Origin of the sequence: Eremococcus coleocola ACS-139-V-Col8, from assembly GCF_000183205.1 — a bacterium.
Classification (GTDB): domain Bacteria; phylum Bacillota; class Bacilli; order Lactobacillales; family Aerococcaceae; genus Eremococcus; species Eremococcus coleocola.
Map to the genome: position 1 here is coordinate 112,076 of NZ_AENN01000017.1, position 57,671 is coordinate 169,746.

Below are 57,671 nucleotides of genomic sequence, written 5' to 3' on the forward strand. Positions count from 1 at the left end.
TTTTGCAACTTCCTCTGCATTTGAAGCAACTGTTAGAGGGACTGACCCACTAATTCCTGCATGCCAGACCACAAATCCAGAATATGCTGAAGCAATTAATAAGCGATAATCTACAGTTGGTACATGTTTAACCACAGATTTAGCTAATAATGCCCCGACTATTAAACCAAAGCCCCAATTAATCCAACAAGCAATCGCAGCTGTTAAGGATACCAGAATAATAGCTTGTGTCGGTGTTTTTGCGAGTTTTGCAATAGAATCTAAAATACTTTGAATTGGTTTAGAGGCAGCTAAAGCATTTCCAAGAACTAAAACCAAGGCCATTTGCATTGTAAAGCCAAGAAGTGACCAAAAGCCATTTCCCCAATGAATTGTCATATCAAAAAAAGATTGCCCTGTCGATAACATTGCAGCAATAAAGGTAATGACAGTTAAAATAATGGCGAAAACATAAGCATCAGGCAAATATTTTTGTACCAGTTCCACCGATAAATTCGTTATTTTTTTAAACATAATACACCTCTTTTTCTAAAATTAGCCAAGTATGAATGGCAGGCAGAAGCCAATCAATACTTGGCTATTTCTAAAATTATTTCTGAATTAAAACTGCTTCAGTTGCTTCCTGAACTTCTTCAAATGTAAACTCAGGATTCAATTCAATCACTTCAATACCTTGCTCACTTACCTCAAACACGCCCATTTCTGTAATAATCATATCAACCTGTGCTTGAGCTGTAAGCGGTAACTGACATTCTTTAAGAATCTTATGTTTCCCCTTGTTTGTGTGTTCCATAGCAACAATCACTTTTTTTGCACCGACTAATAAATCCATGGCGCCGCCCATACCAGGCACCATTTTTCCAGGAATTAGATAGTTTGCAATATTGCCTTTTTCATCGACTTGTAGTGCCCCCAAAACAGTTGCATCCACATGACCACCACGGATAATCCCAAAAGATGTTGCACTATCAAAAAATGCACCCCCAGGTAGAATTGTGACAGGTTGGCCACCTGCATTCACAACTGTAGAATCGGGATCATCTGCTTTAGGGCCTAAACCCACAAACCCATTTTCAGACTGAAGCACAATTTCAACCCCATCCGGTAAGAAATTAGCGACTTTAGTTGGCAACCCAATGCCCAAGTTAACTAAAGAACCATCTTCTAATTCTTGAGCAACTCGCTTTGCAATCCATTCTTGAATTTCTTCTTTTGATAAACTTGTTGCCATTAATTTTCCTCCTTTACAATATAATCCACAAAAATATGAGGAGTATGAACGAAATTAGGATCAAGGTCTCCTTTATTAACTAGCTCATGCGCTTGCACAATGGTTACCTTTGCATTTGCAGCCATGAGATTATTAAAATTATTTTGTGACCCCTTATATTGAATGTTTCCTTGTTCATCTACTTTATGCCCATAAATTAAAGCAACATCTGCATAAATTGGCATTTCTAATAAATACTCTTGGCCATCAATTATTTTTGATTCTTTTCCTTCAGCCACCAGTGTGCCGACACCAGTTGGTGTATAGAAACCACCCAGACCATAAGCACCTGCACGTATCCGCTCTGCAAGTGTCCCTTGTGGTATCAATTCAATATCAGTTTCTTTTTCATTCATCTGACGCCCAGCTTCTTTATTTAAACCAATATGGGTTGCAATAATTTTAGAAAACTGTTTTGTTGCCACCATTTTCCCGACACCACGGTCAATAAATCCAGCATCATTACAAATTAATGTTAAATCTTTAACCCCTTTTTCCACTAAGGCATCAATTATTTTCTCAGGGCTTCCGTTTGCCATAAAGCCTCCAACCATAAGAGTCATTCCGTCTTCAATATGACTTAGGACTTCCTCCATTGAGACAACTTTATTCATAATTTATCACCTTATCTTTCTACAATAACTGCAGCACCTTGTCCGCCGCCGATACACAAGGTAGCCAGACCATACTGTACATCCCGACGAATCATTTCATGAATTAATGTAACTAGGATTCTGGCCCCACTTGCACCAATTGGATGGCCTAAAGCAATTGCTCCACCATTCACATTTACCTTCTCACTGTCAAATTTTAATTCTTTGGACACAGCTAGCGCTTGAGACGCAAAGGCTTCATTTGCTTCAATCAAGTCTAAATCAGATACCTTTAATTCCGCCTTTTCCAAGGCTTTTTGACTCGCTGGAATTGGCCCACAACCCATAATCTTAGGATCCACTCCCGCTGTAGCCGTCGACTTAATCCTAACTAGTATATCTAAGCCCAAGGCGTTTGCCTTAGTTTCAGACATCAAAATCAAGGCGGCTGCCCCATCATTGATTCCTGAAGCATTTGCTGCCGTTACTGTCCCCTCTTCCTTTTTAAAAGCAGGACGTAGCCCACTCAGTTTTTCAAACTTACTATTATGCTTAGGATACTCATCTCTATCAAAGATGACAGGGTCACCTTTTCTTTGTGGGATTTCAATTGGTGTGATTTCTGATTCAAAACGGTTAGCTTCTTGCGCTTTCTGCGCTTTTTCCTGACTAGAAAGAGCAAAAGAATCTTGTTCTTCTCGGCTAATTTGGTATTTTTCCGCGACATTTTCTGCCGTAATCCCCATGTGATACTTATTAAATGCATCGGTGAGCCCATCTTTGAGCATTGTATCAATTACTTTCCCGTCTCCCATACGGGAGCCCCAACGATGACCAGGCACAACATAGGCGGCTTGTGACATATTTTCTGTTCCGCCCACAACAACTACGTCTGCATCACCTAGCATAATTTTTTGTGCCCCAAGTTCAACTGTTTTTAACCCAGACCCGCAGACCATATCAATGGTAAATGCGGTTTTTTCGACAGGGATTCCAGCATTGACCGAAACTTGTCGTGCGACATTTTGTCCAAGGCCAGCATGCAAGACATTACCAAAGATCACTTCATCGACTTCACTTGGATTAAGTTTAACTTCATCCAACACGGCCTTTACAACACACGTTCCTAAATCAACAGCTGAAAGATTTTTCAAACTTCCGCCAAAGTAACCAATGGCTGTTCTTTTAGCAGCTACAATCACTACATTTTCCACATTAACAACCTCCTATCAATTTGTACTCTCAATATAGCTAAAAATGTAAACGATTACAAATGAATGTTTTTCATTCCCTTTGATAACAAAAAGTAATGTGATATTATTATAATAACCCATCGCTATGCAACAAAGCTTGGTATAGCTGATTTGTTATCGTTTTCTATTACTTTTTATTATAGGGGGTTCTATGAATTTTAATCATCTGGAATATTTTGTGAATATTGTTGACTGTCAATTTAACTTGAGTATTACAGCAAATAAATTACATATTTCACAGCCCACATTATCTAAAACAATTAAACAATTCGAAGAAAGTGAAAATATTGAAGTCTTTTACAAAAAAGGTGGTCGAAATGTTGGACTAACTCCAGCTGGGCAGATTTTATACGAACGAGCAAAGCAAATTATACAAATCCACGATACTTTGTTGGAAGAATTAAGTAATCTATCCCGTTATCCCAGCGGTAAAATCCGAATTGGAATCCCACCTTTAGTTCTGAGTGTGCTCTTTACCACGGTTATTTCTAAATTAATTTCCTCAAACCCTAATATTAAATTTGAAATCATTGAAGCTGGAGCCTTTGATTTAGTGAATAAAATTGAAAAGGGTGGTGTTGATATTGCAATTATTCTACAGCCTAACCGTATTAACCATAAATACTTTTATGAAGTGACCCTATTTGAAGATATTCTTTCAGTTTATGTAAATAAAAACCACGAACTGGCACAATCAATTCATCGCCCAATTCAGTGGAAAGAATTAGATAATTTAGATATAATCTCATTTGATCAAACTTTTATGATACGAAGATTATTAGATAACAAGCTTAAAGAAGAGATTGTCCACCCCAATTTTATTAATCAGTCTATATCATGGGACTTCTTAGTAGAAACGGTTAAAACAGCAGATTGTTTAACTATACTACCTCGGACTATTGAACGATTTATGAATACGAATGATCTAATTCGTATCAATTTCGCAGATCCTCTTCCCTGGAACGTCGCCATGGTCTTTCCAAAAAAAAGTCCTTACAGTCTATTAGAAAAATATACAATCCAAAGTCTGCAAAATTTTTTCTTTGCTTCAAATAACATCTTCCCAATTGAAACATACAGATTAATTGATTATCAAAACATGCCAATTATTTTAAAAAATATAAACAAATATAAATAAAAAGGAGTGTCTTATGAAAACTGTCAAATATTATCTAGTTAAATATTCGCGTATTCTGGAATTATTTATTGCCTCGGCACTAGCTATCGGAATTGCTATTGGCTTTATTGATCTAGCCAAGTACTTTGGCCTTTTACTCGAATCGAATACCAAAGAAACTTATTCAGTTTTTCAAGGTTTTCTCGGTTATGCCTTATTACTTATTGTTGGGATTGAGCTCATCTTTATGCTCTTATCCCATTCAACCCGAGCCATTCTTGAACTCGTCCTCTTCGTTATTGCCCGGAAGATGCTGATTTATGCCGATACCATGCTGGACTTAGTCCTAGGTGTGATTGCCATGAGTTTAGTCTTTTGTACCCTCCACTTCTTTATGAAGGATATTCAAGTCAATTTTCTCAAGGAACATGAAGACTGACCCCGACTTAAACTGTATAAACATTAAATTAGGAAAGGAATTGTAATGAAACCATTATTTATTCAAGCTGTTCTCCAAGACAAAATCTGGGGTGGGACCAAGTTAAAGGATATTTATCATTTTGATATTCTCAGCCAAACCACAGGGGAAGCATGGGTTATTTCCGCTCACCCCAATGGCGACTCCCCCATTCTTTCTCCCCAAGAATTCGCCGGTCAAAGTTTAAGTCAGGTCTATCAGGAAAATCCTGACCTCTTTGGCCCAAATCCACCTGAAAAGTTCCCTTTACTAGTTAAAATCTTAGACGCTAAAGCTGACCTATCTGTCCAAGTCCATCCCGATGATACCTACGGCTTAAGCCACGAAAGTGAACTGGGCAAAACCGAATGTTGGTATATCCTCGATGCCCAACCGGGGGCGCAAATCATCTATGGTCACCAAGCTCATGATGCTAAAGAATTCAAGCAGCTTGTCGACCAAGGAGATTGGGACCAGCTCCTCACTAAGGTTCCCGTTAAAACGGGTGATTTCTTCTATGTACCAGCCGGAACCATCCATGCCATTGGAGCGGGTATCACTATTCTCGAAACCCAACAAAATTCAGATACCACTTACCGAGTCTATGATTATGACCGGCCAGACCATGAGGGTAAGCTAAGACCCCTCCATCTAAAAGACTCCCTGGCAGTTACCCGCTTCCCGCATTACCAAGATCCCGTCAATCAATGGCAAGAAGATCTTGATGGCGGATCAATTCAGCAACTTTTAGCCAATGACTTCTTCTCGGTTTACAAATGGCAAGTCACTGACCAAATCAAGCTTGATTTAAAACCTATCTATTATCTAGCCACCGTCATTGAAGGCCAAGGTAAACTGACCCTTGATGGTCAGACCTATCCCTTAAATTTAGCGGATTCTTTTATCTTGCCTTATGGCCAAAAAGAGATTCAAATCAGTGGTGATTTAACTTTAATCACTTCCCACCCCAAGTCAGAATAAAGTCAAAATGCTAGAAAGCGGGCAAGAAGTAGAAAATCCCTGATTTTAGCTTGCTGGAACACTAGGAGCTAAGCGACTTAGTGCTCCAACAGTTGAATGAAGATATGAGTTCAACTTCATTCAATAATGAAGCACAGCAAACTACTGCCTTGCATCATATGAATTTTAATATAAAAAAGAAGGACTGGGCTTTTTTGCCCAGTCCTTAGCTTTTGCTATTAGCTTAAAATATTCATTTATGGTAAGCATGGCCATGAATAATCCGGTAGGCTCGATAAATTTGTTCCATTAAGACCATACGCATCAACTGGTGAGGCAAGGTAATCCGACCAAAGGAAACCATCCAATCAGCTCGTGCTTTGACCTTAGGGTGGAGGCCTAAAGACCCTCCAATAACAAAGGTCACTTTGGATGACCCATAAGTGGCATAGTCATCCAATTGTTGAGCCAAATCCTCAGAGGAAATTAGCTTGCCTTCAATTGCTAAAACGATTACCTTACGATCATTGGCAATATGTGACAGAATACGATCGCTCTCTTTAGCCAAGACTTGTTCAATTTCTGTTTCTGACATATTTTCAGCCGTTGCCTCATCGGCAACTTCCAGTAAATTCACTTTAGCATAAGGTCCCATCCGCTTATGGTATTCCTCTATCCCCTGCTTAAGGTACTTTTCTTTCAACTTACCCACACTGATAATATCAATATTCATTACCAGACCCCCTTCTTTACTATCCTACCATTTTAAACTTTTCATTTATAGTTACAATAATTGACAATTGCAGGGAATTTGTTATGCTTTTCTAAGCATGAACGAATTTTTTCATTTGAGAAAGGAAATTATTATGGTTAAAAAAATTATTGGTGTCCTTGGCCTAGGTGTCTTCGGCCAAATGGTTGCCAAAGAGTTGGGCCGGTTTGGGTCAGAAGTCATTGCAGTTGATACTTCTGAACAAAAAGTCCAAGACATCGCTGATGCAGTGACCTACAGTGCTGTAGGGGACTTTACTGATATTGAACTTTTAAAAAATATCGGAATTATTAACTGCGACGTGGTGATTATCGCTACCGGTTCCAACCTAGAATCCGCCGTACTTGCAGTCATGCACTGCAAAAAACTTCATGTACCAAAGATCATTGCTAAGGCTCATTCCAAAACCTTTGAAGAAGTCCTCTATGAAGTAGGGGTCGACGCGGTGATTTCACCAGAACGAGATTCTGGTTACCGCCTAGCCTCTAAACTTTTACGTAACCGGATTGATGAAGTCCTCCGTCTCGATGAAAATACTTCCGTCATCGAATTTGATATTCCTGATTCATGGGTTGGCAAGAGCTTACAAGAATTAGACCTCCGCCAAAAATATGAAATTAACTTGATTGGAATCCGGCCAGAAAAAGGGGAACCAATGACCGGGGTCCCAATTAGTGACCCCTTACCTGATGAAATTGTCCTAGTAGGGATTGCAAATTCGCATACCTTTGAACACGAAGACTATCTCGGCAACATCCATTAAGCTCGTATAAACTATAAATTTTAAACGTGGGCTAACTAATCTAAGCCCTCAATATTTAGGTAGGCAGACCCAGAGAAAATCGCTGATTTTTTCTGGGTCTGCCTTTTTTATCTTAAATTAAACTATTTACATTTACGCTTGAATTAACCCATAGAAGACTTCCACTACAGGTTCGATCAAACCATCTGGGAAATCAAAGCCTTCTGTATGTAAAGGGGCATAATCTTCCCCGTCTCCCATAAAGAACATGGCTCCAGGTACTTTTTGAAGAAAGTAAGCAAAATCTTCAGAGGCTCGGAAGGGTTCTTCTAATTCCTTAATCGCTTGGCCTTGACCTTGACAGACTTGCCATATTTTATCAACAGCCTCACTATGGTTGACCGTAGCTGGAAAATATTCTTGACTATCCCAAGAAAATTCTAGCTGGTACTGCTTGCTCAAACTTTGAGCTTGCGCTACCACTAGGTCTTCTAAATGCTGTAAATCCTCATCATAGAGGGCCCGAATAGTGAGTCGCAGAACCCCTTGCCCTGCAGAAATGCCAAAAGCTTTTTCTCCCACAGCGACATGGACAATCGTCAAACGGATCATTCCTTTAAATAAGGAGTGGTCTGTCTGTATATTTTCTAAAGCGGACACCAATTTAGCCATAGCATAAGAGGGATTAATCCCATCTTCGGGACGCATGGCATGGGAGGGTTTCCCTTTAAAATACAAATTTAACCCCTTCGATGTCAGTGCCAAAGTCCCCTTGTTTAAAGCAACGGTCTGAAAAGGTTGCCCAGGATAATTATGGTAAGCATAGAAACTGTCAATCTTACATTCTGCAAAAATATCTAAACAAGCCTTAGCTCCTTCTCCCACTTCTTCAGCCGGTTGAAAGAGGAGTACAACATTTCTTTCAGGCTTAAGCCGGTTAATTTCTAAGGCTAAGCCGCACAGGGTTGCCGCATGACCATCATGACCACATTTATGGCCCTTGCCTGGTATTTGTGAAACATAATCTGCTGCAATCTTATCCTCAATCGGTAAGGCATCAAAATCTGCCCGAAAGGCAATTGCGCTAGCCTCAGGGTCACTGGCACCTTGATAAAAAGCATAGAAATAATGACCTCTATCCACAATCTCAAAAACATTTGTTTTTTCCTTTAGAAAATGGAGTAAATTAGCCTTAGTCCAAGTTTCTTGCCAAGATAGTTCTGGATGACGATGGAGTTGGTGACGTAAATCGATGCAAGTTGCTAAATCTTCTTTGAGCATACAAACGCTTCTTTCTGTAATTTGTCACTGCTATTATAGGAAATATATCCCCTAGCCTCAAGAGCTGGTTAACTAGAATCCCATTAGAGTTTACTTAATCATCACAATATTGTTCTATCCCTAACCCCTCTTTTATAGATTTATTGATAATATGCTGACATATTAATGCATTAAACCAAGCCTGATAAATCCTACTTATGCACAAGCCATCTGGGATGATTTGAACAAATAATATTAACTTATCTACAGTTTTCTGTGTATTACTTATTACTTACCCACCGTTATTCCATAAAAACAGCACTTATTCACAGATTTCTGTGGATAAGTGCTGTATGGTCTGTTAATATCTATTTATTTTGAAAGAGACATTTTTAGATTTTTTCTTAATTTAAACTTAGTTTTGACTGCCTTGCATGGTATTAGTTTGGTTATTTGGAGCTTTTAAAGTAATTTTGGCAGTCGCTTGTTTACCTTCACGGAGATAGGTTACCGTAATGGTATCGCCCACCTTGTAATCATAAAGTGCTTTCTTCAAGCTTTGGCTATCGGTAATATCGGTATCATTAACTTTAGTAATCACATCATATTGCTGCAGACCGGCTTCTTCAGCAGCAGAACCAGCCACTACTTCTACTACGATCGCACCATCGGTGGTGTTTTCATCTAATTTAAGAACTTCTTGGCGAGAATTCAAAGAAATTGCTGAAAGGTCATACATACTTACCCCTAATTGTGGACGTACAATTTGGCCATTTTCTTCAAGTTCTTGGGCAATCTTAGCAACATCATCCGCTGGAATCGCAAAGCCCATTCCTTCAATAGTTTCATCGGCTAACTTAGATGAGTTAATCCCAATTAATTTACCTTGACTATTCACTAAGGCGCCACCAGAATTACCAGGGTTAATTGCAGCATCTGTTTGTAGGACGGTCATTTCCCAGTCTGGATTACCATCACCATCAGAGTCAACTTGTTCTTGTCGGTCTAGGCCGGACACAATCCCTTGGGTTACAGAAGAGGCATACTCAGACCCTATTGGAGATCCGATTGCAATGGCAATATTACCGACTTTCACATCTTCAGATTTCGCAAATTCAATCGTTTGGGTGACCTTTGAAGCATCAATACTTAAAACCGCTAAGTCACTGAGTGAATCTGAACCCACAATTTTAGCTTCAAGGGTATCCCCATTTGCCATGGTGACTTCAACCGAATCGGCACCATCAATCACATGGTGGTTGGTTACAATATAAGCTGTTTTGCCATCTACTTTATAGACAACGCCAGACCCTGTTGCAGTTAAAACTTGTTGACTATCAAATTTATCTAAATCAATCCCACCATCTTGACCTTGTTCTTGGCCTTGACTATCTTCTTGATTTTGGAATTGGTTATAAGGGAAAGGAAGAGCATTTTGTAAATTTTGTTGGTTTTGATAATTTGAAACTGTCACGACAGCATCCCGAGTTTTATCAACCACTGAAGTGATAGTATTTTCAAAATCAGTCGAAGAGAGTGGCTGTTCTTGTGAATGTACCGGTTGTACCCGGTAATTAAAACCATATCCAATCAGTAAGAAAGTCAGACCTAAGACAAGAGCTCCGACCAAGCCTGAGAAAATTCCTCGCCAGTAGGTCGTTTTTTGTTTTTGTTTATTATAATTCATCGTCATCTTTATCATCCCTTCGTTGGTATCTTTTATTGATTGAAATTACTATACCATCTATTTATGAAATCTGTGTGAATTATTTTTCATTAATTATTAATAAAAAACGATTAAATATGGACGAAATTGAATTATAATAAAGAAGACAAGATGAATGGAGGGACACTATGTCAACTTTAGAAATTAAAAATTTACATATTGAAATAGAAGGTAAAGAAATTCTTAAGGGTGTCAATCTTACCCTTAATAGTGGTGAAATCCATGCCATTATGGGCCCCAATGGAACAGGAAAATCTACCTTAGCAGCAGCCATTATGGGCAACCCGGCCTATGAAATAACCCAAGGCCAAATCTCATTAGACGGCCAAGATGTTTTAGCCATGGAAGTGGATGAACGCGCCCGAGCTGGACTTTTCTTAGCCGTGCAATATCCATCTGAAATTCCTGGTATCACCAACGCCACCTTTATGCGGGCTGCAATTAATGCCCGTCGTGATGAAGACCATCAAATGGGAATTCCCGAATTTATTCAAAAATTAGATCAAAAAATGGCACTTTTGGATATGCCTGAAAGTATGGCCACTCGTTACCTCAACGAAGGTTTTTCGGGCGGTGAGAAAAAGCGCAATGAAATCCTTCAATGCCTCATGATTGAACCAGCCTTTGCGATTCTAGATGAAATTGATTCTGGCCTAGATATCGATGCCTTAAAAATGGTTGCCAAGGGTGTCAATGCCATGCGGGGATCTGAATTCTCTTCTCTAATTATTACCCACTACCAACGTCTCTTAAATTATATCCAGCCTGATATTGTTCACATTATGATGGATGGCAAAATTGTCATGACAGGGGGGCCCGAACTAGCGCAGCGCTTGGAAGCAGAAGGCTACAAGGAAATTTCTAAAGAGCTTGGGTTTGACCTTGATAGTCTACACGCCTAGGAGGTAGCATATGCACACACCTACGATGGACCAACACCAAGCTTTAATTCCCAACTTAAAGAAATTCCCCACTTGTTTTTTAAATAAAATGGAAGTAGCCAAAAAAACTTGGAAAAGTCTGACCCCACCCCAAATTGAACGGGTTGATTTTTCAGATTTTGATTTCTTCCAAAGTGATTTAAAAGATATTCCAGTCTTCCATTACGATGCTACTCAGTTAGCCCAATCTGGGGTCATCATCATGGACCTCTTCCAAGCCTGCCTTACCTATCCTGACTTAATTCAAGACAACCTTTTCTCCGTGATAGATAGTCAAGCCGACCAAGTTACCGCCTATAATTTGGCCTTCTTACAAGGAGGACTCTTTATCTATGTGCCACCCTATCTTGAATTAGACCAAGCACTTGATATCACAGTTCTCATTAATAATCAAAAACAAGCCGGCTTTAATCAACGCATCCTCCTCTTAGCTGACCACCATAGCCACTTTACCTATTTGGAACGCCTTCAAAGTCAAGGCCAGCAAGCCAACAAGGGCAGTCTGATGGTAGAAGTAATTGCTAACGAAGGAGCTCAAGTGAACTATCTTGCCTTAGATGCCATTGACTCCGCTCAAGGACAATTCTATCTTAAACGCTACGGAGCTACCCAGAAAGATGCCCAAATCAATTGGTCAATTGCTGCTATGAATCAAGCCAATACTATTCTTGACTTAGATACCTATCTATTAGGACCAGGATCACAGTCTTATGTTCAGATTGTGGCCATTGCCAACCAAGACCAGGTCCAAGTCATTGATTCTAAAGTTGTCAACCAAGCCAATTATTCTGTCGGTCATATTTACCAACATGGAGTGATCTTAGACCAAGCCCGTTTAAGCTTTAACGGAATCGGCCATATCATCAAGGGGGCCAAACAAGCCGATGCCCAACAAGAAAGTCGGGTCCTCATGCTCAGTGACCAGGGCCGGGGTGATGCCAACCCTATCCTCTTAATCGATGAATTTGAAGTCACCGCGGGTCACGCCGCTTCCATCGGTCAAATTGATGCTGACCAACTCTATTATTTAATGAGCCGCGGTCTCAAACGTAAAGAAGCAGAATACTTGGTTATTCGTGGCTTTTTAGGTTCAGTTATTCATAGTATGCCTAGCCGTCAAGTTCAAGACCAAGTGATTGCAATTATGGATCAGAAACTTGCATCCTTACGTGCATAGTGCCAGAAAGGAGGGGCCATGCAAGCCCACAACAAACCCAAAAAGATAGCTTGGCCACAAGACCAAATTCGCCAAGCCTTTCCTTATTTAAACTTACCCATCCAAGACCAAGCCTTAATTTACTTAGATACCGCCGCTACGAGTCAGAAACCTCAAAAAGTCATTGATAAATTAAGTCACGTCTATGCCACCCAATCTGCCAATGTCCACCGGGGGATTTATCAACTAGCTGACCAAGCAACGCAAGCCTATGAAGCTTGCCGCCAAACCGTGGCTGACTTCTGTGGTGCTGAATCCGCTAAAGAAATTCTCTTTAATGGCGGCACTACAATTGGTTTAAATTTTCTAGCCCAGAGCTTAGTGAAACCCCGTATGAAAGCCGGCGACCGCATTCTAACTACCCGTCTGGAGCACCACTCTAATCTAGTCCCTTGGCAAGTACTTTGCCAAGAGACCGGCAGCCAACTCCACTATCTTAAACTTAAGCCAAACTATCAAGTAGACTTAGCCGACCTTCAAGTCCAATTAGAAACTGGCGCCAAAGCCTTGGTCATCCACCATGTCTCCAACGTCTTGGGCGTAATCCAAGACCTAAAAGCACTTGCCGAATTGGCCCACCAATACGATTGTCTCTTAATTGTAGATGGGGCTCAAGCTGCGGGCCACTTGCCACTAGCCATATCAGACTGGGATGTGGATGCCTATGTTTGGTCCAGTCATAAAATGTATGGGCCTTCAGGTCTCGGTCTTTGTTATCTAAAGTCCGACCTCCAAGACCAGTGCCGCCCCTTCTTCTATGGGGGTGAAATGATCCATCAAGTCAATGATTATGAAGCGAGCTATAAAGAAGGCCCCTGGAAGTTTGAAGGCGGAACCCCACCCCTAGCCCAGGTTTTAGCCTTACCAGAAAGTATCGCCTTTATCCAAGATTTAGAGCTTTCTGCCATTCAAAAACATGAGCTAGACTTAGCTGCCTATGCTCGACAAGGCTTAGGAGAGCTCGGTGGTTTTGATATTTATTCACCACCCGGCACCGGTATTTTAGCCTTCAATATTCAAGACGTTCATCCCCACGATGCAGCCACAGCTTATGATTTAGAAGGGGTTGCTCTCCGAGCGGGTCACCATTGTGCCCAGGTTTTAATGCGGCAACTACAGATTCCTGCCTGTCTGCGGGTCAGTCTTGGCGTCTATAACACCCAGGCTGAAATTGATGCTTTCTTAGCTACGAGTCAAAAAGTAAAGGAGTTTTTTACCCATGGGGCTTGAACAATTAAATGATCTCTATCAAATGACCATCCTTGACCACGCCCAACATCCTCGACATTTTGGGTCACTCGCCCAAGCTAACTACCGGATGGAACTCTATAATCCTACGTGCGGTGATCAATTAGAGGTTCAAATGTTAGTCCAAGATGGAATCATCCAGGACATTTCCTTTATGGGAACAGGCTGTTCAATTTCCTTGGCCTCAGCCTCGATGATGACCCAAACCCTCAAAGGACACGATTTAGACCAAGCCCAGGAATTGATTCAAAATTTTGACTTCTTAATTGGCGGTCTAGACGACCAGGGGCAAACCCATTCTTTAAGTTTACAAGACCAAGCCCAACTCAAAGATGCTACTATCTTAGCCGGCGTCCGCAAATTTCCCGCCCGCTACAAGTGTGCTGCCTTAGCTTGGAAAGCTAGTCAAGCTTGTCTTGACCAACATTTACAAGATCAAACTCAGAAAGGAAGTGACTCAAGTCATGGCCATGATTCCACAAATTAATGATTACCAATACGGTTTCCGTGACCAAGCCGAAATTTTATTTTCCACTGGCAAGGGGCTTTCAGAAGAAGTTGTCCGAGCTATTTCCAAAGAAAAGCAAGAACCCCAATGGATGCTAGACTTTCGTCTCCAGTCTCTTAAAGAATTCTATCAGCAAGATATGGTCGATTGGGGGCCTGACCTATCTGCCCTCAACTTTGATGATATTATTTACTATCAAAAAGCCACCCCTAGACCCGCACGGTCTTGGGACCAAGTCCCGCAAGAAATCAAGGATACCTTTGAGCGAATAGGGATTCCCCAAGCCGAACGAGCCTATCTAGCCGGAGCCACCGTCCAATATGAGTCCGAAGCGGTTTATCATAACCTCAAACAAGAATTTGATAAATTAGGGATTATTTTTACCGATACCGACTCAGCCTTACGGGATTACCCAGAACTCTTCAAAGAGTATTTTGCTACTGTTGTAGCCAACAATGATAACTTCATTTCTGCTTTAAATGGGGCCGTTTGGTCTGGTGGATCGTTTATCTATGTGCCTAAGGGAGTGAAATGTGATATTCCTTTACAAACTTACTTCCGCATCAATAATGAAGCCACTGGCCAATTTGAACGGACCTTGATCATTGTGGATGAAGGGGCCTCAATCCATTATGTGGAAGGCTGTACCGCCCCAACTTATTCTACTGCTTCCCTCCATGGTGCAGTCGTTGAAATCATCGTCAAAAAGGATGCTTATTGTCGGTACACCACCATCCAAAACTGGTCCCATAATGTGTATAATCTAGTTACCAAGCGGACCCATGCCTATGAAAATGCTACGATGGAATGGGTGGATGGTAATATTGGCGCCCACACTACCATGAAGTATCCCTCCGTCGTCTTAAAAGAAGCCGGCGCCCGCGGCACGGTGATGTCTATCGCTTTTGCTGGTAAAGATCAAATCCAAGATGCCGGAGCTAAGATTTATCATATGGCGCCCCATACCTCCTCCTCAATTATTTCTAAATCCATCTGCAAAGATGGCGGTGAGGTAGACTACCGCGGCCAAACTTATTTTGGACCCAATTCACAAGGTTCTAAGGCTCATATTGAATGTGATACTATCATTATGGATGAATTGTCCAAGTCGGATACCATTCCCTTTAATGAGATTCATAATGGCCAAGTTGCCCTAGAGCATGAAGCTAAGGTATCGCGCATTTCAGAAGAACAACTCTTTTATCTCATGAGTCGCGGGTTAACTGAAGCCCAAGCTACTGAAATGATTATTATGGGCTTTGTCCAACCCTTCTCCAAAGAACTACCGATGGAATATGCCGTCGAATTAAATCGACTCATTTCATATGAAATGGAAGGTAGTGTTGGTTAATTTTAAAAACAGCTAGGAATCCTATGTTATAGGTATTCCTAGCTGTTTTTTTGACTATTCAATTAACAAAACATTTCTTTTCTAGTAAAATTTATCCAAAATCTTATCTTGCATCATTAATCATTATTCAGCAGCTTCAGTGATTGAAGTTGCCATAATAATCGCAGCCATCGGATCGACATGACTAATTGAATAGACAATATTATCCTCTTGCCAAATAATTTGGTTAACACCTAAATCAGAGGCAGCCCCTTCATCCAGGCTGATTTGTCCCTTATCTCGGGGTGCTGGCAACAAGTGCTCTTCCAAATAGGTCACAACTTGATATGGAAGTTCGATAGACTCAGCATTCTCCATGTTTGGGGTCCGGACCCCTAGCGCCCAATTGCCTTCCTGCCAATAAGTAAAGCGTGATCCAGCGCCACCATTTTGATAACCAATAATCCCATAGCCCAAATCAATTTCCTGACCATTTGTATCAATCACTTGATTCACAGCCTCTTGAGCTTGGTTCTTATCTGGATAGGTGACTTTTTCAAATGAAGCAAGGGGTTGTAAGTTATTAACTTTTGTATCGTCTAAGTCTATTGGATTTTCAGTGGCATAATAAAGAATTTTGAATTTTCCATCTTTTTCTTGGCCGGTCGTCGCAGCAGAAAGGAACTCAGGCGATTGTGCCGTTAAAATATGATTGGGCAAGGGAGTCTCAGGGTAAAGTTCCACCAATTGCCCCAAAATTTTCTGAGCTTGGTCCTCAGGTGACACTGTTTGAGCATTAACGGAAACAGGAGAGAATAGGGATTCGCACCCATGATTAACTTGGCTGGTCGTTCCTAGTACAAAGATTGAAGCTAAACAAGCAAGTGAAGCCTTAACTACTTGCTTATTATTTAATGCTTGCATGATTTTACCTCCTTTGGCAATATTCTAACTTATCCTGGATAGTAAAACTATATAGCTACTTTGATTACCTCCCTTCCTCCTAAAATTGTTTGATTTTGACGCATCCCTTCTAAACTTAGTGAACTTTTAGCGAGTTCCTTAGACATAAGTCTATATTAAAAAAGTGATTACAGTACCTCTTAAGTAAATTATAAAAATAATATTTTTTCATTGCAAATCATTAAATTTTATATATGTTATAAAAACAAACTAAGATTGACATTACAGTTTTTTTAAATATAAACCATAATCTCCGAAAAATTATAGTCAAGTCCACAATCCTGTGTAAAATACTATACAATGTCTTTTCGGCTTCTTACTGATCAAACTTAATATATTTTTTTGTAGAGCTCAGCCATTCATCATGAAGATCCATTAGAACAGCGCCTATTAATCGATTAGTTGAAGCTCGATTGGGAAAGATACGAATGATCTTTTCTCTTCGACGAATTTCTTGGTTTAGTCTTTCAAGGAGGTTAGTACTTTTTAGGCGGTTGTGGCCTGCGCCAATGACTGTGTATTGAAAAGCATCTTCGAAGCCATTATCTAAGATCTCACAAGCTTTTGAATATTTTTTTTGATCACTATATTCACTGACCAAGACATTCTTAGCTGTTCGAGCGAGTTCAATATCTGTAAACTTAAAAATAGCTTTTACCGCTTCTTTAAATGGTTTTGAATCCTTTTTTGGAATTGAACTAAAGATTTTTCGTAAAAAGTGCACTTGGCCTCTTTGCCAACTGGTGTTGGTAAAAGACTTACGAATGGCAGACACTAATCCTTTATGGACATCCGAAATAACGAGTGATGGTCCCTTTAATCCTCGATCTTTTAAGTACTCAAAGAAAACGGACCAAGTATCATCACTCTCTTCGTTTTGGATCATAAAACCAATGATTTCTCGGTCTCCATCTTCCGTAATTCCGATCGCAATATGGCAACTTTTAGAAAGAACCCGATTATCTTCTCGAATCTTTATGTAGACCACATCTGTTATCAAGTAAGGATAGTTTTTATCCGAAAGCGATCGGTTCTGCCACTCTTTGACCAATGGGTCTAATTGTTCAGTCAGACTTGACACAAAAGATTTAGAGACTGATTTACCACATAATTCTTCAACAATTTTTGAAACTTTACGTGTGGGTACGCCAGAAATATACATTTCTAGCATTGAAGCGAGCAGTGACTTTTCATTTCGCTGATAGCGTTCAAAAACCGTCGGCGAAAAGGCGTCGTCACGTGTTCTGGGGACTCGTAATTCAAGCGTTCCAACGCGAGTCGTTAAATCTCGTTCGTAGTAGCCATTTCGTTGAGTCCGTCGGCCTTCAGATCGTTCATAGTCTTCAGCTTGAATATATTCCGTTCGCTGGTTTTCCATCAATTGGTTGAAGACATTGGTTAAAATGTTTTTCGAGACATCATCTGTAACTGATTGTTCAATAATGTCTTCAATCTCTTCGCTATTCAGTGTAATGTACTTGGGTCATGTAAAGTCCTCCTGGGTATGTTTTAGTGGTTAAAAAAATTGTACCGAAAAAGGGCTGTTACATGGCCTTTTATCTTTTACACAATTATATGGACTTTATCGAAATTATTCACTGCATTATTAAACCATAAAATATAAGTAAATTATAAAACTATATATACTTTTCAGAGCCTTATCACATACTTTTAGATTAGGCAACCGAATAAAAATAGCTTATATCCATCCACTCTAATAAAAAAACAATCTTTCTTGAGATAAAAAGTCTCGTAGAAAGATTGTTTTTTAACAACTATCAGTAATTATCGATTAATTGAACGCGCGATCATAGAGAGCGTATGACGTTGGCCGCGGATGGCTCGGCTCATGACTAAGATATTGTCAACTGGCGCTAAACCACCATAACCGGCATCACCAATATGTTGCATATCTACGCCACACATCTTATTTTGGATGGCCATATACCGGATTGTTTCTGGCTCAGCCGATTCTTGACTGGTACCGATAGCAGACATCACAAGTGCTCCATGACGGTGAGCAATCTTAACTGCCTCAGTCAATTCTTGGGCTTGGAAGCCAGGCACTGAACCAACTGAAGGGGCTAAAATAACATCCGCTCCGGCATCAATCAAAGCTTGCACAACATCCAAGTCTAAGACCGGTTCATCCACCCCAGCCGCATGCATCTTACCAGCTATAATCAAGCCTGAATAAGATTGGCGGGCTTGTTTGACTGTATCAATAATGGCTTGATTAGTAACGCCAGTCCCTGGATTCCCGGTAAAGCAAACGAAATCCATCCCCAGTTTTTCTATTTCAGCTAAGGTTTCAGAATTAGCTTGACGGCCTTTAGGAATTTCAATCAGCTCACTCATCATCTCAATATTAGGGTCAACCGGTTCTAAATTCACCCCAATGGGACGACCCACTAAATGATGAAGTCGGTCTACAAAATTACCTTCATAGTCACCCAATCCATTAATAACTGGATTCAAAACATCCAAACCATTTAACAAGAGTAAATCTGCCCCGAAAGCGCGTGCCATTTCAGCATTGGTAATATCCCCAATCACAGGCGCTGCCATGACCACATTTTCAGAAACAATGATTCGGCCTTCTGATGCTTTTATACTTTGTTTTAATTCCGCACCAGACATTGCTAAAATCTCAGACGTATTCGCACTTAAAAAACGTTTTACCATGTAAAAACCTCCTTTTAAATATAGATCTATTTTACCACGGAAAAGCCCTTTCACAAATATTTATAAAAAACTCGGGAGAGGGACAAAAAGTCCCGCTCCCATATACTGAAGTTCTATAAATATTTTAGTTCTGTCGCCATAGCTGGATCAGTCATATGCAATTTAATCTGACGTTTAATATCAAAATCATACTGTGTCAAGGTATCTTCCATGGCAGACAAGGCTAGAACCTTTGTATTATTATCTCGACTTAAGTGGCCCAGATAAATATCTTTAGTCTTTTCACCGATTAAATCTATCATGGCTAAGGCACCATCTTCATTCGATAAATGTCCTTTATCACTCAGGATGCGTTGTTTCAAGGACCAGGGATAGGGTCCATACCTCAGCATTTCAATTTCATGGTTGGATTCAATTAAATATGCATCGGCATTTTTCAGTAAGTCCCGAAGTCGTTGACTAACATAACCTGTATCAGTCAACATAACAAACTGCTTTTTAGACCGTTGAAAGGCATAAAATTGTGGTTGAATTGCATCATGACTTACATTGTAGGTTAAAACATCAATATCTCCAATGGTAATCATCTCTTCATTTTCAATATATTTAATGTTTTCTGGAGCAATTTTACCAATCATATTCGCCATCACCGACCAGGTTTTTCGGTTGGCATAGATAGGTAAGTTGTATTTACGTGACAAAACCCCAACCCCATGAATATGGTCTTTATGTTCATGGGTGACTAGGATGGCATCCACTTGGGCAAGTGACCGGTCAATTTGTTGAAAGAGACCTTCGATGCGTTTGCCACTTAGACCCGCATCCACCATCAGATGGGTTGTCGCCGACTCAATATAAGTACAATTACCTGAAGAACCAGAAGCTAAAATTGAAAAGCTTAAGTCAGATGGCCCTTGCTTAAAAGGACTATTAATATTTAAATTTAAGGTTTTTTCCAAAGACATCTAATCACTTTCTAAGTTGCTTAATTAAGGATACAGGATTAAGTTAGCTTATCATGCTAAGACTTAGTCTGCAAGTCTTAGAAGCCACCTGCTCCTGAGCCGCCCCCAAACCCACCTGAAGATCCGCCTGAGAAACCGCCCCCGAAACCGCCTGAATTGGATCCAGAATAGGAAGAAGGTTTAGGTGCTGCGGATACAATGTTTTCAGAGACAGAGTTACGTAGCATTTGATTAATATAAAAGGGATTGGAATAGAAGGTACCCGGCATAGATAGGGTTTCAAGCTCTTCTGCTCCATAGGTTTTATTCATGGCATCTATCACTTTATCCGCCACCCCCAAGGAAACTGCGTAGACCAAATATTCGTCCCACAATGGTAGAGATGCAACTTGGCGCATATCCATTTGCCCGACATCTTCTAACATATTAGCAAAACCTTGCCATTCTTTCGTCATTTTATCTTGTTGGGTCGTCATAGGTGGTTTCTTCCACACTAAGACCATGAGCACAATAAGGGCTAGAATATTTGCTAGATTCCAAATCATAATCGCTACCCATACTTGCCAACCCATTTGAGGCCAGAAAGACACGAGACTTAAGAAAGTTGCAATTACAGTCATCACAATCCCTAGGACACATAGAGCGAATAAAGCATTAATGATTTTAGGTTTGGGACCGAAGAGACGTTCCCCTTTGACTGCTGCATTATTTTTAAACCGAGTCCAATAGGAATTTTGTTGTTTACGGTAAGACTTATGGTGAGAAATCCGTTCTGAAATATCTTCCAAAGTTTGGCTTTGACCTTCTTCAGGTGTTAAATAATCTAAAACATATTGTTCGTGTTTTTGTAAAAGGTCCCGACTCGGCGCTTGTGGATTCAGGGAAATCTCTAAGGTCTCATCTGTACCGAAATTTAAAAAGCCCCGTTTTTCTTTCTTAATTTCATTTAAATGAATATATTTTTTACGAGCTAGATCTAGTATCGTCGCAGAAAAATCATCACTATTCGGCTCAGGTCTTAGGACCGCCGCTGCCATAACAGCTGGACTCACATCATCTGGTAGAGAGTAGACATGGTCTGGCACATGCACGGGTTGAGGATTGGCTTTCTTACGTGCTCTGAAATAAAAGAAGTATAAAAAGACTGTCATTGGTAAGCCTAGTAAAGCAAAAACAGCTGCAATACTTAAAAGAATAAGTTGGTTTTTCTGGTGGGCCTTCCGGTCTGCTTCCACCTGAGCATTCTCCGTTTCAATAATGTTCTCTTTCTTATTTTCTGCCACAACATTGGTATTATTCGGCGTTAAAGATGTTGGGAAGATTGCGTGAACTTCGACAAATTGATTTGAGGGATTACTCGGTACTTCTACCTCAATATACGATTGGTTATTCTCTGTTTTAGGGTAGACTTGACCATTACTTGGGCCATGTCCCCAAGCCCGAAAGTCTTCTTTATTCGCTACTTTACCCGGTAAATTAATTCGTGCTGTGACATCTAACCTTTCATCAATAGCTGAACCAACAATTTTTTGATTAAATTCTGCTGTGTCATTGTAGTTGGTAATTACTCCGTCTAAGGTATATTCTAAAACCAATTTAACCTTTTGATCTTCAGTACGACGATAAACAGTGAAAGTCCCTTCTCGCCCGTTATCTACATAAGAGAAGGTATTATCCGTTTGATTATTAGACTCCTTTAGATAGTCAACCTGACCTGTTTCTGAATTGAGAATACCCACTTTATAATTGGTTAAGGTATGTCCACCGTAGTCCTTGTTCACACGCATACCATTAAAATAATTCACATCATAAGTATAAATTTCTTGGTAGTGTACATCGCCGGAAGCTTCAACATCAGCAACAATATCTAGCGCAGTGATATCAAAATCCACATCTTGGGCTTGAACTCTTGGTGCGAATACCAAGACCAGAAAAGTTAAGCTGAGAGCAAGCAACAATCTAAAAATCTTTTTTATTTTATTAGTCATACTTTTCCACATTCCCTTCCACTTACTTAAGCTTATTTTACCATGAAATAAAATTTTCCTAACTAATTTTGAGTCAGATTTAATAAATATTTTATTTATGAATTAGAAAAACTCCTAAAGCAGCCAACCTATATCGGTTTGTATGATGCTTGAACTACATGTTAAAGCAAAAACTGGGCTATTCTAGGAGTTTGTTGTATTTTTAAATAAATGTATATAACTAATTGATCATAACTTGATTCCGATTCACTACCTGACCCCGTGTGGCGTCAACCATAATTGTCCGTAAGGTTCCGTCTGACCGACTATAAATAAATTCCCAACTAGGCGAATAAATATTATAATCCTTAAGGGCAGTATAGCGATAATAGGCTAAACGAGCCGTAATAATTTGAGAATTATCAGGAATTGCTGTTTCAATCCGACTTTCCAGAATTTCCATGGCTGCTTTTTCTGAAAGAGCCTGAACCTGGGTATCAAGTTGCTTCAAACCAGCTTGGTAGGTTTGCGTATAGGAAATAAGTTGATAGTTTTCATCTAGCAATAAACGTAAATCAGCTGTGCCATCAATTATTACATGACCTTCCTCATCCATCATCCTTAATATTATTAAACGCTCAGAAGGTATGTACCAATATGATTTATAAAGATCACCATTAATCACTAATTCAGGCCGTCTTAGGAAATTATCCAAGAGTAATTTAAACTGTTCATCAGATAAACCAGCTGTTTCTTGATTAATTCCCAAACCTAAGTCTAATGGTTGGTCAAAACTCGACGTTAACTGCCGATTACTATCCATGGTGGCCGTTTGATTTTGTAATTGTCCGATATTTTCAGCTAAATGATTAGAATTTTGCGTTTTTAGCAGCGGAAGTTGAATGGCTTCTTCACCTAAAGTTTCAAAACCAATATTTCTAGCTTCTAACTCATCTTCGACAGCTCTTTCTACCTGTTGGGTGGATTGATCTGTATCAGCCTCCACCCGAGTAAATAACATGTGGAGTAAGTAAAAATCAAACACGATGAAAAAGACAAGTAAGAGTACATTGATTCGTTTAAAATCCATGCCTATTCTTCCTCCTCATCTTGCATATTAGTCATGCGGTCTTGCCAAGTCGTGGCAAACTCTTCACTCTTAATGGCATCTAAACTATAGGTCTTATGGTCCAAAGTCAAGAACCACTTAGGTATTAATTTTACTTTTTTGAAATCTTCCATATCACTTTGCCACTCATAAGCAATTTCAATTTTTGAAAACTGATCCATATCATAACCATAATCCAAGAGCGTATCATAGATGTCCTGCCCCGTTTCTAATTGCTGGCTTTGGGATTGGTCGATGACATGGGCATAGAAATTTACTAAAGAACTTTGATAGCGATATATTTCACCTGAGGCATCATTTCTTAAATGAACAAAAGCCGCACCATAGTCTACCGAAGTTAAGGGACTATAGATTGCCATCCCATTCAAATAACGCCGATAGGTGGCAATACTATTATTAAAATCTTCAATCCTAAAATCATGGTTCCAAAATTCATAGCGTGAAATGGGCGCAAAGGAATTAAGTACTTGATCTTTTTTAGATACCTGCTCCCCTTGTGATATTCGGTTAATCACATAATCAAGTTTTTGTTGTTGACGGTTAATTTCTAATGTATATTGATAATTTTTATAAACACTCATATTACTGTTAGAGTCTGGCACAGAATAATCAGAGCCATCGCTAAACATTTTGCTGACATAAAGAGATTCTGGCAATAATTCAAGAGTATATTCTTGAGAATCTACTTTAGGCCCATCGACCGGTAAATAATGATAGCCTTGCGCCCCTAAAAAACGGTGGACAGGAGTAAAATCTTGCTTTTCATCTCTAAATAAACTAGCCAATTCATCCGCCGATAATTCTGAATTTAATTCTGCTTGGACATAGCTTTTTTTATCTCCATCAATCAGATAAACAATTTGCTCTTCATTTTCATCTAAAGGAATTAAAACCTTGTTTATGGGGGAATCCTCATGCTTATCCCAATTCTTAATCCACTGATCATAAACAGAGAGAGGTAGGTTGGCAGCAAATTGTAACTCTAAATAATTCCCATTAAATAATTGGTTAAACTCTTCTGGACTTAAACTTTCTTCCTTATCTTGGACTTCTATCGCTTGATTATTTAAATAACCAAGTAAGGTATTTAACTTGTCGTCTTGGTTTACCTTGTAGGCTTGATCATCCAGTCGCACAATTACATTTTTGAAAGTCAAAATATCGGTCAGCTTTAACTGGGTCGCCTGATAATATTCTTCATTCGAATGTGTAGCAATATTAGCATCAACTGTATTTTTTGATTGATCTCGTCCAATTAAAGTAGAAAAGCCAGTCACATCATAAAGTAAATAGTAAGAAAATAATAAAGAGACCAGAACAAAAAAGGCTAAAAAAAGGGTGATTATATTTCTTTCTTTCATTCAAACTCCTCCCATTCCCCTTCAAGTTCATCCATACTGGTAAACGGCAACTCGAAGCTAAAGGTAGAGCCTTCATTTTCAATCGATTCAACCCAGATTCGTCCACCATGGAGCTCCACAACTTCTTTAGAGATGGCTAAGCCTAAGCCTGAACCACCTTGCTCTCGTGAGCGCGCCTTATCCACCCGATAAAAACGTTCAAATAAATGCTCAGCATCGACTTGGGATATCCCCAACCCTTGGTCAGACACAGAAAAGATGACACTATCACGATTATCTTCGAGCCCAATGGTAATTTTGCCCCCATCGGGGGAATACTTAATCGCATTGTTAATTAAATTATCAATCACTTGAGTCATTCGGTCTTGGTCAATATCAACATAGATATCCCGGGGTGTATAATGTCGAACGATTTTATAATTTTTATCCCTCTGACCCGATTCAAGCGTAAACTCCATTCGATCAACAATATGATCAACCACGCGCTTAAAGTCCACTAAATCTTTTTGTAAAATAATTTGGCCCCCATCAATTTTAGATAAGTCTAGTAAGTTAGATACCATCCGAATCATCCGGTTACTTTCCAATTGAATTACTTCTAAGAAGGGTTGGGCCAATGAGGTATCTTGCAAAGCCCCATCCAGTAAGGCTTCACTATAGCTTTTAACGGAAGTCAGGGGCGTCCGCAACTCATGCGATACATTTGATACGAAATCACGCCGCTCTTGGTTGGTTTTCTCTTGTTCAGTTACGTCCGTTAGCACACAAACTAAGCCGGTAACAAAACCAGTGTCACGGCGGATCACAGAAAATTCGGCCTTTATAATTGTCTGAATATCTTTGATGGTCTTTTCAATTTTGACTTCATGATCTTCAAACATTAAATCATGCACAGAATAATCATCTGCTAAGTCTAATAGTTCTACGATTGATTTGCCTATAGCTTGCTCTTGGTAAATATTCAATAGATACAAAGCACGATCGTTAACTAAAGCAACGCGCCCCCGCCGGTCGGTCGAAATAACCCCGTCCCGCATATGCCGTAGAACCCCATCCAAACGTTGTTTTTCAGATTCAGTCGATTCTTGGGCATCTTTTACCTTATCCGCCAGTTCATTGATTGTCAGAGCCAACTCGCCCAATTCATCTTTGCCAAAGACATGAGCAGGATAGTCATAAACCCCTTCCGCAATGCGAATCGCTTGTTGGCGAATATTTTCGATGGGTCGGGTTAAGCCTTGCGATAGGAAGAAAGCAATCGTCATCGCAATCACAATGGCTAAAAGAACTGATTGTAAAAATAATTGAATAATATCCCGGGTCTGGGTCACAATATGTTCCATACTTGCTTCAATCACAATGGCGCCCAGAACTTGGGAATCATTGCTAATAATTGGCTTAACCAATTGATAAATAGGTTGGCGGGTATTTGAATCAATTTCCCCAGCAAAACTAGACCGGGACAGAAGCACTTCCTGAACCGCTGCATTATTATATTGGGCCCCGACTTGGGTTCGTTCGATATCTTGATCTGTGGCCAGAATTGTTTGGTTCGGATTTAAAACCCAAATCTTAGTAGGATTAGAGGATGAGAAAGTATCAATGGTTTGATCGAGGCGGAGGGTTAGGTCATCCTCCGATAGGTTTTCATCAGTCAAAATAGGAATTAAATTACTCGCCAAAAAATCCCCTTGCGTATTTATCTGTGACTTAAAAGAATTCACCGATTGGTTTTCTAATTTATCAATAAAGAAGACACCGATAAATTGAAAAGAAACCATCAAAATAAATAAGAATAGCAAGGGGATTTTAAAGTATATTGATTGAAAAATGTGAAATGTACGTCGTTTCATGCTTACTCCTGATCAGGGTTCTTTAAAAAATAACCGACGCCGCGACGGGTGACAATATAGGATGGATGACTCGGTTGATCTTCAATTTTTTCCCGTAACCGTCGAATTGTCACATCCACTGTTCGAACATCCCCAAAATAGTCATAACCCCAAACTGTTTCGAGTAAATGTTCTCGTGTCATGACTTGCCCAATATGTTTAGCTAAATAATGAAGTAATTCAAACTCACGGTGGGTCAATTCAATTTCTTGACCTCGTTTGGAAGCAATATAGGCTTCTTGATGCACTACCAAATCGCCAATCACAATATCGGAAGACTCTGTTTCAGAAGTATCTGAAGTTACGAGCGCATTACGCCGTAAAGAGGCTTTGACCCGGGCTGCTAATTCTCGGTTAGAAAATGGTTTAGTCACATAATCATCCGCACCCAGTTCTAGCCCAACAACCTTATCAATCTCAGAATCCTTTGCGGTTAACATAATAATTGGTACCGCTGAATCTTTACGGATTTCCCGACAGACTTCAAGCCCTGTTTTCTTAGGTAGCATAAGGTCTAATAAGACTAAATCAGGATTTTCTTTTTCAAATTGTTCGAGTGCTTCTTCACCATCAAAAGCAGTGACTATATCGTAGCCTTCATTTTTTAAAGTATAAGTAATAATATCAGAAATTGGTTTTTCATCATCTACCACTAAAATCTTATGCATTTCGTTCACTCCTTACTAGAGTTTATCTTTTTATATACTCGGCTTCTTGTCTATTCTATCATAAAAGCGGTCAACAAGCATTATTTGCTTAAATTTCAACTTCTAGTTTTATAAGAAGGGAGCGGAACAGAAGCGTGAAAATCTCCGATTTCCTAACTTCTGTCCCGCTCTCAATTAACTAAAATACAATAACCGGTGTACCCACTTCAACAATTTCAAATACTTGACCCATGGCATCTGGCGGAGTATTGATACAACCTAAAGATCCATTATTTAAATAAGTGTCACCACCAAAGGAAGATTGCCATGACGCATCATGAATTCCTTGGCCGGTGGTATCAAATGGCATCCAATAAGCCACTGGTTGAGCGTAATCTCTTTGCGTATGAGAATTATATCCCTTTAAGACAGCATCTTTTTGCTTGTCCCAAACACTATAAGCACCTGGTATCGTATCAGTACCGACACGGCCCGTTACAATTGGAGTTTCCAAGACAATTTGACCGTCTTTATAAATAAACATGGTTTGATTAGCCATATCAATTTCGACATAAGTTGAGCCGATATCGTCACCCGTGCTACCGTAGCCAGTTCCAACAATAGCAGGTTCACGACTAACATCTTTACCTGCTTCTAAGTCAGCCGCCAATTGGGCAGCTTCCGATTCGCTATCAATTGACCACCCTAAAGTGCCCGGTAAAACGTCCACTTCACCTTGTAAGGTAGACTTGAACTTACGGGTTTTATCAAAGGTAGCATATTTGTCATTTAAAGTTTTAACATATTCTTGTAAGGTCGCTTGGTCATAAACAATTTCATTTGCATCATTAAAATTAATCGCCTTTAGAATTTCTTCTTTCGGCACTTCAACCTTGTCTCCATCAATTTCTAGAGTTATCTTGGTCGATGCCGCCTTATCAATCGCTGCCATGGTTTCTTCTATTTTTTTATCATTACCGTTAGCGTTTGGCTTAATATAGGCCTCTTTAACATCTACACTTGATTTACCTGTTTTAATATTATCGAGAATTAATTGAGATAAACTATCCACATCAAACTGGTTTCCCATTTCTGCCGGCACAACATGATAGCCATCCGCCTCTGTATATTCGATGCTAGCCTCTTTAGTAGGAGTTCGGTCTTCATTAGTAATATCTAATTTTGCCAAGGCGTCTCCTAGTTGACTCTTATCAACCTTCACTTCTTTTGTCACTTGATTATCAAATTTTGTAGTTGAAAAATAATAAGTCACCCATGCATTTGGGTTTTGTGAATTAAAGACTTGTTTAAGACCATCTTCTAAATCAAAACTAGGCTTTAAATCAGACAATTTAATCGTACCTAATTGCTTACCATTTTCATTAATTGTGACCTGACGATTATTAACTTCTTTTTTAATTTTCTCTTGGGCTTGGGCCAGGCTCAAATTTGACACATCTATTGAACCAAATTTTGTGTTCGCCTGAAATTTATCGGCATAATAACCAATACCAGCACCGTATCCTACAACTAATAGGAGCACGAGGCCGACAAGAGATAGGACTAGCTTCTTCATTGTTTACCACCTTTATCTTTATAAATTCTCTCATTCAAATCTGAATGATAACATGAAAGTGTGAATTTTATGTTAATTATGCTTAACTTTTTGCCGTTACTTATCTAATAATTCATAAATAGCTTGGGCTACACCCCCGGCTTCATTCGAAGCCACCACCTTATCTGCTAAGGCTAGAATTTGTGGATGAGATTGTCCCATAGCCACCGACAGACCTACTTCCGCTAACATCTCATAGTCATTTAATTGGTCGCCGACTGCCATAACCTCTTCTAATTGTATCCCTAAAGTCCGGCAAAGTTTCGCCAAACCCTGGGCCTTATTGATACCAGGTAAGCAAAATTCTAAGATACTTGCTTGACTCCGGATTAGGTTAACCACAGAAAAATTTATCTGCTCTGCTTGAGCTTGAACTTGATCCAAGACCGCTGACTCTCCAAGTAAAATACACTTATTCAAATCATCTTGACTGATAAAATGATCAACTGGTAAGAAACTTAAATCTGAAAAAGTGATGCGCGCTTCTGCTTCCATCATAGCAGACGGCGTCTCTTTACCAACTAGATAGAGTCCATCATAAGATATGGCCGCTAACTCTAAGCCTTGATCCAAAAAAGGAGCTACTAAAGACCAAATACTTTCTTTTTCTTGAATCTTTAGGTAGTTATCAACTAGGAGGTCTTTTTGAGGCCATTTTATTATATTCGTCCCATTATTGATGATTAAATATGCTGGTGCTTGCCCAAAAACCTGATCAGCATAGGGAATTACACCGTTTAAAGGGCGTCCCGTGCACAAGACCACTTGATACCCTTCAGACTGAGCAGTGGCCACTGCCTGTAAGTTAATGTCTGGAATATGTTTCTGGTCATCCAGTAAGGTACCGTCTAAATCGAGGGCAATTAATTTAAATTTTCCCATCTAATTTCCTTTCATTACGTATCATCATCAAGCCATCCCCTAGGGGCAAAAGACATGTTCTTAAGCTTGAATCAGGCAAAACTGTCTCAAAGAGTTCGTTTAATTTACGATGAATTTTACGGACTCGTTTAGGAATTTGACTTTCATCATCAAAGACCGTCCCACCTTGGAAGACATCATCGATTAAAAGAATGCCACCAGGCTTTAAAAGCCGTAAACACTCTGGCAAGAAGTCTACATACTTGGCTTTAGCTGAATCCATAAAAATCAAATCATAATCGCCACTTAAAGTTGGCAAGATATCCTGGGCATCTCCCTCTAGGAGGGTGATTTGATCTTGTAAATTCATTTTAACAAAATTTTCTTTCGCACGCTCAAACATTTTAGGATAACGGTCAATTGTAGTTAAGTGTCCTCCCCCATCAAGGTGCTGGGCCATCAAAGAAGCAGAAAAACCAATCGCAGTCCCGATTTCTAGAATAGTCTGGGGTTGAAGACTTGCACACAGAAAATCAATAAACTTAGCCGATTCATGGGGAATCACCGGAATCTCACGTTCGTTAGCATAGGCTTCTATTTCTCCTAAGGCACCTGCAAAAGAGCTTTGATTGTGGCGCATAAAATCAAGGACTTTATCCATAACAATGGGCCGGTGCATCATTTCATTTAACATATTTACTTCCTCCATAATAAAGGAACAGACCAGTAAGAAGTCTTTCAATTGTCTTCTTAAGGTCTGTTCAAAAGTATTCTTATTCTTCTGAATCGTCAATCAATTCTTCCAAGCTTTCTTTAAACTTAGCTTGTTCTTCCGGCGAACTTAAATCATATTCAACCTCTAGGTCATGGTTTGCATCACGGACTAACTGGATGCCCCGTATCCGACCATTTTCAATCGCAGAAGTGGTTAAAACATATTGACCCGCCCGTAAATGAATCTGTTCATCATCATCTGGCACATAACCAATATGATAAATGATAAGACCAGCAAGGGTATCAACTTCTTCAGCTTCTAATTCAAGGTCAAAATATTGATTGAATTTTTCAATGGCAATCCCACCATTAATATAGAAATAGTTATCATCCATCTTGGTAATATCTTCATTGGTATCCACATCGGATTCATCCTCAATTTCACCTACAATTTCTTCCAAGATATCTTCAAGGGTAACGATTCCTTCTACCCCACCATATTCATCAAATAAAATAGCCAAGTGGGTTTGGATGCGGCGAAATTCAATTAATAAATCATCAATAAACATGGTTGAAGGAACCACTAGAGGCTCCGTCATAATCTCTTTAATATCAATATTATCAAAGCCTTGTTTTTGAGCAGCTTTAACAATATTCTTTAAGTGAATAATCCCAATGACATTATCCTTATCATCTTGATAAACTGGAATTCGTGAATAAGGGCTATTTAAAATCGTATCTAAATTCTCATGATAGTCATCTTCAATATCAATCATTAAGGTGTCTGTCCGTGGTACCATAATTTCACGAGCCAATTTATTATCTAAGGAAAGAACCCCTTGTAACATGGTAAATTCGGTCAAGTCAATGGAGCCTTCTTTACGAGACTCTTGTAAAATAACTTTCATTTCATCTCGGGTAAATTTCTCTTCCGTTTTAGAAAATTCAATCGGAGTAATCTTTTGTAAGAGGCTGGTCGATAAAGATAAGAGCTTGACAAAGGGTTTGAAAAAAACCTTGATTAAGCCGACTGGTCCTGCCGTTGCCATAGCAATTCGTTCTGGCATTTGTAAGGCAATTTGTTTAGGAAATAACTCACCTAAAACTAAGGTTAAATAAGATAAAATTAAGGTTACAATCACAACAGCTAGGGTTTGTGCTCCTGGCACAGCCGATAGGTATGGCGCCAAACGATCTGCAAACGAAGTTGCAGCGGATGCTGAAGATAAGAAACCAGCTAAAGTTATGGCTACCTGAATCGTGGCTAAGAAATCATCAGAATTTTCTAGTAAAGCTAAGACCTTTTTTGCTTTTTTATTACCTTCATCAGCTAGTTGCATGAGCTTAGTTTGATTTACCGACACAAAAGCTAATTCTGATGCCGCAAAGACAGCGTTAATCGCTGTAAGAATAAAAACTGTTAATAATTGTGTCCACAAGGACCCCGAGGAACCCATTAATTTTCTCTCCTTTATTATAAAAAATATTTATCACTTCATACTATATTATTTTAAGCCATAAAATGCAATCTTTTCTTGATACGACCCTCCTTTCACCTTGAAATAAACTAAGAAATAAAATAATTAATTAAAATAAAATGAGAAATCCTTGTTATTTTTCTAAGGCTTTGTTACAATATGCTACTGAAATCACATAAAATTTTAAAGGAGGGATGATATGATTGAATCACTATTAATTCCTAAAGAGGACATCACAACTATTCCCGAGTCACTAAATTGTCGAGATGCACTGATGATTCTAGAGGATACTGACCAACGCTGTGCCCCAGTCGTGGATGCAAGTAATAGTTTATTTCGGGGGAATATTTATAAATATCATATCTACAAATACGCCTTTCACCATCCTCAGGAAGACTTAGGTCAAGTATCGGTCACTAACCTACTGAAAAACTCATCACGAATTGTCCATATTCAAGATTCCCTCCATACCCTCTTGTTTACCATCCGCGATCTTCCCTATATCCCCGTTCTAGACCAAAATCACCACTTTGTTGGCGTAGTTTACCACGGAGATTTTACTAGTTATCTTTCTAAAGCTTGGGAAGGTCAATCTCCCTATGTTATTCGCGTAGAACTGAGTGATATTATCCGAGACTTACACCGGATTTTAAAGATTACTCATCGCTACTTAACCTATTCTTCTTTACTAACCTTTAAAGCAACCCCTTTAAATCCACATCCCTTTGTTATGATTACCTTGGATAAAGCAACTGATCCAATTAAAATTAATACCTTAGTATCTGTATTAAACCGCAAAGGATATCTTGCCAAATCACTTAAAACCTATTAATTACCTAAAAAGGAGCTGGACAAAAAGTCCAGCTCCTTTTTGATTTTTAGTATATTTAAATTTAATCGCAGTGGTGTGCTGTATTTCTTTATTGAATGAAGTTGAACTCATATCTTTGTTCAACTATTGGAGCACTTACTGGGGCGCATGGAGGTGAAACAACTTAGCGCCCCAGTAGTTGAGCGAAAGTATGAGCTCAACTACATTTATCCAAATACTCTAGCAAGCGAAAATCATAGATTTTCTGCTTCTTGCTCGCTCCCTTTTTATATCAACTTTAAGTTAGAAAAGGATTATGTAGTTTTTCATGACCCACACTCGTTGCAGGTCCATGACCAGGATACAATTGGGTCTCGTCTGGCAAAGTAAAGATATGAGCTTCAATCCCTGCCTTTAATTGGTCAAAGCTGCAGCCCGGGAAGTCTGTCCGTCCTACACTTTCATAAAAGACTGTATCGCCACAAACAACTAAGTCTTCTTGGGCAAAATGATAAATTAAATGACCGGGACTATGACCCGGTACATGGGCTAGTTCAAAGTTAAAGCTTCCAATCGTTTGCGGGCCCATCTCCTGCCATAAATAATCTGCCGGTGCTTGAATGACTGGTGGTAGCCCCATCCCAGCCGATAAGTTTAAGTTAGGGTCACTTAACCAATCAGCTTCAAGTTCGGGGGCATAGACCGGAATTTCAAAATGATCACGTAAGGCATCCACCGCTCCAATATGGTCAAAATGACAATGAGTCAAGCAAATTGCGATTGGCTTGAGACCTGCCGCTTCAATCTGATTAATTAATTGGTCAGCCTGGTCACCAGGATCAAAGATTAAGGCTTGCCCTATTTCATCAGACAAAACATAGGTATTTTCTTGGGCTAAACCGACTACAAAACCATTCAATTTCATATACTACCTCCTAAGGAATATAAATCCGTGGAATCCGGTCACTTAAATTAGTCATAATTTCATAACCGATGGTGCTTGTTTGCTGGGCAATCCATGAAATATGATTATAGGCACCATGGTCAGGGCCAATTAAAGTAACTGGGGTTCCTTTAGGATAATAATGAGGTAAGCGAATCATTAATTGGTCCATGTTGATTCGGCCGACTACGGGACAGGCATGACCTTCCACTAGGACAGGTATCACTTGATAGGACCTTAACCAACCATCAGCATAACCAATCGGAATCGTCGCAATCCATTCTTTTTCTGAACTTTGATAGGTTGCCCCGTAAGAGATCTTGGTTCCTTGGGGTATTTCTTTGACATAGACAATCTCAGAAATTAATTCTAAGGCGGGTTGTAAAGGGTCCTCTTCATTTAGGCCTAATTGGCTAGTATCCACTTGTTCTTTAAAATGACTAGGAATCCGATCCATAGGATCGAGACCATACATAGCCACCCCATAACGGACCCAGGTCGAAGCAGGTTGACGGTCTTGCCAAAGACCCATAGCAGAGTTGGCATAATGACGAATCTTAACAGATTCTGGAATCAAAGCGGTTAAATCCAACCAACGTTGCCATTGATATTCCACATAATCTTGAGGCCCCCCGCCGATGGTTGAAAAATGGGTGAAAACTCCTTGGAAGTCAACCCAGTCATAGGCTTGTATTTTAGTAACAAAATCGCTTACTTCTGTTTCTGTTCTTAAACCTATTCGGGTCATTCCAGTATCTAAAGCCAAATGGAAGGGTAACTTTAAATTATCGAGTAAATATAGGTCATCTGTCGTCAATAATTGTTGATAAGCTTGGTCGAAGAAATCTAAATCAGACACAGTGACAGTTAAGTTATAATGGAGAATTTCAGCAATCCCTTGAGGATCTGTTAGACCTAAAACCAAAATAGGCACCTGAATAATTCCCGCTTTCCGTAAACTAATTCCTTCGTCAACCGTCGCTACCGCAAGTCCTTCGGCTCCTGCTTTTAAGGCAGTCCGCGCAACCTGTTCAGCACCTAAACCATAGGCATTTGCTTTAACCACTGCAATTAAACTTTGGCCAGGCTCTAACTTAGCTTGCTGCCATTTTATATTAGCCTCAATGGCTGACAAATTTACAATTGCTTGGGTGGGGCGGTGTTCACTATATCCTATCATTTTCAATAACACTCCTTATTTCTTAGCTTGAAGGGCTTGAAGGGCTTGGTTCAATTCCTGGTCACCCTGATTTATAATCACACTAGATACCGCATAATGGCGTTCATGGCTTATCGACAAGGCTACGCCTTGCATAATTGGAGCCTGAGCAAAGTAGGGCTGGCCTGCTTGATTATTCATGACACTTAAGCCTTTTAATTGTACCACAGCGCCTAAGCCAGTTCCCAGAGCTTTAGCATAGGCTTCTTTAGCGGCAAAACGTCCCGCTAAAAAGGCTAATTTCCGGTCACGTGTAACTAGGTCTTGATACACCTCTAACTCTTGCTCAGTCAAAATCTTTTGAGGAAAATTATCAAACTTGGCCAAAATACTTGCTATCCGGTCAATTTCAACAATATCAATGCCAATTTTCATAATTTCACCTCTTAATAATTTTACTTATCTTTCTTACGAATTTTGAAAGAATTCGTATTTATGCTGCCATCTTGGCGGATGTGACGGCTTTTATTGGCATTATTCGCATTTTCCCGTCGCTTACCAGCTGGCTTATCTGAATTTTTACCAGTTTTTTTATTCTTTGGATACTTCTTTGTAGACTTTTCTTTTTTAGCAAATTTATCTGTATTTTTTTTGCGCTGACACCCATCAAATTGTCGTCTACCTCTACTTCTGCCCTTTTCTTCTTTATGAGCCCGCGGTAGGGGTTTCTGTGGAGAGATTTGAACCTCAATTTCAGTATTATTATTAATCACTTCATTTAACAAACCCGCCACCAAGGCATTTGATTCATAGTGATTTAATAAGAGTTTAGCTGTTGCCCGGTAAGGATCAACGGTTCCATCAGCAATGGTCGCATTTAAGCGGTCAATAAGTTGTTGCACTTGGCTCGCTTCAGCCTCCTGGTCAGTTGGTGGACGCATCGGGGTCATTTGATTTTTTGTCAAACTTTCAATAGTCCGTAAATAAGGCAATTCACTTTCCATAACAAAAGTTACTGATTGGCCCTCATTACCCGCTCGACCGGTTCGACCAATTCGGTGGACATACGATTCAGGGTCTTGCGGAATATCATAATTATAAACATGGGTGACCCCCGATACATCAATTCCACGCGCGGCCACATCTGTGGCAACTAATAATTCTAAACGTCCTTGTTTGAATTCATTCATGACTTGTGTCCGTTTTTGTTGGGTGACATCCCCATGAATCAATTCAGCATCATAACCCCGTAAACTCAAACCACGGCCAATTTCATCGACGCGTTTTTTGGTGCGGGCAAAGATAATGGCCTTATCAGGCGACTCTATATCTAACATTCGGGTTAAGATATCAAATTTTTCTGAGTCTCGACATTTAACAAAATATTGGTCAATTAAGTCTGCCGTTAAATGCTTAGCTTCAATTTTCACTTCAGCTGGTTGGGTTAGAAATTGTTGAGCCAAATTTTGAACTGACTTAGGCATGGTGGCAGAAAACATTAAGGTTTGTCGACTGGATGGGGTTTGTTCCACAATGGCTTTAATATCTTCAATAAAACCCATATTTAACATTTCATCGGCTTCATCCATAATTAAAGTTTTTAGATAGGACGTATCAATAATTTGACGACGCATCAAGTCTAAAAGGCGACCAGGTGTACCCACAATAACTTGGGGTTTTAACTTTTGAATCCGGTCAATTTGTTTACCAATTGAATAACCACCATAAACTGCATAAACTTTTGTTTTTAAGCCTTTACTAAGACTATAAAGTTCATCATGCACTTGGATGGCTAGCTCCCGGGTTGGAGCAATAATTAAAGCTTGTAGAGCACGGTGGTCGGTATCTAGGCCTTGTAACATCGGTAAGCCAAAGGCGGCTGTCTTTCCTGTCCCGGTTTGGGCTTGACCCACTAAATCACGCCCTTGGAGGACAAAAGGGATAGCTTGTTGTTGAATCGGAGTCGGTTCTTCAAAGCCTAATTCGTCGAGTGTCTCGATCAATTCTGTTTTTAAGTTTAAATCTGAAAATTTCAATATAAATTCCTTTCATATAAAAAACCGTCTTCCATTTCGTAAAGCATCTATCAAATGGTTAACGGTCACAGTATCATTGTTTTATTTAATTGTACGGTATGGATTATAAATATCTTCACCAATTAGTTTTCCAACCACATATAGCATATCAGTTCCTAAACTAGATTTCACTAATAAGTGGTCTTGGACTTGAAGGTCAGCTTGAATAGTCGCCACCAAAGCCTTGTGGTCATTTTCGGTATAGTATAAAGCTTGTTTAGGGAATTTGGCTTGGAGCGCTTGATATAAATGTTGCATTTGGGGACCTAATAAATAGACTTTCGCAATTTTTTTAGGGTCAATCTCTTGACTTAAGGCCGCATGGTAATTGGCAGACTCAGGACCAAGTTCTTTGACATCACCTAAGGCAACTAGACGTCGACCTTCAGCTTGTGTTTCTACTTGGGAGAAGGATTTTAAGACCGCTTTAATTGAGGTTGGACTGGCATTATAAGCATCATTTAAGATGCTGGCCCCATTGCTGGCTGTTAACCATTCTAGCCGGTTTTTAGTCAATTTGAATTGGGACAGTTGGAAAATTGCCTGTTCGATTGGTACTTTTAATTCTTGCGCTACGGTTAAGGCAATCATGGCATTACCAACATTATACGCCCCCATCACGGGAATTGAGCACAAGACTTGGTCATCTATGTTGGTATGGAAATAAGTCTTATTCTTATCTTCTTTAAGGTCATAAGCATAAAAATCGGCTGTGTTATCAAGACCAAATGAGCGAGCACGGTCACCGAGGGCTTGCCCCGCCTCTTGTAAGAGCGGCTCATTAGCAGGATATATAAATAGACCATCTTCTTTTAGCCCTTTTAAAATTTCCAACTTAGCCTTAGCAATATTGGCGCGAGACCCCAGAAATTCTAAATGACTCTCACCAATCAAGGTAATGACGGCGATATCGGGTTGGGCTATCTTAGATAAGACCTCAATCTCACCAAAATCACTCATGCCCATTTCACACACCACCACTTGGGTATCAGCTGGCATTTGTAATAAAGTATAAGGCAAACCAATTTCGTTATTATAATTTCCTTCCGTCTTATGAACTTTATATTTAGCTTTTAGGACGTTGGCTGTCATATCTTTAGTTGTAGTTTTACCATTTGAACCGGTAATACCGATAACTTTAGGATTTAAACTATTCCGATAATAATTAGCTAAGGCTTGCATGGCGACTAGCGTATCATCTACTAGGACAATGGCAATTTGGTCGGCAGGGGCGGCTTGTGCTTCCTTGGACCATAAGGTTGCAACGGCGCCATTTTTAATGGCTTGTTGAATATAATCATGGCCATCGGTTGCGCCTCCACTTAAAGGTACAAAGAGGTCTCCTGGTTTGACCTTTCTTGAATCAAATTCGACACCTGTGACTGAAATAAAACGATCTAGGGCCGTATAGTCGATTGCGTGGACTGCTTTGACCACATCCATCAATTTAATTGCTTTCATGCTCCACTCCTAATTAAAACTTTATTGACTGACCTTAATAGATTTTACGAATGCTTGCCTTGGCTTGATGGCGACGAATCGCTAATTGGATTAATTCATCAATTAAGTCACGGTAATTTAAGCCCGTTGCTTGCCATAAACTTGGATACATTGAAAATTGAGTAAAGCCAGGCATAGTATTTACTTCATTAATATAAATATCATAGTTAGCTGTTACAAAGAAGTCAGCCCGGGTTAAGCCCGTTCCATCAACTGCCCGATAGGCTTTTAAAGCATAGTCTTTAATCTTGTCAGAAACGGCTTCAGGTAGGTTAGCTGGAATCTCCATCTCAACTGTATTATTGATGTATTTTTCATCATAGTCATAAAAGTCACTACTTTTAACCAAACGACCCACGACGGAGGCATGAATATCATCATTACCTAAGACTGCAACCTCACACTCATTAGCAGAGATACCTTGTTCTACTACAATTCGACGGTCAAATTCTAAAGCAACATCCACCGCTTTAATCAGTTCTTGACTATTTTCAACCCGTGAAACCCCCACACTTGATCCCATATTAGCAGGTTTGACAAAGAAAGGATAGAGAAGGTTGCCCTCACATTTTTGAATCCAACGGCTTTGATCTTGGAGCCAGTCTCTTTTGTCGAAATAAACATAAGGGACTTGAGGTAAACCAGCTTGGTCAAAGAGTTGTTTAGAAATGATTTTATCCATTCCAGTAGCGGAAGCGGTCACCCCTGCACCTACGTATGGTAAGTTCAATACTTCTAGGAAGCCTTGAATCGTTCCATCTTCGCCATTAGGGCCATGAAGTACTGGGAAGACAACTGCATCATCCTCAGCAATCTGACCTGGTTGAATCCAGACGCCTGTAGAAGTCAAGCCTTTACCATCTCCCCAAGAAGCGGCATGGGCTTGTTTCAATTGAAGAAGAGTATCAGATGCTAGCTTTTCTGTGACTAGCGGTGCTTTTAACCACTTACCTTCCTTATTTATATAATAAGGTTGAACACTATAGTCTGCTTCAAGTAAGGCATTAATAACATTGGTCGCTGATAAAATTGAAATATCATGTTCTGGGCTTAATCCGCCATATAATACAATAATCTTCATTTGTTTCCTCCCGTTAATCCCGGTCTAGAGTCAATTCAAGACTCCATTTTTCCGCATTACTATCATAAATAATAAAACCAATATGATTTTTAGGTGCTTGATCTAAAGTTAATAAGGTTAACTCATCTTCAACAATATCCAGAGGGACAAAATGACGACTTCCTTTGACATATGCCTGTTGAAAATTGACTTTTAACCCGTTGACAAAAATAGGTGCTACTTGCTCGGCAATTTCGAGTGGTAAAGCCTGAACCTTAGCTTTTCTCATAAAGAAGAGGGATCGACTTTCATTTAGTAATTCACTCATATGCACCACCATTGCTCTTTGAAAGCGCGGGTAGAAATGCTGTACATGCCGGTAATAAACTTTATTTAACCCATTTGGCAAGGTTAAATAAACATAATTATTTTGCAATTTATAGAAAAATGCTGATTTCAAAGCTTTGTTAGCATGGAAGAGATAAAGGATTTCAGCAATTTCTTGAGCTGTCAAGCCATGCATATCCTCCAAGGTTTCAAAATCAATCCAATTAGAAATCCTCATTTTTTCTTTGTGAGCTGATTCAAAATAAACTTGAATCTCACTGGCACCACGAATCAGTTTAAAGTTGGTCTGAGGATCAAACCGGCCAAAATCTAAAGTTGATTCAGCCAAAATAATATTCTGAGGAAAATAATGTTTAGGGAAATCCTGAATTTCAAAGTTAATGGCTCGAGTCATGACATGATTAGTTACTGCATCATAATGAATATATAGATTAGTCCGTCCCATTATTTACCCCCTCTCTAAATTGCTTTGGCATAAACACTATTGTACTATTCTTTCTCAAAAAATAATAGACTTGTAGCCTATTTAAATCGCTCCCTACAAAGTAAAGCTCAAAAAAGCCATAGGCACTTCTTGAGCATCTTAACAACTCGTCCCTTCTTTAGGAAATCCCTAAAAGATAAGATGATAAGCTGGAAAAATCGACTCAAACTAGCCTATGACTCGAATCAAAATCTATAGATTAATCGAAATTAACCGTTGGTACTGCCCGTGCTTCTTCAGGAGCCTGTAACATTTCTTTTTTAGTAAAATGATGAACTCCCGCCACAATATTATTAGGTACTGACTGGATTGTTGTATTATATTGAGCGACACTTGAATTAAATAATTGACGGGCTACTGCAATTTGCTTTTCAATTTCTTCCAAGCTTGCTTGTAATTGGGTAAAGTTAGTGTTGGCTTTCAAATCAGGATACTGCTCCGCTACCACTAATAAACGAGATAGCGCTCCAGATAATTCATTGGAATGGGCGTTGATTTCTGCAGCAGAGGCATCACTTGGGAGATTTACCAATTGTTGACGCGCCTTCACAACAGCTTCTAAGGTTTCTGATTCATGCTTAGCATAACCCTTCACTGTATTTACCAAATTAGGAATTAAATCGTTCCGTTTTTGTAATTGAACGTCGATTTGAGCAAAGGCTTCTTCAACCCAATTTCTTAGTTTAACTAGCCGATTATAAATCCCAGCCCAAGCTAAAGCAATTAGTAGCAATACTGCTATAATTATAACAACGATGATTAATCCATTCATTTCTATGTCCTCCTAAACTTTACTTACTTTTCTTATGTCTATTATAACCTATCCCTAATTTCTTGTCGAAAAATAGCTATTTTCTATCATTAAGCCCTTCTCATTAATACCTCATAAATGATATGCTATACTACTTTATAAATAGAAAAGAGGGATTTCTATGGCTACACTCACCTACCAAGACTTATTTCAATTAAATAGTTTAATTCAAGTTTAATATCATCCAGACCATGACATTTTTTTATTTAGAAACCTGTCCCAATCAAGAAGAGAATAATTATCAATGATATGGTCTTATCATACTTACTCCCCGCGGGGGCGCGGGTTACGGCCAAGATTTTGTCGCCGCTATTTTGGGCGACTATGGCTATAAGGATTATGAAGACCTTATGTTGGGGTTAGATGATGTGTTAGCACAGCATCCTGAAATTGATCCTAAGGCCCTCTATGTTGTAGGTGGCTCTTATGGCGGCTTTATGACCAACTAGATTATCGGTCATACAGACCGGCAGGCTGCCGTTTTACAACGGTCCATCAGTAATTGAATTTCTTTCTATGGCAGCTCAGATATTGGACCACATTTTGTGGAGTTTCAATTACAAAACAACCTCAGTCAAATAAAAAATCTTTGGCGAATGTCTCCCCTAGCTTATGCTAAAGCCGCTAAAACACCCACTCGTTTCCTTCATAGCCTCGATGACCTCCGCTGCCCCCATGAACAAGAGGAGCAGATGTATCGGGCACTTAAACGAAGCGGTGTTGACTCAGACCTAATCCTTTATCCCAAGTCAAGTCATGGCCTTTCAAGACAAGGCCTGCCCAATTTATGTTTAGCCCGTTTAAACCATGTACTGGATTGGTTTTAAACCCATTAATTTTAATAGGAGGAATGACATGAACATCACGGTCTTTTGTGGTTCTTTAACCAGTAATCAAATTCAATTTCAGGAAGCGAGTCAAGCACTTGGGCAATGGTTAGCTGAGCAAGACCACCAACTAATATACGGTGGTTCTTCGACTGGACTGATGGGACTGCTAGCAGATGCCGTCTTAGCCAACCAAGGTCAAGTTACCGGAATTGTGCCCCAAGTATTAAATAATTCTGAACTTAACCATACCCACTTAAATAAATTAATTGAAGTTGACACTATGAGTCAACGCAAAGAAGCTCTTATCCAAGCAGGCCAAGCTTTTATTGCCCTACCAGGCGGACCAGGCACCCTAGAAGAAGTCGCTGATGTCCTCGCTTGGCTGCGGATGGAGAGCGGCAATGCCCCTTGTATTATTTATAACATCAATGGTTATTACGACGACTTAGCCAATTTATTAAAAAAGATGGTCGATGTTGCTTTTATTGATAACACAAGCTTCCAACATGTTTATTTCTGTCAGAGTCTGACCGAAATAGCAAACATACTTGCCAAATATTCAAACTAAAATACGATTTTTGAGACAGACCTATTTATTTTTTAATAAAATCATTTATAATATGTTTAAACAGGGAGGGGTTCCATGCAAAATAAATTTGATCATATTTATAAAACACTGAAATCTGAAATTGTTGCGGGTCGTTTTCGTCAAACGGGCTTCTTACCTACCGAAATGGAATTGGTTGAACGTTTTTCTGCTAGCCGAAATACTGTCCGGCGGGCAATCCAACAATTAAATTCTGAAGGTTGGTCCTATAGTGTGAAGGGCCGTGGCGTTGCTGTCTTAGAGAATAACAACGCTGACTTTCTATTTTCACGTTCTGGTAATTTCCAAGGGATGATTGATTTAAATTCAGATAAGTTCAACGATAAAGAGACGATTGTGACAGCTTTTGAAGAAATTACAGTGGATAAATCTATTGCCAAGATTACTTCTTTTAATGTAGGTGATATCGTCTACTTTGTGGAGCGTTTACGTAAAGTAAACCATCAAGCGACCATGTACGATACCTCCTATTTCAAAAAATCAATTCTTGGAACAGTCACAAAAGAAATTTTTGAATCATCCATCTATGATTATATTGATCAAGAATTAGACTTTAAAATCGCTGCTTCTAAATCAGTCATGCGAGTTGAAGGTGCCAATGCCCATGACTACGATCTTATCACCCTCAATGCTTATAATTGTGTCGGCATCCTAGAAAACTTTGTCTACACTGACTTCGGACAACTCTTCGAACACACCACCGTCCGGTTTGCACCAGACCAATATGGCATTGTTTCCTTTAATGTCCGGCATAAAGAGTCTTAATTAAGACCTTATTAAAGATGAAATAGACCATTGCCTCTATTAGACAAAGCAAAAAACACGAGCCAAGAGCAAATGCTCTCGACTCGTGTTTTTAATTCTTTACTTTAATTAAGCACGTTTTTGGTATGAACCATCTGCAGTAGTAATGATTAAACTTTCACCAGTTTCGATAAAATCAGGTACGTTAACTACTAGACCCGTTTCCATAGTAGCAGGTTTACCAGAACCAGTCACAGTGGCACCCTTAATTGAAGGTTGAGTTTCAACCACTTTAAGGGTAACGGTTGAAGGTAATTCAACCCCAATCACTTCTGAACCAAAGAATTGAATTTTAACATTTTCATTTTCTAAAATATATAATAATTCATTTTCAATGGAATCGACTGGAATTTCATATTGTTCATAAGTTTCTAAGTCCATGAATACGGCGGTACCCTCCATAGCATATAAGTATTGAACTTCCTTAGTTTCTAAGTAAGCACGTTCAAATTTTTCTTCAGGACGGAAGGAAGTTTCATAGGTGGCCCCTGAACGGACGTCCCGTAATTTCATACGCATAATGGTATTACCTTTACCTGGTTTATGGTGGCTCGCTTCTAAGACGCGAATTAACTTACCATCTTGCAAGAAAGTCATTCCTGCTTTTAAATCGGATGCTGAAATCATAAATACATTCTCCTTTTTCTAAAATACTCCACTATTATAGCATAAAGACGCTACTTTATACTATATATTGTCTGAAGGCGCTTGTCCAATTTCTTGATAAAAATTACTGAGGAATTCTTGCATAAATACCGTTCGTTTATGGGCTTCGTTTTTACCCACTTCCGTATTCATCAGATTTTCTAACTTTAAGAGCTTCTCATAGAAATGATTAATCGACGAATTCTCTGCTTGACGGTAAGCAGCTTTGTCGAGTTGTGTCCGAACAGAACTTTGGTTATACAGCGGATTTCCTTTGGCCCCAGCATAATAAAAAGTCCGAGCGATTCCTATTGCACCCAAGGCATCCAAGCGGTCAGCATCTTGTAAGACTTGTCCTTCCAAACTTAAAGCCTGACGGCTCGTCAAATTGGCTGAGAAGGATTGGTTTTTGATGATATCAATAATGGTAACTACTTGGTCTGTGCTTAAGCCATTATTTAATAAATGGTGCTTTAATTGTACTTCTTTTTCCTCAGGATTATTAAATAATTTATCATCCAAACAGTCATGGACATAGGCAGCAGTAATGACGATTTCTTCATCTACCACTTTGTTTAACTTGGCGAGGAGTTGCCTACAATTTGCAACCACCCGCTCAATATGATCCCAAGCATGACCTGTTTTATCCTGACTCAATTCAGCTTTAACATAATCAATGATCGTTTGATTGGTCATTTCACACCTCTTTTCTCTCTTCTATCTTAACAAAGATTGACGATAAGAGATATCCAAAAAAAATATGAGCGCAAGACTTAACTTGCTTGACTCATACTAGCAATTAAACGATATAATTTTCGCCTACCATGAAGCTTTTTTGACACCAGGCAGTTGTCCCTTATGGGCTAATTCTCTAAAACGAACCCGAGACATACCAAACTTACGCATATATGAGCGCGGACGCCCATCCGTGCGATCACGGTATTTTAAACGAACTGGATTGGAATCGAGGGGTAATTTTCTTAAGGCTTCATAATCCCCTTTTTCCTTTAATTCATGTCTTAAGTCAGCATATTTTTCTACAAGGGCTAACTGTTTTTCATATTTTGCAATTTTTGATTTCTTAGCCATAAATCCTCCTATTTTTTATAACAGTAATGGTTACGATTTATAAGATACTCTTCTTGTTAAAAAAAAGCAAGTCTTTTAGGCAATTTTTTCCATCATGACAGCAATCGCATTCAGACCATAGTCTTTGCCCTCTTGACGCGCAGAATGAAGGGCTGAATCTTGAAAGGTCGAGCGTTCGTCCACTTGAATCTGACCGCGATCTAAGCCCGCTTCCTCCAATAAGTGTTGATTAAGTCCATTCATATCTAAAAGATATTTGTCTTCGGCATGAGGTTCAAAGAAAGTTAGATAGTCTGGATTAGTTTGAAAAGCCTGATATACATCCAAGCCAACTTCATAATCACTTTGGCCAATAGAAGGCCCAATATGAGCTTGAATATCTTCCAGCCGACAGCCATAATCCTCCACCATCATCGCTAGAGCCTTAGGACCAATCTTTCGTTTAGTTCCCCGCCAACCTGAATGGAGCAAGGCTAACACACCTTGCTTAGGATCATGGAGCACAATGGGCGTACAATCCGCAAACTTAATCACCAAAGCAACTTGAGCTTGATCAGTAATCAAGCCATCCGTGTAAGGGTAGATGGTAGCCGGACCAAAGGCTTTTCCTTCCATTTGTCCTACTCTAACAATTTTATTGCCATGAACTTGGTGGCCTAAGTAAATCTGACTCGGTTGCACGGCCATACTGGCTATCATTTTATTCAGTTGATCATAGACTGCTTGACCTTGTTTAGCATACCGAAAGTCAAAATCAGACCCTGCTAAAAAATAATGAAGTCCTTGACTGATAAATGTATTTTCCACCATCTTTGTCCTCCTATTAAGTTTTCCAATTCTTATCGCTAAGCCAATTGCTATTAATTTTAGTGCACTCATTGTATAATAACGACGATTAAGAAAGCAAGGAGCTGGCTCAATGACACAATCATTTGCCCGTATTAAACAAATTGTTGAGAATTATCAACCCGAACCTTATGGCCAACAAAAACATTATGCCGTATTAATTCCACTCATTGAAATTGATGGGCAATTGCATATCCTTTACGAAGTTAGGGCGGCCCACATCTCTCAAGGAGGAGACACCTCTTTTCCTGGTGGTGCGGTCGATCCTGGTGAAAGTTTTCAAGAAGCAGCCATCCGTGAAACTTTTGAAGAGTTACGCATCCCCAGTCAACAGATTGAATTTTTTGGTGAAATAGACTATAACGTCACCGAATGGGCCATTATGCGATGTTTTGTTGGCTTGCTTAAAGATATTAGCCTGGCAGATATAGATTATAATGAAGAAGTGGAACGTCTCTTTACCGTACCTTTAAACTTTCTGGCCAAAAATGAACCAATTTCCTATTCGGTCACTTATGATACTCAGATTGGCGAGGACTTCCCTTATGAATTAATCACCCATGGCCGTAATTACCGGTGGCGGGAACCTCATCACAATATTCTCTTCTATCGACTACCTAACGAAATCTTATGGGGATTGACTGCTAACCTAACCTCTCGTTTCATCCATATTCTTAGGGACCAGCATTTCTTTGACTTTGATATGTAGTCTTTGGCCTAAGCTTTCTAAGTTAAACTTTCAAATTATAAAAAAATAAGTACCACCAGGCACTTTCTGGTGGTACTTATCTTTTTACTATTTATAATTACATACAAGCCTACTCTGGGAAATAACGCAATTCAAAATCAATATCTAGAGGACTAACAAATTCATAACCCATTTCTTGTAGTTTAGGAATTAAGATATCAATCGCATCAACCGTGGCTTGGTTGGTATCATGCATAAGTATGAGTGAATGCTCTTGCAAATCATTCATCACTTCTTCAACAATCATGTCACGGTCCTGTGTCTTCCAATCAAGTGAGTCTAAATTCCAGAGGATAGACTCCATTCCTGAATCAGCCATTAAATTATACACCCGTTCACCGCCACCGCCAAACGGCATCCGGTACATTTTCGGCCGGGTTCCCGTCGCTTCTTCAATGGCCATATTAGTCCATTCAAACTGAGTTTTAACTTCTTCATCAGTCAGATCATGGAGGTCAAAATGATTATAGGTATGATTACCTAGATAATGACCTTCATCCACAATTCGTTTGGTCATCTCAGGATATTCATCGACATAAGCTCCCATTAAGAAGAAAGTTCCCTTCACCCCATATTTATTCATCACATCCAATAATTGCGGTGTAAATTCATCATTAGGGCCATCATCAAAGGTAAGTGACACTTGCAGATGTTTTTCATATTGGCTATCTTTCAATCCCAAAGCTAAGCTGGGGGTATTTTTTAATAAGTCCAAGAGATTAGGATTTTGGTCGAGTGCAGTTGGGTATTCCACTATCATTTGACCAACTTTTTGCCCATATTGATTTAATTGGTCTTGAACATCTTTGTAAAGCCCCTGCTTTAAGTAATTAGCGTAAGTATCTGAAAAATTAGCCACTGCTTGAGCCGCTTGACTTAGACTATCAAAATCATCATTAATTTCCGGCAAGGCTTTAACCTGTTCCATGACCCCTGCTTTAGCATCAATTAAATTCGTCACATCTTGGTATAAACTTTTTAAATCTTGGCCTGTACCCGTTTGGGCAATCCCTTCAAGGTTTTGACTTTGTTGCTCAAGTAAGGCTTGATCGACCCCGACCTTGACCGCTAAATCTGCTAATTTAGGAATCGCTACCCCCCGGTCTTTTATTTGGTTACCTTCAAAGACTTGGTCAAGGTCACTGAGGCCTTGATAGAGTTTTTCTGCTTGTTGAACTTGACTTTGATAGTTTGACCGATCGAGAAAACCTACTTTTTTAATTTGTTTCTGAGTCGTGGCTAATTTTTCTTTACTATACTCAGGATTCAAATAATTATGACTTTCGTCTGTAAATAAGCTATCCACTGCCGCTTGTGCTTGAGCAGCCTGGCTAGCGGAGGTCGTCCCCTGGAACATATAAAAAACTAACCCTACCAGAATCAAAAGAATCAGACCCGCTAATCCTATAATAATTCCATTAATTCGCTTGTTTGTTTGCATACTATCTTTCCTTCTAGCCTTGTCTTAGGCCAATAATTCTTTTACAAGTTTATTAACAACATTCCCATCCACTTGCCCTTTCATTTGGGCCATTGCTTGACCCATGACCTTACCGAAATCTTTTGCTGAATTGGCACCAGTTGCAGCAATAATTTCTTCTAATTTAGCTTTGACTTCAGCTTCAGATAATTGGGTTGGTAGGTATTTTTCAACAATAGCAATTTCTTGTTCCAGGTCAGCGACTAAATCTTGGCGATTAGCTGCAGCAAACTCAGCCATAGCATCCCGTCTTTGTTTCATTTCACGATTAATAATGGTTAATTCTTGGTCAGCTGTCAGGTCACCCGCTTGGTCAATGGCTTCTTTTTGCAAGGCTGCTTTTAGCATCCGGATGACTTTTAAGGTTTCTTTATCCTTAGCCTTCATAGCCGTTTTGATGTCTTGGTTAATTTGTTCTGTAAGGGTCATAATTACTTCCATCTCTTCTCTCTGTTTTCTATTTCTTCATTATTCTAGCATGATGCCTTATTTTAAGCAAAAATACTTAAGAATGTAATCAAATTAACACCCTCATGCTAGCAATCTGTGTTACAATCTCAATAAGTATTTTATAGGAGGTTATTTCATTGCAAAATAACAATAAACTATTTAAAGTTCTTGAAGCTGGTATGTATGCTTCCCTAATTATTATTGCCATTACTTTCATTCGGGTGCCCATGCCTTCAGCCATTGCCAATACTTTTGTCCATCCTGGCAATGCCTTGGTTGTTCTAGCCGCCTTACTGATGGGCTATCAGCGGGGGATGATGGCCGCAGGAGTAGGTCTATTCTTATTTGATGTCCTCAATGGTTATGCCTCATCCGCAGTCTTTACTGTGATTGAAAATTTACTGGTTATTCTAATAGTTGAAATGATTTATCGGTCTATTTTTAACTACCAAGATAAGTTTATGGCTTTAGTCACCTTAGGCATTGTGGCGGGAGCCAGTAAAGTGATTATTATCTTTATTAAGTATTTAGTTAGACAATTAATTCTTGGAGCCGCCTTCCCCGCAGCCATGGCCGCGGCTTTAAGTGGCCTACCCGCATCTTTATTCACTGCCTTAGTGACTGCTATTCTCGTACCGCTTCTCTATTATCCAATGAAACAAATTATCCAACGTTTCCACCCTGTGGGCCAATAATTTTCATTGACTTTCCCTTTCTTTATCACTACAATGTATACAAGTTAAATATTGATTCTTTAATTGTGTTCTGTGAAACACCCAAGAATGTGCCAAGCTTAGACTATGACATAGTCTAAGACTATTTTAAATAGCCATTTTCAGGTCCAGTTCACAGAACTGGACCTTTTTCTTTGAAAGGAGTTGTCATGAATACACAGGAGCCAATCATTGCCCTCGACTTTGACCACCAAGACCAAGCCCGTGAGTTTTTAAAGTTCTTCAATCAACAAAAGCTTAACCTTAAAATCGGGATGGAGATGTTTTACCACTATGGGCCTCAGTGGATTTCAGAAATCCAAGCCCAAGGACATGAAATTTTTCTAGACTTAAAGTTACACGATATCCCTCATACCGTGTATCGAGCCATGAAACAACTCAGCCAACTCCAAGTCTCAATGGTAACCGTCCATGCTTCAGGTGGGTCCCGAATGTTAGAAGCGGCTAAAGAAGGGCTGCTCGCAGGTTGCCAAAAGGCAGACCGAGCCCCACTTTTAGTGGCCGTAACCCATCTAACTTCTACTGATCAAACCATGTTAAGTCAAGAACTCTTGGTTAATACTCCCTTAGAAGATGCTATCAAACACCTGGCCCAATTAAGTCAAGGAGCTGGCTTGGACGGAGTCGTTTGTTCTGCCCAAGAAGCTGCTTTAATCAAAGCAGCTACCGGCCCTAGCTTTCTAACTGTAACTCCTGGCATCCGCCCCCAAGGTTTTCAGTCAGACCATGAAGACCAAGTGCGCATTATGACGCCTAAGGCAGCTGCCCAAAGAGGGTCTAACTATATTGTAGTCGGGCGTCCAATTATTCAAGCGCCAGATCCTTATCTAGCTTATCAAACGATTAAAACCGATTGGCAAGCTGGGCTTAAAGAAAGAAGAGAGGAAGTCTAAGTTATGTTATCTCCCCAAGAAATTGCCCAGATTCTTTTAGACCGCCAAGCAGTCTCCCTAAGTCCTGACCAACCTTATACTTGGACAAGTGGACTAAAAGCGCCAATATATTGTGATAACCGGCTTTTAATCGGTTATCCCCAGGAAAGAAATCAAATTGAAGAGAGCTTCATCCAACTTATCCAAACCCACTATCCAGATGCAGACGTCATTGCAGGTACAGCCACCGCTGGAATTCCTCACGCTGCGATTATCGCCCATCAATTAAATCTACCTATGATTTATGTCCGGGCTTCAGCCAAAGGTCATGGTAAACAAAATACCATTGAAGGTCCACTTAAGCCTGGCCAAAAGGTCGTCATGATTGAGGATTTGATTTCAACCGGTGGGTCTGTTATCGCTGCCGCTGATGTCGTTCAAGCCGCTGGCGGAAAGGTTCTAGGCTGCTTAGCTATCTTTGACTATCAATTAGACTCTAGCAAAACAGCATTTACCCAAGCAGGTTATGATTACCATACCCTAAGCAACTACCTAGCCTTGGTTGATCAAGCTACCCAGAATCCTGACTTGGCCCATGCAAAAGCAACCCTGACTGCCTGGCACCAAGATCCCTTAGCCTGGACTAAGGTTCATTCATAGTAATTAGTTGTCCGTCGCTCTTAACACCAAGTCCCTCAGTTTTAATAAAGGAAGGCGAGATCTTCCATTAAAAGGAGAATAATTATGTATAAGAAACTCAGCAAGAATAATCGTCACGCCCTTATCGCCGCCATTGTAGCATCCGGCATGGATGACCTCAATGTGATGTTTCTCTCTTTCACAATGGCTTCTATTATTAGTCAACTCAATCTCTCTGGTAGCCAAGCTGGTTGGATTGCCACTATTACTAACTTTGGTATGTTACTCGGAGGCCTTGTCTTTGGAGTCTTAGCCGATAAATATAATAAATTTAAAGTGTTCAAATGGACCATTATTATCTTTGCAGTCGCAACTGGCCTCATCTTCTTTACCCCATCTCTTTTCTACTTATATCTCATGCGCTTTATTGCTGGGATTGGGGTCGGCGGTGAGTACGGTGTAGCTATTGCCATTATGGCTGATATTGTCCCCGCTGAAAAAATGGGCCGGGTTTCCTCTCTAAATGGGATTGTAGGACAAATTGGTTCTATCTCATCTGCTGTCCTTGCCGCACTGATTGCCCCAATGTTTGGCTGGCGTGGCCTCTTCCTCTTCGGATTATTCCCACTCCTCTTCGTAGTTTGGATGCACTTTGCGGTGGATGCCGATACCCTTAAGGCAGAACATAGCCACCATATCGACGCCAGTCAAAAAGGTAAAATCTCAGACCTCTTTGCCACTGGAAAATTGAGCCGCCAAACCTTAGCCCTAATGGTGATGACCACTGTCCAAATCGCCGGTTACTTTGGCATGATGAACTGGTTACCCACTATGGTTCAAAATTCGCTTAATATTGCTGCTGATAAATCAATCTGGATGGTCACAACGATTTTAGGAATGTGTCTGGGTATGTTAACCTTCGGCCAAGTCCTAGATAAATTTGGACCACGTTTAACCTACGGGACTTACCTAATTTGCTCCATGATTTCTGTCTATGCTTTTACTTTTGTTAACAACTATGCCACCCTCCTCATCGGAGGTGCGATTATGGGCTTCTTCGTCAACGGAATGTTTGCAGGTTATGGCGCCATTATTTCTCGCCTCTATGCCTATAAAGTTCGCACGACCGCTAATAATGTTATCTTAAACGTTGGTCGAGCTGTAGGAGGCTTTTCTTCCGTCATCATTGGTCACATCCTTGAAATTGCGGGTGTACCTCAAGTCATGCTCTTCATTGCCTCACTCTATATTCTTAGTTTTGTGGCGATGATGTCCATTTCAAATCTTAAGAAAACAAATTATCAGACTATGAATCCTGAACTAGATCAAGTTGCCCCAAAGTCTGACTTTCCCCTTCTTGAAAAAATTGCCTAACTATTAAGACAGGTAATAACTCATTCTTGAATTAAGAAATCTTCGATTCGAATATTTGTAAATTTTAAGCACCCACCATACCTCGATTAAAGGAATGGGGTAAGGATTTTTGTCATCCAAAAATCGCTTACCCCATTTTTTTATTTTATTATCGGTCAATTGCCTCAAAACTCCCTCTAATAATTAAAGAAGCCCGTGAACAAGCCGCTTTAGATATTTTAGAACGGGTCGGCTTGTCCCGCGAATTTGCTAACCGCTTCCCCCACCAATTCTCTGGGGGCCAACGACAACGGGTCGGGATTGCCCGGGCCCTCATTATGAATCCTAAATTGATTATTGCCGATGAATCCATCTCAGCTCTGGATGTTTCCATTCAGGCTCAAATCGTTAACTTAATGAAAGATATCCAAAAAGAAACCGGCCTTTCTTACTTATTTATTGCCCATGACCTAGCCATGGTCAAGTATATTTCCGACCGGATTGGCGTCCTCCACTTTGGCCATTTATTAGAAACTGGGACAACGGAAGAAATTTTCAACAATCCTATCCACCCTTATACTAAATCCCTCTTATCAGCAGTACCTCATCCTAACCCAATTTTGGAACGGAAACGCGAGGTCTACCACTATAACTACCGGGATTCTGGCTTTGATTATGAGATGGAGCAAGAGGTTAAATTAAGCCCAACCCACTCTGTTTGGTTAGAACCTAAATTTCAAGCGAAATACCTTCCTAACCCACTCTAAGCAATCCCCTTCGCTTAGACAGAAATCCAGGCAACAGCTTATAGCTGGGCCTGGATTTTTGCTTAACCATGATTTACCCACGCTGAATCAAGTCAAAATGGGTAGGTAAATGTATGACCAAAGCTTAAGGATAATATAAGTAAGTATTAGTGGTTTAATTAAGGGCATTCCTCTATAATAAGCTTAGGTTATTATAATTTTTTAAGGAGTGAAATTATGGACTTATTATCTCTTATTCTTGCATTCTTTGGTGGCGTCTTCGGGGCTGCCATTGGTGCCATCCCGGCCATCGGGCTCTGTGGTTTCTTTGTTCTCGTTGGTTCTGCCATCATGGTGGCAACCGGATCTGATGCCTTCCTCAATGATGTAGCTTTTGGTTACTTCTTTGGTCCCCATATTGCCTTTACCGGTGCAGTAGCTGCAACTGCCTACCTAGGTAGCAAAGAAATTGGCGGTTTCAAAGGAACTGATATTGACCGTGCACCTTTTGGCGTTCAAGAACCAATGGCGCTTCTAGTCGGTGGTTGTTTTGCAGTCATCGGTTACCTATCTGCTTATCTAATTACTAATGTTCTGGGCATCCAAGCCGATGGGGGTGCTGTCGGTATCGTAGTCGGTTCAATTATTACTCGTCTTGTCTTTGGTAAGCAAAGTCTATTAAGCCCTGTTGAAAATGGTCAAAGTCGTTTAGCTATTTCTGGTAAAGAAATTATCTTTGGAATTCTTTGGTCTGCTGCTTATGCTGCCGTCATTGCTTATGTGACCTCTGTGACCAACGTACCATTCTTTGGCTTTGGTTTTGGTGCCTTCCTATTCTTCTTTACCATCTTTGGAGCTGACTTCCCAGTAGGTCACCATGTTGGTTTATTGGCTGGTTTAGCTATGGCTCACTTTAATAACTATGCGATTGCGATTATCTTTGGGGTGGTTGCTTGGGCGGTCTTTGAACTAGTCGCACGTGGTTTGAACACTAATACCAAAACTCATATCGACCCACCGGGTTATGCTATTGCCTTACTAACCTTTGTCTTAAATACTTTCTTCTAGCCTTTACTTCAAATAGAAAATTAAAAGTGGGAGCGGGCAAGAAGTAGAAAATCTGTGATTTTCGCTTACTGGAGCACTAAGTCACTTCGCTCCAAGTGCTCCAGTAGCTGATTGAACCAGTGAACTCAGCTACTTTGATTCCCCGCCCCCGCAAGGTTGACTAGAATGGAACAAGTTGCTTCACAACGCGGTTTTCATCCAGTCAACTACTGCCTTGTATCGTATAAATTTTAATTTAAATTAGCAGGACTGGGATTTCTTTGCCCAGTCCTGCTTTTTAAATTTATTTTAACAATATCGACTAGTAGTCGAATAAGATACAAAGTTGCTAACTCGGTAATAGTACCTCTCAACAGAGACTAATCTTTACCTACTAAATCCTTCATATAATCATGAGTTGCATAGAAATCAGCCATGACTTCAGCCACAATCTCCCGGGCTGGTTTGATCTCCCGAATCCGACCTACACCTTGACCAACCGTCATCTGGGCATCGTCATACCGCTCTTCCATTAAAGCAATGTTTGACGCCTTGCCTGAAATTAAAGGCATCAAGTCTTCTAAAGTCGCGCCGGCAGCCTCCGCATCCAGGATCCGTTGGGCTTGCTTGTTATGAACCACCCGCATGGCATTCCTTAAGGATTTCATGGTTAACACGGTGGATGTTTCAGGTAAGGTAATCAATTTTTCTTTGAAAGAACGGGGTGCTTTGACTTCATCGGAAGCTAAAAAACGCGAAGCCATTAGGATGCCATCAACGCCTAAGGACATGGCAGCATACATGGATTTACCATCGACAATCCCACCAGCAGCTAAAACAGGAACTTCTAATTCTTCAGCCGCCTTAGCCCAGAGAATAGAACCAGGTACTTGGTCTAAACCAGGGTGGCCCGCCCCTTCAGTCCCGATTACTGTGACAATATCTGCCCCGTCCGCTTGGGCTGCTAAGGCATGCTTAATTGAGGTAACTTTATGGATGATTGGGATGCCCGCTTCCTTAATCGGTTTTATAAAGTTACCCGGACGTTGTCCGGACGTCTCGATGACCGGCACTTCTTCAATCAAGACATTGATATAATCAAAAATCATCTGAGGAATGACTACTTCCGGAACTAGAGATATATTAAAGCCGAAAGGCTTATCCGTTAAAGACTTCATTTTACGAACTTCCGCTCGTAAGGCATCTACATTGGGGAAGGCCATCGAAGGAACTAAGCCGAGACCACCGGCATTAGATACTTCAGAGGCTAATTCAGCTAAAGACATATACTGCATCGACCCTTGAATTAGAGGATATTTGATCCCCAACATTTCAGTTAACTTTGTTTTCATACAATTCCCTCCTAATCTTTTGATAACTTAAGCAAGATAAAGATACCTCTAATGTAAGCGATATCATTTATAAATATACTTTATCAAGAAACAGGATAGAAATAAAATAACAAAAAGACAGAGTGACTATAAGGTAAAGTTATAATGTTTTATATTTTTTCACAAATCATTATTAATAAAATCATTCAAATAGCTGCTTGTAAGTGTTATTTTTATTTAATTTTCACATGAACGAAATTAAAATAAAAAAAGAAGTCTATAAGTCATACTTATAGACTTCTTTTATTTTTACATTAAATCTGCTTGGGGATTTTCTTTGGTTAAGGTCTGAATTTTACCCTTAACCCCTAATAGTTTCTCAGCCAAGGCTTGAATCTCGGCAATTGCCTGACCGGCTGCTTCAGCCTGTTGGCTTGAAGCATTGTCTACAATGATAAACGCATTGGTCGTATCTTCCGTCAACATGGTCCGTTGCGCTTCGCGCCAGTTCAAGCACCGACAGATGGCGCCTTCACTATCATAATAAATCACTTCACCTTCCAAGGCTGGGGCATCTTCCTCAGAACCGAGAGGTAAAAAGGCTTCGCCGCCTTGGGCTGTACCCAAATGGATATCACCCGCCATTTTATCAATATCTTCACCGCCCACTGGCACGCCATATTTAAGGGAAGCATAGTTATAGATATCGACTAAGGGAATAATAGGTGAGAATTCATGCCCTTGGCTAATCCGTTTTAAGAGGGCTTCAATTGAAGACCGCGCTCCTTTTTTGGTTTTAAAGGTTTTAAAGGCTTCCCGCCAAATAGCAACGGCTGGGTTTTGTGAGAAGGTATCTTCGGTTAAATGGGCTTGGGCTGCTTTTCCACCTTCTTTCAGAAGGGCTTCATATTCAGCTTCGTTACCTTGGTAATGATTGTCAATACCTTCTAAGACTAGAATGTTAATCACTGCATCTGGAAATAGGTCCCAATAAGATGGGTTAACGATAAATTGTTTCAAACTATCACACTCCTTTATTTAATAATAACAAATTTTCTAAAATTTAGCTTGATTTAGGTAAGCTAAGACATAGGTCGCATATAGGGTCGCACCATAATCTAAACCATCTTCATCAATATCAAAGCGGGCATTATGGTGAGAATAATTAGTCGCTTTAGCAGCATTCCCACAGCCTACTACAGCAAATAAGCCATTGCCTGCTTGCGAATAATAGCCAAAGTCTTCAGAGGCCATAATAGGCTTGCTTGGATAAAGGGTATCTGCGCCATAAAGATCGGTCACCACTTGACCTAATAATTCAGATCCTTGAGCTTGGTTGTGGACCGCATCCAGTAAGCGGGTATAGTCAACTTCAACTTGCCCCCCATGCATGGCGGCAATATGGTCAGTATAAGCCGCTACGGCCGCTTCCATCTTATCAAGGGCTTCATTATGGAAAGTCCGGACGGTCCCTTCCAAGACCGTTTCCTCGCAGACCACATTAAAACACCCATCCACTGTATTCACCTTACCAATGGTTAAAACGGCTGGTTGTTGCGGATCCACGGCCCGTGACACAATACTCTGCGCATTGCTAATAAATTGTCCGGCCATGACGACTGAATCAACGCCTGCTTGCGGTTCAAAAGCATGGGCGCCTTTACCAATAAAAGTAATTTTGAAAACATCTGCGGCGGTCATGAAGGGTCCTAGGTTGACTGCCACCTTACCTGTAGGAATAAGATACTAAATATGCATACCAAATGCATGATCCACTCCTTCATGAAATTGCTCCAAAAATGCTGATTGCTGGTTTTGTCACCGTCTCTATTGCCTCAGTTATCCTAGCAGGTATTTTAGCTCCAATTGTCATCAGTATTGCAGGTTAAACCTAAATTAATTGGAATTCTAACCAAAAAAAGGGAGCGGGCAAGAAGTAGAAAATCTGTGATTTTCGCTTCGTCTGCCCGCTCTCCACAGTTGACTAGAACGGAACAAGTCGCATTGCGACGCTGCTTCCATCCAGTCAACTACTGCGTTGTATTATTATAATTTTAAAATGAAAAAGCGGGACTGGGCAAAAAAGCCCAGTCCCTTTTTCTTTAACTTCTTTAAGCTTAGTCCTTGTTGGTGAAACCGTATTTTTTGTTGAAACGGTCCACACGGCCATCGGCTTGCGTGAATTTTTGACGTCCAGTATAGAATGGATGTGAATCAGAAGTGATTTCCATCCGAATTAATGGATATGAATTACCGTCTTCCCATTCAACTGTTTCTTGAGAAGATTTGGTTGAACCAGATAAGAATTTAAAACCGGTTGTTGTATCCATGAAGACAACTGGATGATAGTCTGGATGAATTCCTTGTTTCATACTAATACTTCCTTTCTGCCGTAAGCTATTTGCTAGCTCACAGTTATTCTGCGCAATGTGCAACACAATGATGATACCACGAATGTTTAAAGAATGCAAAAGATTTTTAGTCTAAATCCATTTTATTCAAGCAATCCCGTAGGATCTTAAGTTCTTCATGAGTAAAAGTAAGGCCTTTGCCCATTTTTTCATAATCTGGGTCCCAGTCACGAATATC

The 57,671-nt window shown here is 39.9% G+C and carries 58 protein-coding genes and 2 pseudogenes (2 of these 60 running past the window's edge); 21 read left to right on the forward strand and 39 right to left on the reverse strand.

The window, feature by feature from the left end:
- The 4 genes from HMPREF9257_RS07270 to HMPREF9257_RS07285 form a co-directional block, all read right to left on the reverse strand.
- Window positions 1-513, reverse strand: partial view of a short-chain fatty acid transporter gene (locus HMPREF9257_RS07270; RefSeq protein ID WP_006418981.1) — the start only. The gene continues 852 nt to the left of window position 1, outside the view; the window shows 513 of its 1,365 coding nt (coding positions 1-513); it begins with the start codon at window positions 511-513; its stop codon lies off the left edge, out of view.
- A 76-nt stretch (window positions 514-589) separates the two neighbouring features.
- Entirely contained in the window at window positions 590-1,231 is a 642-nt protein-coding gene (locus tag HMPREF9257_RS07275) for a 3-oxoacid CoA-transferase subunit B (protein WP_006418796.1), read from the reverse strand.
- Complete coding sequence (locus HMPREF9257_RS07280; RefSeq protein ID WP_006418738.1) at window positions 1,231-1,884, reverse strand: CoA transferase subunit A; 654 nt, start codon at window positions 1,882-1,884, stop codon at window positions 1,231-1,233. The genes HMPREF9257_RS07275 and HMPREF9257_RS07280 overlap by 1 nt, the downstream gene beginning before the upstream one ends.
- Before the next feature lie 11 nt (window positions 1,885-1,895).
- Window positions 1,896-3,077 (reverse strand): acetyl-CoA C-acetyltransferase, encoded by a 1,182-nt coding sequence (locus HMPREF9257_RS07285; RefSeq protein ID WP_006418919.1) that lies wholly within the window; start codon window positions 3,075-3,077, stop codon window positions 1,896-1,898.
- A 190-nt stretch (window positions 3,078-3,267) separates the two neighbouring features.
- Here HMPREF9257_RS07285 and HMPREF9257_RS07290 point away from each other — a divergent pair, with 190 nt between their 5' ends.
- From HMPREF9257_RS07290 to manA, 3 genes are read left to right on the forward strand one after another with little or no spacing between them, the layout of a single operon-like run.
- On the forward strand, window positions 3,268-4,254 hold the full coding sequence (locus HMPREF9257_RS07290) for a LysR family transcriptional regulator (protein WP_006418749.1): 987 nt from the start codon (window positions 3,268-3,270) through the stop codon (window positions 4,252-4,254).
- A gap of 13 nt (window positions 4,255-4,267) precedes the next feature.
- Window positions 4,268-4,672 (forward strand): hypothetical protein, encoded by a 405-nt coding sequence (locus HMPREF9257_RS07295; protein WP_006418831.1) that lies wholly within the window; start codon window positions 4,268-4,270, stop codon window positions 4,670-4,672.
- Window positions 4,673-4,717: 45 nt separating this feature from the next.
- Complete coding sequence (gene manA, locus HMPREF9257_RS07300; protein WP_006418856.1) at window positions 4,718-5,671, forward strand: mannose-6-phosphate isomerase, class I; 954 nt, start codon at window positions 4,718-4,720, stop codon at window positions 5,669-5,671.
- Between the two features lie 232 nt (window positions 5,672-5,903).
- On the opposite strand, the gene rlmH is transcribed toward manA, so the two are convergent.
- Window positions 5,904-6,383: a 23S rRNA (pseudouridine(1915)-N(3))-methyltransferase RlmH gene (rlmH, locus tag HMPREF9257_RS07305; protein WP_006418861.1), complete on the reverse strand. Its 480-nt coding sequence runs from the start codon at window positions 6,381-6,383 to the stop codon at window positions 5,904-5,906.
- A gap of 133 nt (window positions 6,384-6,516) precedes the next feature.
- On the opposite strand from rlmH, the gene HMPREF9257_RS07310 reads away from it, so the two are divergent.
- The gene (locus tag HMPREF9257_RS07310) at window positions 6,517-7,185 is read left to right on the forward strand and encodes a potassium channel family protein (RefSeq protein ID WP_006418802.1); all 669 of its coding nucleotides are present in this window, start codon (window positions 6,517-6,519) and stop codon (window positions 7,183-7,185) included.
- Window positions 7,186-7,317: 132 nt separating this feature from the next.
- On the opposite strand, the gene HMPREF9257_RS07315 is transcribed toward HMPREF9257_RS07310, so the two are convergent.
- Entirely contained in the window at window positions 7,318-8,445 is a 1,128-nt protein-coding gene (locus HMPREF9257_RS07315; RefSeq protein WP_006418766.1) for a M20 metallopeptidase family protein, read from the reverse strand.
- 394 nt (window positions 8,446-8,839) lie between these two features.
- Window positions 8,840-10,117 (reverse strand): S1C family serine protease, encoded by a 1,278-nt coding sequence (locus HMPREF9257_RS07320; protein WP_006418971.1) that lies wholly within the window; start codon window positions 10,115-10,117, stop codon window positions 8,840-8,842.
- Between the two features lie 161 nt (window positions 10,118-10,278).
- Here HMPREF9257_RS07320 and sufC point away from each other — a divergent pair, with 161 nt between their 5' ends.
- From sufC to sufB, 5 genes are read left to right on the forward strand one after another with little or no spacing between them, the layout of a single operon-like run.
- The gene (gene sufC, locus HMPREF9257_RS07325) at window positions 10,279-11,052 is read left to right on the forward strand and encodes a Fe-S cluster assembly ATPase SufC (RefSeq protein WP_006418929.1); all 774 of its coding nucleotides are present in this window, start codon (window positions 10,279-10,281) and stop codon (window positions 11,050-11,052) included.
- 10 nt (window positions 11,053-11,062) lie between these two features.
- The gene (locus HMPREF9257_RS07330) at window positions 11,063-12,268 is read left to right on the forward strand and encodes a SufB/SufD family protein (RefSeq protein ID WP_006418740.1); all 1,206 of its coding nucleotides are present in this window, start codon (window positions 11,063-11,065) and stop codon (window positions 12,266-12,268) included.
- 18 nt (window positions 12,269-12,286) lie between these two features.
- Window positions 12,287-13,537 carry an aminotransferase class V-fold PLP-dependent enzyme gene (locus tag HMPREF9257_RS07335; protein WP_006418828.1) on the forward strand — a complete coding sequence of 417 codons (1,251 nt, stop codon included), beginning with the start codon at window positions 12,287-12,289 and terminating at the stop codon, window positions 13,535-13,537.
- Window positions 13,527-14,042 (forward strand): Fe-S cluster assembly sulfur transfer protein SufU, encoded by a 516-nt coding sequence (sufU, locus tag HMPREF9257_RS07340; RefSeq protein WP_006418903.1) that lies wholly within the window; start codon window positions 13,527-13,529, stop codon window positions 14,040-14,042. Before HMPREF9257_RS07335 ends, sufU begins: the two co-directional genes overlap by 11 nt.
- Window positions 14,026-15,414, forward strand: coding sequence for a Fe-S cluster assembly protein SufB (gene sufB / locus HMPREF9257_RS07345; RefSeq protein WP_425358106.1), 1,389 nt, complete (start codon window positions 14,026-14,028; stop codon window positions 15,412-15,414). Before sufU ends, sufB begins: the two co-directional genes overlap by 17 nt.
- Window positions 15,415-15,537: 123 nt before the next feature.
- Here sufB and HMPREF9257_RS07350 read toward each other — a convergent pair whose 3' ends face one another.
- From HMPREF9257_RS07350 to HMPREF9257_RS07410, 13 genes and pseudogenes are all read right to left on the reverse strand, one after another.
- A complete protein-coding gene (locus HMPREF9257_RS07350; protein WP_006418902.1) occupies window positions 15,538-16,317 on the reverse strand; it encodes a hypothetical protein in 780 nt (259 codons plus the stop codon).
- A 355-nt stretch (window positions 16,318-16,672) separates the two neighbouring features.
- Window positions 16,673-17,843 (reverse strand): annotated as a pseudogene (locus HMPREF9257_RS07355) (IS256 family transposase).
- Between the two features lie 298 nt (window positions 17,844-18,141).
- The gene (locus tag HMPREF9257_RS07360; RefSeq protein WP_006418721.1) at window positions 18,142-19,041 is read right to left on the reverse strand and encodes a DUF7916 family protein; all 900 of its coding nucleotides are present in this window, start codon (window positions 19,039-19,041) and stop codon (window positions 18,142-18,144) included.
- 113 nt (window positions 19,042-19,154) lie between these two features.
- Complete coding sequence (locus HMPREF9257_RS07365; protein ID WP_006418904.1) at window positions 19,155-20,006, reverse strand: MBL fold metallo-hydrolase; 852 nt, start codon at window positions 20,004-20,006, stop codon at window positions 19,155-19,157.
- A 77-nt stretch (window positions 20,007-20,083) separates the two neighbouring features.
- Window positions 20,084-21,994: a DUF2207 domain-containing protein gene (locus HMPREF9257_RS09310; protein ID WP_176686290.1), complete on the reverse strand. Its 1,911-nt coding sequence runs from the start codon at window positions 21,992-21,994 to the stop codon at window positions 20,084-20,086.
- A gap of 220 nt (window positions 21,995-22,214) precedes the next feature.
- Window positions 22,215-23,063, reverse strand: a complete 849-nt coding sequence (gene yycI / locus HMPREF9257_RS07375) for a two-component system regulatory protein YycI (protein ID WP_006418865.1) — start codon at window positions 23,061-23,063, stop codon at window positions 22,215-22,217.
- A 2-nt stretch (window positions 23,064-23,065) separates the two neighbouring features.
- Window positions 23,066-24,463: a hypothetical protein gene (locus HMPREF9257_RS07380; protein WP_006418727.1), complete on the reverse strand. Its 1,398-nt coding sequence runs from the start codon at window positions 24,461-24,463 to the stop codon at window positions 23,066-23,068.
- Window positions 24,460-26,316 (reverse strand): cell wall metabolism sensor histidine kinase WalK, encoded by a 1,857-nt coding sequence (walK, locus tag HMPREF9257_RS07385; RefSeq protein ID WP_006418733.1) that lies wholly within the window; start codon window positions 26,314-26,316, stop codon window positions 24,460-24,462. The genes HMPREF9257_RS07380 and walK overlap by 4 nt, the downstream gene beginning before the upstream one ends.
- A gap of 2 nt (window positions 26,317-26,318) precedes the next feature.
- Entirely contained in the window at window positions 26,319-27,023 is a 705-nt protein-coding gene (gene yycF, locus HMPREF9257_RS07390; RefSeq protein ID WP_006418916.1) for a response regulator YycF, read from the reverse strand.
- A 178-nt stretch (window positions 27,024-27,201) separates the two neighbouring features.
- Window positions 27,202-28,578, reverse strand: coding sequence for a L,D-transpeptidase family protein (locus tag HMPREF9257_RS07395; RefSeq protein WP_006418951.1), 1,377 nt, complete (start codon window positions 28,576-28,578; stop codon window positions 27,202-27,204).
- A gap of 96 nt (window positions 28,579-28,674) precedes the next feature.
- Complete coding sequence (locus HMPREF9257_RS07400) at window positions 28,675-29,499, reverse strand: Cof-type HAD-IIB family hydrolase (RefSeq protein ID WP_006418901.1); 825 nt, start codon at window positions 29,497-29,499, stop codon at window positions 28,675-28,677.
- Window positions 29,486-30,172, reverse strand: a complete 687-nt coding sequence (locus tag HMPREF9257_RS07405) for an O-methyltransferase (protein WP_006418898.1) — start codon at window positions 30,170-30,172, stop codon at window positions 29,486-29,488. Before HMPREF9257_RS07405 ends, HMPREF9257_RS07400 begins: the two co-directional genes overlap by 14 nt.
- 79 nt (window positions 30,173-30,251) lie before the next feature.
- Window positions 30,252-31,649, reverse strand: a complete 1,398-nt coding sequence (locus tag HMPREF9257_RS07410) for a hemolysin family protein (RefSeq protein WP_006418862.1) — start codon at window positions 31,647-31,649, stop codon at window positions 30,252-30,254.
- A 220-nt stretch (window positions 31,650-31,869) separates the two neighbouring features.
- Here HMPREF9257_RS07410 and cbpA point away from each other — a divergent pair, with 220 nt between their 5' ends.
- On the forward strand, window positions 31,870-32,502 hold the full coding sequence (gene cbpA, locus HMPREF9257_RS07415; protein ID WP_006418810.1) for a cyclic di-AMP binding protein CbpA: 633 nt from the start codon (window positions 31,870-31,872) through the stop codon (window positions 32,500-32,502).
- A 277-nt stretch (window positions 32,503-32,779) separates the two neighbouring features.
- On the opposite strand, the gene HMPREF9257_RS07420 is transcribed toward cbpA, so the two are convergent.
- The 8 genes from HMPREF9257_RS07420 to HMPREF9257_RS07455 form a co-directional block, all read right to left on the reverse strand.
- The gene (locus tag HMPREF9257_RS07420) at window positions 32,780-33,406 is read right to left on the reverse strand and encodes an MBL fold metallo-hydrolase (RefSeq protein WP_006418731.1); all 627 of its coding nucleotides are present in this window, start codon (window positions 33,404-33,406) and stop codon (window positions 32,780-32,782) included.
- Window positions 33,407-33,416: 10 nt separating this feature from the next.
- Window positions 33,417-34,604: an alanine racemase gene (gene alr / locus HMPREF9257_RS07425; protein WP_006418948.1), complete on the reverse strand. Its 1,188-nt coding sequence runs from the start codon at window positions 34,602-34,604 to the stop codon at window positions 33,417-33,419.
- 15 nt (window positions 34,605-34,619) lie between these two features.
- Window positions 34,620-35,018, reverse strand: coding sequence for a holo-ACP synthase (gene acpS, locus HMPREF9257_RS07430; protein WP_006418893.1), 399 nt, complete (start codon window positions 35,016-35,018; stop codon window positions 34,620-34,622).
- A gap of 20 nt (window positions 35,019-35,038) precedes the next feature.
- A complete protein-coding gene (cshA, locus tag HMPREF9257_RS07435; protein ID WP_006418896.1) occupies window positions 35,039-36,619 on the reverse strand; it encodes a degradosome RNA helicase CshA in 1,581 nt (526 codons plus the stop codon).
- An 81-nt stretch (window positions 36,620-36,700) separates the two neighbouring features.
- Entirely contained in the window at window positions 36,701-38,119 is a 1,419-nt protein-coding gene (locus tag HMPREF9257_RS07440) for a UDP-N-acetylmuramoyl-tripeptide--D-alanyl-D-alanine ligase (protein ID WP_006418944.1), read from the reverse strand.
- 34 nt (window positions 38,120-38,153) lie between these two features.
- Window positions 38,154-39,239 carry a D-alanine--D-alanine ligase gene (locus HMPREF9257_RS07445; protein ID WP_006418719.1) on the reverse strand — a complete coding sequence of 362 codons (1,086 nt, stop codon included), beginning with the start codon at window positions 39,237-39,239 and terminating at the stop codon, window positions 38,154-38,156.
- 13 nt (window positions 39,240-39,252) lie between these two features.
- Window positions 39,253-40,011, reverse strand: a complete 759-nt coding sequence (locus HMPREF9257_RS07450; protein ID WP_006418812.1) for a hypothetical protein — start codon at window positions 40,009-40,011, stop codon at window positions 39,253-39,255.
- Window positions 40,012-40,249: 238 nt separating this feature from the next.
- The gene (locus HMPREF9257_RS07455) at window positions 40,250-40,822 is read right to left on the reverse strand and encodes a LemA family protein (protein ID WP_006418975.1); all 573 of its coding nucleotides are present in this window, start codon (window positions 40,820-40,822) and stop codon (window positions 40,250-40,252) included.
- A gap of 287 nt (window positions 40,823-41,109) precedes the next feature.
- On the opposite strand from HMPREF9257_RS07455, the pseudogene HMPREF9257_RS09025 reads away from it, so the two are divergent.
- The 3 genes and pseudogenes from HMPREF9257_RS09025 to HMPREF9257_RS07465 all read left to right on the forward strand — a co-directional run.
- Window positions 41,110-41,688: pseudogene (locus HMPREF9257_RS09025) on the forward strand (alpha/beta hydrolase family protein); the annotation flags it as partial.
- A gap of 28 nt (window positions 41,689-41,716) precedes the next feature.
- Window positions 41,717-42,259, forward strand: a complete 543-nt coding sequence (locus HMPREF9257_RS07460) for an LOG family protein (protein ID WP_006418815.1) — start codon at window positions 41,717-41,719, stop codon at window positions 42,257-42,259.
- 75 nt (window positions 42,260-42,334) lie between these two features.
- On the forward strand, window positions 42,335-43,063 hold the full coding sequence (locus HMPREF9257_RS07465) for a GntR family transcriptional regulator (protein WP_006418778.1): 729 nt from the start codon (window positions 42,335-42,337) through the stop codon (window positions 43,061-43,063).
- Window positions 43,064-43,171: 108 nt separating this feature from the next.
- Here the strand turns inward: HMPREF9257_RS07465 and efp are convergent, their stop codons facing one another.
- The 4 genes from efp to pgeF form a co-directional block, all read right to left on the reverse strand.
- Window positions 43,172-43,729: an elongation factor P gene (gene efp, locus HMPREF9257_RS07470; protein WP_006418793.1), complete on the reverse strand. Its 558-nt coding sequence runs from the start codon at window positions 43,727-43,729 to the stop codon at window positions 43,172-43,174.
- Window positions 43,730-43,789: 60 nt separating this feature from the next.
- Complete coding sequence (locus HMPREF9257_RS07475) at window positions 43,790-44,443, reverse strand: HD domain-containing protein (RefSeq protein ID WP_006418877.1); 654 nt, start codon at window positions 44,441-44,443, stop codon at window positions 43,790-43,792.
- Between the two features lie 123 nt (window positions 44,444-44,566).
- The gene (gene rpsN, locus HMPREF9257_RS07480; protein WP_006418790.1) at window positions 44,567-44,836 is read right to left on the reverse strand and encodes a 30S ribosomal protein S14; all 270 of its coding nucleotides are present in this window, start codon (window positions 44,834-44,836) and stop codon (window positions 44,567-44,569) included.
- A 75-nt stretch (window positions 44,837-44,911) separates the two neighbouring features.
- Entirely contained in the window at window positions 44,912-45,646 is a 735-nt protein-coding gene (gene pgeF / locus HMPREF9257_RS07485; protein WP_006418744.1) for a peptidoglycan editing factor PgeF, read from the reverse strand.
- 109 nt (window positions 45,647-45,755) lie between these two features.
- Here pgeF and HMPREF9257_RS07490 point away from each other — a divergent pair, with 109 nt between their 5' ends.
- A complete protein-coding gene (locus tag HMPREF9257_RS07490; RefSeq protein ID WP_006418950.1) occupies window positions 45,756-46,391 on the forward strand; it encodes an NUDIX hydrolase in 636 nt (211 codons plus the stop codon).
- 109 nt (window positions 46,392-46,500) lie between these two features.
- On the opposite strand, the gene HMPREF9257_RS08850 is transcribed toward HMPREF9257_RS07490, so the two are convergent.
- Both HMPREF9257_RS08850 and HMPREF9257_RS07500 read right to left on the reverse strand, forming a co-directional pair.
- Complete coding sequence (locus tag HMPREF9257_RS08850; protein ID WP_006418913.1) at window positions 46,501-47,871, reverse strand: polysaccharide deacetylase family protein; 1,371 nt, start codon at window positions 47,869-47,871, stop codon at window positions 46,501-46,503.
- Window positions 47,872-47,895: 24 nt separating this feature from the next.
- Entirely contained in the window at window positions 47,896-48,339 is a 444-nt protein-coding gene (locus tag HMPREF9257_RS07500) for a GatB/YqeY domain-containing protein (protein WP_006418965.1), read from the reverse strand.
- Window positions 48,340-48,497: 158 nt separating this feature from the next.
- Between HMPREF9257_RS07500 and HMPREF9257_RS07505 the strand changes: the two genes are divergently transcribed.
- The 6 genes from HMPREF9257_RS07505 (at window position 48,498) to HMPREF9257_RS07530 (ending at window position 53,772) form a co-directional block, all read left to right on the forward strand.
- Window positions 48,498-49,055, forward strand: coding sequence for an ECF transporter S component (locus tag HMPREF9257_RS07505; RefSeq protein WP_006418725.1), 558 nt, complete (start codon window positions 48,498-48,500; stop codon window positions 49,053-49,055).
- Window positions 49,056-49,243: 188 nt separating this feature from the next.
- Window positions 49,244-49,987 carry an orotidine-5'-phosphate decarboxylase gene (gene pyrF / locus HMPREF9257_RS07510; protein WP_006418918.1) on the forward strand — a complete coding sequence of 248 codons (744 nt, stop codon included), beginning with the start codon at window positions 49,244-49,246 and terminating at the stop codon, window positions 49,985-49,987.
- A gap of 3 nt (window positions 49,988-49,990) precedes the next feature.
- Window positions 49,991-50,626, forward strand: coding sequence for an orotate phosphoribosyltransferase (pyrE, locus tag HMPREF9257_RS07515; RefSeq protein ID WP_006418960.1), 636 nt, complete (start codon window positions 49,991-49,993; stop codon window positions 50,624-50,626).
- 84 nt (window positions 50,627-50,710) lie between these two features.
- Entirely contained in the window at window positions 50,711-51,979 is a 1,269-nt protein-coding gene (locus HMPREF9257_RS07520) for an MFS transporter (protein ID WP_006418798.1), read from the forward strand.
- A gap of 182 nt (window positions 51,980-52,161) precedes the next feature.
- Window positions 52,162-52,725: an ATP-binding cassette domain-containing protein gene (locus HMPREF9257_RS09455; protein ID WP_425358107.1), complete on the forward strand. Its 564-nt coding sequence runs from the start codon at window positions 52,162-52,164 to the stop codon at window positions 52,723-52,725.
- A 216-nt stretch (window positions 52,726-52,941) separates the two neighbouring features.
- Complete coding sequence (locus tag HMPREF9257_RS07530) at window positions 52,942-53,772, forward strand: DUF7973 family transport facilitator (RefSeq protein WP_006418973.1); 831 nt, start codon at window positions 52,942-52,944, stop codon at window positions 53,770-53,772.
- A gap of 359 nt (window positions 53,773-54,131) precedes the next feature.
- On the opposite strand, the gene HMPREF9257_RS07535 is transcribed toward HMPREF9257_RS07530, so the two are convergent.
- The 3 genes from HMPREF9257_RS07535 to HMPREF9257_RS07545 form a co-directional block, all read right to left on the reverse strand.
- A complete protein-coding gene (locus tag HMPREF9257_RS07535; RefSeq protein ID WP_006418963.1) occupies window positions 54,132-55,103 on the reverse strand; it encodes an NAD(P)H-dependent flavin oxidoreductase in 972 nt (323 codons plus the stop codon).
- Window positions 55,104-55,391: 288 nt separating this feature from the next.
- Window positions 55,392-56,102 (reverse strand): B3/B4 domain-containing protein, encoded by a 711-nt coding sequence (locus HMPREF9257_RS07540; RefSeq protein ID WP_006418909.1) that lies wholly within the window; start codon window positions 56,100-56,102, stop codon window positions 55,392-55,394.
- A gap of 36 nt (window positions 56,103-56,138) precedes the next feature.
- Complete coding sequence (locus HMPREF9257_RS07545; protein WP_050782839.1) at window positions 56,139-56,783, reverse strand: M20 metallopeptidase family protein; 645 nt, start codon at window positions 56,781-56,783, stop codon at window positions 56,139-56,141.
- 62 nt (window positions 56,784-56,845) lie between these two features.
- On the opposite strand from HMPREF9257_RS07545, the gene HMPREF9257_RS09545 reads away from it, so the two are divergent.
- Window positions 56,846-56,971 (forward strand): hypothetical protein, encoded by a 126-nt coding sequence (locus HMPREF9257_RS09545; RefSeq protein WP_006418859.1) that lies wholly within the window; start codon window positions 56,846-56,848, stop codon window positions 56,969-56,971.
- Between the two features lie 228 nt (window positions 56,972-57,199).
- Here HMPREF9257_RS09545 and HMPREF9257_RS07550 read toward each other — a convergent pair whose 3' ends face one another.
- Complete coding sequence (locus tag HMPREF9257_RS07550; RefSeq protein ID WP_006418782.1) at window positions 57,200-57,454, reverse strand: type B 50S ribosomal protein L31; 255 nt, start codon at window positions 57,452-57,454, stop codon at window positions 57,200-57,202.
- Window positions 57,455-57,560: 106 nt separating this feature from the next.
- Window positions 57,561-57,671, reverse strand: partial view of a YdbC family protein gene (locus HMPREF9257_RS07555; RefSeq protein WP_006418847.1) — the 3' portion only. The gene runs 114 nt beyond the window's last position; 111 of the gene's 225 nt are visible here — the last part of the coding sequence; its start codon lies off the right edge, out of view; its stop codon occupies window positions 57,561-57,563.

Bases quoted from the DNA above. Each gene is read 5' to 3' on its own strand.
- HMPREF9257_RS07275 (WP_006418796.1), bottom strand. From the start codon at position 1,231: ATGGCAACAAGTTTATCAAAAGAAGAAATTCAAGAATGGATTGCAAAG.
- HMPREF9257_RS07280 (WP_006418738.1), bottom strand. From the start codon at position 1,884: ATGAATAAAGTTGTCTCAATGGAGGAAGTCCTAAGTCATATTGAAGAC.
- HMPREF9257_RS07290 (WP_006418749.1), top strand. From the start codon at position 3,268: ATGAATTTTAATCATCTGGAATATTTTGTGAATATTGTTGACTGTCAA.
- HMPREF9257_RS07295 (WP_006418831.1), top strand. From the start codon at position 4,268: ATGAAAACTGTCAAATATTATCTAGTTAAATATTCGCGTATTCTGGAA.
- manA (WP_006418856.1), top strand. From the start codon at position 4,718: ATGAAACCATTATTTATTCAAGCTGTTCTCCAAGACAAAATCTGGGGT.
- rlmH (WP_006418861.1), bottom strand. From the start codon at position 6,383: ATGAATATTGATATTATCAGTGTGGGTAAGTTGAAAGAAAAGTACCTT.
- HMPREF9257_RS07310 (WP_006418802.1), top strand. From the start codon at position 6,517: ATGGTTAAAAAAATTATTGGTGTCCTTGGCCTAGGTGTCTTCGGCCAA.
- HMPREF9257_RS07315 (WP_006418766.1), bottom strand. From the start codon at position 8,445: ATGCTCAAAGAAGATTTAGCAACTTGCATCGATTTACGTCACCAACTC.
- HMPREF9257_RS07320 (WP_006418971.1), bottom strand. From the start codon at position 10,117: ATGACGATGAATTATAATAAACAAAAACAAAAAACGACCTACTGGCGA.
- sufC (WP_006418929.1), top strand. From the start codon at position 10,279: ATGTCAACTTTAGAAATTAAAAATTTACATATTGAAATAGAAGGTAAA.
- HMPREF9257_RS07330 (WP_006418740.1), top strand. From the start codon at position 11,063: ATGCACACACCTACGATGGACCAACACCAAGCTTTAATTCCCAACTTA.
- HMPREF9257_RS07335 (WP_006418828.1), top strand. From the start codon at position 12,287: ATGCAAGCCCACAACAAACCCAAAAAGATAGCTTGGCCACAAGACCAA.
- sufU (WP_006418903.1), top strand. From the start codon at position 13,527: ATGGGGCTTGAACAATTAAATGATCTCTATCAAATGACCATCCTTGAC.
- sufB (WP_425358106.1), top strand. From the start codon at position 14,026: ATGATTCCACAAATTAATGATTACCAATACGGTTTCCGTGACCAAGCC.
- HMPREF9257_RS07350 (WP_006418902.1), bottom strand. From the start codon at position 16,317: ATGCAAGCATTAAATAATAAGCAAGTAGTTAAGGCTTCACTTGCTTGT.
- HMPREF9257_RS07360 (WP_006418721.1), bottom strand. From the start codon at position 19,041: ATGGTAAAACGTTTTTTAAGTGCGAATACGTCTGAGATTTTAGCAATG.
- HMPREF9257_RS07365 (WP_006418904.1), bottom strand. From the start codon at position 20,006: ATGTCTTTGGAAAAAACCTTAAATTTAAATATTAATAGTCCTTTTAAG.
- HMPREF9257_RS09310 (WP_176686290.1), bottom strand. From the start codon at position 21,994: ATGACTAATAAAATAAAAAAGATTTTTAGATTGTTGCTTGCTCTCAGC.
- yycI (WP_006418865.1), bottom strand. From the start codon at position 23,063: ATGGATTTTAAACGAATCAATGTACTCTTACTTGTCTTTTTCATCGTG.
- HMPREF9257_RS07380 (WP_006418727.1), bottom strand. From the start codon at position 24,463: ATGAAAGAAAGAAATATAATCACCCTTTTTTTAGCCTTTTTTGTTCTG.
- walK (WP_006418733.1), bottom strand. From the start codon at position 26,316: ATGAAACGACGTACATTTCACATTTTTCAATCAATATACTTTAAAATC.
- yycF (WP_006418916.1), bottom strand. From the start codon at position 27,023: ATGCATAAGATTTTAGTGGTAGATGATGAAAAACCAATTTCTGATATT.
- HMPREF9257_RS07395 (WP_006418951.1), bottom strand. From the start codon at position 28,578: ATGAAGAAGCTAGTCCTATCTCTTGTCGGCCTCGTGCTCCTATTAGTT.
- HMPREF9257_RS07400 (WP_006418901.1), bottom strand. From the start codon at position 29,499: ATGGGAAAATTTAAATTAATTGCCCTCGATTTAGACGGTACCTTACTG.
- HMPREF9257_RS07405 (WP_006418898.1), bottom strand. From the start codon at position 30,172: ATGTTAAATGAAATGATGCACCGGCCCATTGTTATGGATAAAGTCCTT.
- HMPREF9257_RS07410 (WP_006418862.1), bottom strand. From the start codon at position 31,649: ATGGGTTCCTCGGGGTCCTTGTGGACACAATTATTAACAGTTTTTATT.
- cbpA (WP_006418810.1), top strand. From the start codon at position 31,870: ATGATTGAATCACTATTAATTCCTAAAGAGGACATCACAACTATTCCC.
- HMPREF9257_RS07420 (WP_006418731.1), bottom strand. From the start codon at position 33,406: ATGAAATTGAATGGTTTTGTAGTCGGTTTAGCCCAAGAAAATACCTAT.
- alr (WP_006418948.1), bottom strand. From the start codon at position 34,604: ATGATAGGATATAGTGAACACCGCCCCACCCAAGCAATTGTAAATTTG.
- acpS (WP_006418893.1), bottom strand. From the start codon at position 35,018: ATGAAAATTGGCATTGATATTGTTGAAATTGACCGGATAGCAAGTATT.
- HMPREF9257_RS07440 (WP_006418944.1), bottom strand. From the start codon at position 38,119: ATGAAAGCAATTAAATTGATGGATGTGGTCAAAGCAGTCCACGCAATC.
- HMPREF9257_RS07445 (WP_006418719.1), bottom strand. From the start codon at position 39,239: ATGAAGATTATTGTATTATATGGCGGATTAAGCCCAGAACATGATATT.
- HMPREF9257_RS07450 (WP_006418812.1), bottom strand. From the start codon at position 40,011: ATGGGACGGACTAATCTATATATTCATTATGATGCAGTAACTAATCAT.
- HMPREF9257_RS07455 (WP_006418975.1), bottom strand. From the start codon at position 40,822: ATGAATGGATTAATCATCGTTGTTATAATTATAGCAGTATTGCTACTA.
- HMPREF9257_RS07460 (WP_006418815.1), top strand. From the start codon at position 41,717: ATGAACATCACGGTCTTTTGTGGTTCTTTAACCAGTAATCAAATTCAA.
- HMPREF9257_RS07465 (WP_006418778.1), top strand. From the start codon at position 42,335: ATGCAAAATAAATTTGATCATATTTATAAAACACTGAAATCTGAAATT.
- efp (WP_006418793.1), bottom strand. From the start codon at position 43,729: ATGATTTCAGCATCCGATTTAAAAGCAGGAATGACTTTCTTGCAAGAT.
- HMPREF9257_RS07475 (WP_006418877.1), bottom strand. From the start codon at position 44,443: ATGACCAATCAAACGATCATTGATTATGTTAAAGCTGAATTGAGTCAG.
- rpsN (WP_006418790.1), bottom strand. From the start codon at position 44,836: ATGGCTAAGAAATCAAAAATTGCAAAATATGAAAAACAGTTAGCCCTT.
- pgeF (WP_006418744.1), bottom strand. From the start codon at position 45,646: ATGGTGGAAAATACATTTATCAGTCAAGGACTTCATTATTTTTTAGCA.
- HMPREF9257_RS07490 (WP_006418950.1), top strand. From the start codon at position 45,756: ATGACACAATCATTTGCCCGTATTAAACAAATTGTTGAGAATTATCAA.
- HMPREF9257_RS08850 (WP_006418913.1), bottom strand. From the start codon at position 47,871: ATGCAAACAAACAAGCGAATTAATGGAATTATTATAGGATTAGCGGGT.
- HMPREF9257_RS07500 (WP_006418965.1), bottom strand. From the start codon at position 48,339: ATGACCCTTACAGAACAAATTAACCAAGACATCAAAACGGCTATGAAG.
- pyrF (WP_006418918.1), top strand. From the start codon at position 49,244: ATGAATACACAGGAGCCAATCATTGCCCTCGACTTTGACCACCAAGAC.
- pyrE (WP_006418960.1), top strand. From the start codon at position 49,991: ATGTTATCTCCCCAAGAAATTGCCCAGATTCTTTTAGACCGCCAAGCA.
- HMPREF9257_RS07520 (WP_006418798.1), top strand. From the start codon at position 50,711: ATGTATAAGAAACTCAGCAAGAATAATCGTCACGCCCTTATCGCCGCC.
- HMPREF9257_RS07530 (WP_006418973.1), top strand. From the start codon at position 52,942: ATGGACTTATTATCTCTTATTCTTGCATTCTTTGGTGGCGTCTTCGGG.
- HMPREF9257_RS07535 (WP_006418963.1), bottom strand. From the start codon at position 55,103: ATGAAAACAAAGTTAACTGAAATGTTGGGGATCAAATATCCTCTAATT.
- HMPREF9257_RS07545 (WP_050782839.1), bottom strand. From the start codon at position 56,783: ATGACCGCCGCAGATGTTTTCAAAATTACTTTTATTGGTAAAGGCGCC.
- HMPREF9257_RS09545 (WP_006418859.1), top strand. From the start codon at position 56,846: ATGCATGATCCACTCCTTCATGAAATTGCTCCAAAAATGCTGATTGCT.
- HMPREF9257_RS07550 (WP_006418782.1), bottom strand. From the start codon at position 57,454: ATGAAACAAGGAATTCATCCAGACTATCATCCAGTTGTCTTCATGGAT.